Annotated in this window: 40 protein-coding genes and 1 tRNA gene; 16 read left to right on the top strand and 25 right to left on the bottom strand. The window is 64.3% G+C overall.

Features of this window, described 5'->3' with window-relative positions; translation table 11 throughout:
* Window positions 1-5 precede the first annotated feature (5 nt).
* A tRNA-Thr gene (locus Q7O19_RS05940) sits at window positions 6-81 on the bottom strand.
* Window positions 82-216: 135 nt separating this feature from the next.
* Here Q7O19_RS05940 and Q7O19_RS05935 point away from each other — a divergent pair.
* From Q7O19_RS05935 to Q7O19_RS05915, 5 genes are all read left to right on the top strand, one after another.
* The gene (locus Q7O19_RS05935) at window positions 217-885 is read left to right on the top strand and encodes a hypothetical protein (protein ID WP_303809258.1); all 669 of its coding nucleotides are present in this window, start codon (window positions 217-219) and stop codon (window positions 883-885) included.
* A gap of 74 nt (window positions 886-959) precedes the next feature.
* A complete protein-coding gene (locus tag Q7O19_RS05930; protein ID WP_303809257.1) occupies window positions 960-5,714 on the top strand; it encodes an NAD-glutamate dehydrogenase in 4,755 nt (1,584 codons plus the stop codon).
* Between the two features lie 62 nt (window positions 5,715-5,776).
* Window positions 5,777-6,064, top strand: a complete 288-nt coding sequence (gatC, locus tag Q7O19_RS05925) for an Asp-tRNA(Asn)/Glu-tRNA(Gln) amidotransferase subunit GatC (protein WP_303809256.1) — start codon at window positions 5,777-5,779, stop codon at window positions 6,062-6,064.
* Window positions 6,061-7,515 carry an Asp-tRNA(Asn)/Glu-tRNA(Gln) amidotransferase subunit GatA gene (gatA, locus tag Q7O19_RS05920; protein WP_303809255.1) on the top strand — a complete coding sequence of 485 codons (1,455 nt, stop codon included), beginning with the start codon at window positions 6,061-6,063 and terminating at the stop codon, window positions 7,513-7,515. Before gatC ends, gatA begins: the two co-directional genes overlap by 4 nt.
* Before the next feature lie 10 nt (window positions 7,516-7,525).
* Window positions 7,526-7,939: a GtrA family protein gene (locus tag Q7O19_RS05915; protein WP_303809254.1), complete on the top strand. Its 414-nt coding sequence runs from the start codon at window positions 7,526-7,528 to the stop codon at window positions 7,937-7,939.
* 36 nt (window positions 7,940-7,975) lie between these two features.
* On the opposite strand, the gene Q7O19_RS05910 is transcribed toward Q7O19_RS05915, so the two are convergent.
* Window positions 7,976-8,500: a hypothetical protein gene (locus tag Q7O19_RS05910; RefSeq protein WP_303809253.1), complete on the bottom strand. Its 525-nt coding sequence runs from the start codon at window positions 8,498-8,500 to the stop codon at window positions 7,976-7,978.
* Window positions 8,501-8,734: 234 nt separating this feature from the next.
* Between Q7O19_RS05910 and gatB the strand changes: the two genes are divergently transcribed.
* Together gatB and Q7O19_RS05900 are read left to right on the top strand one after the other, a co-directional pair.
* Window positions 8,735-10,231: an Asp-tRNA(Asn)/Glu-tRNA(Gln) amidotransferase subunit GatB gene (gene gatB / locus Q7O19_RS05905; protein WP_303809252.1), complete on the top strand. Its 1,497-nt coding sequence runs from the start codon at window positions 8,735-8,737 to the stop codon at window positions 10,229-10,231.
* 271 nt (window positions 10,232-10,502) lie between these two features.
* Window positions 10,503-11,015 carry a cell wall hydrolase gene (locus Q7O19_RS05900; RefSeq protein ID WP_303809251.1) on the top strand — a complete coding sequence of 171 codons (513 nt, stop codon included), beginning with the start codon at window positions 10,503-10,505 and terminating at the stop codon, window positions 11,013-11,015.
* Here the strand turns inward: Q7O19_RS05900 and Q7O19_RS05895 are convergent.
* Genes Q7O19_RS05895 through Q7O19_RS05875 form a run of 5 tightly spaced genes read right to left on the bottom strand, consistent with a single transcriptional unit; the run spans window position 11,006 to window position 16,323 of the window.
* Window positions 11,006-11,323 carry a hypothetical protein gene (locus Q7O19_RS05895; protein WP_303809250.1) on the bottom strand — a complete coding sequence of 106 codons (318 nt, stop codon included), beginning with the start codon at window positions 11,321-11,323 and terminating at the stop codon, window positions 11,006-11,008. The genes Q7O19_RS05900 and Q7O19_RS05895 overlap by 10 nt on opposite strands.
* Before the next feature lie 9 nt (window positions 11,324-11,332).
* Window positions 11,333-12,745 (bottom strand): MBOAT family protein, encoded by a 1,413-nt coding sequence (locus tag Q7O19_RS05890; protein WP_303809249.1) that lies wholly within the window; start codon window positions 12,743-12,745, stop codon window positions 11,333-11,335.
* Complete coding sequence (locus tag Q7O19_RS05885; protein ID WP_303809248.1) at window positions 12,745-14,067, bottom strand: GDSL-type esterase/lipase family protein; 1,323 nt, start codon at window positions 14,065-14,067, stop codon at window positions 12,745-12,747. The genes Q7O19_RS05890 and Q7O19_RS05885 overlap by 1 nt, the downstream gene beginning before the upstream one ends.
* Window positions 14,067-15,194 carry a GDSL-type esterase/lipase family protein gene (locus Q7O19_RS05880; protein WP_303809247.1) on the bottom strand — a complete coding sequence of 376 codons (1,128 nt, stop codon included), beginning with the start codon at window positions 15,192-15,194 and terminating at the stop codon, window positions 14,067-14,069. Before Q7O19_RS05880 ends, Q7O19_RS05885 begins: the two co-directional genes overlap by 1 nt.
* A 46-nt stretch (window positions 15,195-15,240) precedes the next feature.
* Entirely contained in the window at window positions 15,241-16,323 is a 1,083-nt protein-coding gene (locus Q7O19_RS05875; protein ID WP_303809246.1) for an AI-2E family transporter, read from the bottom strand.
* A 160-nt stretch (window positions 16,324-16,483) separates the two neighbouring features.
* Here Q7O19_RS05875 and Q7O19_RS05870 point away from each other — a divergent pair, with 160 nt between their 5' ends.
* Window positions 16,484-16,609 carry a hypothetical protein gene (locus tag Q7O19_RS05870; RefSeq protein ID WP_303809245.1) on the top strand — a complete coding sequence of 42 codons (126 nt, stop codon included), beginning with the start codon at window positions 16,484-16,486 and terminating at the stop codon, window positions 16,607-16,609.
* On the opposite strand, the gene ccmI is transcribed toward Q7O19_RS05870, so the two are convergent.
* Genes ccmI through Q7O19_RS05850 form a run of 4 tightly spaced genes read right to left on the bottom strand, consistent with a single transcriptional unit; the run spans window position 16,606 to window position 20,854 of the window.
* Window positions 16,606-17,853 carry a c-type cytochrome biogenesis protein CcmI gene (ccmI, locus tag Q7O19_RS05865; RefSeq protein WP_303809244.1) on the bottom strand — a complete coding sequence of 416 codons (1,248 nt, stop codon included), beginning with the start codon at window positions 17,851-17,853 and terminating at the stop codon, window positions 16,606-16,608. The two genes, Q7O19_RS05870 and ccmI, sit on opposite strands and share 4 nt — an antisense overlap.
* A 7-nt stretch (window positions 17,854-17,860) precedes the next feature.
* Complete coding sequence (locus Q7O19_RS05860; RefSeq protein WP_022680655.1) at window positions 17,861-18,319, bottom strand: cytochrome c-type biogenesis protein; 459 nt, start codon at window positions 18,317-18,319, stop codon at window positions 17,861-17,863.
* A complete protein-coding gene (locus Q7O19_RS05855; RefSeq protein ID WP_022680656.1) occupies window positions 18,316-18,858 on the bottom strand; it encodes a DsbE family thiol:disulfide interchange protein in 543 nt (180 codons plus the stop codon). The genes Q7O19_RS05860 and Q7O19_RS05855 overlap by 4 nt, the downstream gene beginning before the upstream one ends.
* Before the next feature lie 10 nt (window positions 18,859-18,868).
* A complete protein-coding gene (locus Q7O19_RS05850) occupies window positions 18,869-20,854 on the bottom strand; it encodes a heme lyase CcmF/NrfE family subunit (protein ID WP_303809243.1) in 1,986 nt (661 codons plus the stop codon).
* Between the two features lie 165 nt (window positions 20,855-21,019).
* Here Q7O19_RS05850 and Q7O19_RS05845 point away from each other — a divergent pair, with 165 nt between their 5' ends.
* From Q7O19_RS05845 to Q7O19_RS05830, 4 genes are all read left to right on the top strand, one after another.
* Entirely contained in the window at window positions 21,020-23,554 is a 2,535-nt protein-coding gene (locus Q7O19_RS05845; protein ID WP_303809259.1) for a cyclic nucleotide-binding domain-containing protein, read from the top strand.
* Window positions 23,554-24,459 (top strand): hypothetical protein, encoded by a 906-nt coding sequence (locus Q7O19_RS05840; RefSeq protein ID WP_303809242.1) that lies wholly within the window; start codon window positions 23,554-23,556, stop codon window positions 24,457-24,459. Before Q7O19_RS05845 ends, Q7O19_RS05840 begins: the two co-directional genes overlap by 1 nt.
* A gap of 13 nt (window positions 24,460-24,472) precedes the next feature.
* Window positions 24,473-26,404: a cytochrome c3 family protein gene (locus Q7O19_RS05835; protein WP_303809240.1), complete on the top strand. Its 1,932-nt coding sequence runs from the start codon at window positions 24,473-24,475 to the stop codon at window positions 26,402-26,404.
* A gap of 124 nt (window positions 26,405-26,528) precedes the next feature.
* Entirely contained in the window at window positions 26,529-27,383 is an 855-nt protein-coding gene (locus Q7O19_RS05830; protein ID WP_303809238.1) for a phosphodiesterase, read from the top strand.
* A gap of 135 nt (window positions 27,384-27,518) precedes the next feature.
* Here the strand turns inward: Q7O19_RS05830 and dnaN are convergent, their stop codons facing one another.
* Window positions 27,519-28,640 carry a DNA polymerase III subunit beta gene (gene dnaN, locus Q7O19_RS05825; protein ID WP_303809237.1) on the bottom strand — a complete coding sequence of 374 codons (1,122 nt, stop codon included), beginning with the start codon at window positions 28,638-28,640 and terminating at the stop codon, window positions 27,519-27,521.
* A 100-nt stretch (window positions 28,641-28,740) separates the two neighbouring features.
* Here dnaN and Q7O19_RS05820 point away from each other — a divergent pair, with 100 nt between their 5' ends.
* On the top strand, window positions 28,741-29,367 hold the full coding sequence (locus Q7O19_RS05820; protein ID WP_303809235.1) for a histidine phosphatase family protein: 627 nt from the start codon (window positions 28,741-28,743) through the stop codon (window positions 29,365-29,367).
* Between the two features lie 105 nt (window positions 29,368-29,472).
* Here Q7O19_RS05820 and Q7O19_RS05815 read toward each other — a convergent pair whose 3' ends face one another.
* Window positions 29,473-29,874, bottom strand: a complete 402-nt coding sequence (locus Q7O19_RS05815; RefSeq protein ID WP_303809233.1) for a hypothetical protein — start codon at window positions 29,872-29,874, stop codon at window positions 29,473-29,475.
* A 193-nt stretch (window positions 29,875-30,067) separates the two neighbouring features.
* On the opposite strand from Q7O19_RS05815, the gene Q7O19_RS05810 reads away from it, so the two are divergent.
* A complete protein-coding gene (locus Q7O19_RS05810; protein WP_303809232.1) occupies window positions 30,068-31,249 on the top strand; it encodes an acetyl-CoA C-acyltransferase in 1,182 nt (393 codons plus the stop codon).
* Window positions 31,250-32,174: 925 nt separating this feature from the next.
* Here the strand turns inward: Q7O19_RS05810 and Q7O19_RS05805 are convergent.
* The gene (locus Q7O19_RS05805; RefSeq protein ID WP_303809230.1) at window positions 32,175-33,410 is read right to left on the bottom strand and encodes a dipeptidase; all 1,236 of its coding nucleotides are present in this window, start codon (window positions 33,408-33,410) and stop codon (window positions 32,175-32,177) included.
* A gap of 105 nt (window positions 33,411-33,515) precedes the next feature.
* Between Q7O19_RS05805 and Q7O19_RS05800 the strand changes: the two genes are divergently transcribed.
* Both Q7O19_RS05800 and Q7O19_RS05795 read left to right on the top strand, forming a co-directional pair.
* On the top strand, window positions 33,516-34,658 hold the full coding sequence (locus Q7O19_RS05800; protein ID WP_273461509.1) for an acyl-CoA dehydrogenase family protein: 1,143 nt from the start codon (window positions 33,516-33,518) through the stop codon (window positions 34,656-34,658).
* 150 nt (window positions 34,659-34,808) lie between these two features.
* Window positions 34,809-35,906, top strand: coding sequence for a fatty acid desaturase (locus Q7O19_RS05795; protein WP_303809229.1), 1,098 nt, complete (start codon window positions 34,809-34,811; stop codon window positions 35,904-35,906).
* A gap of 173 nt (window positions 35,907-36,079) precedes the next feature.
* On the opposite strand, the gene Q7O19_RS05790 is transcribed toward Q7O19_RS05795, so the two are convergent.
* From Q7O19_RS05790 to Q7O19_RS05740, 11 genes are all read right to left on the bottom strand, one after another.
* A complete protein-coding gene (locus Q7O19_RS05790; RefSeq protein ID WP_303809228.1) occupies window positions 36,080-37,807 on the bottom strand; it encodes an NAD(P)/FAD-dependent oxidoreductase in 1,728 nt (575 codons plus the stop codon).
* A gap of 172 nt (window positions 37,808-37,979) precedes the next feature.
* On the bottom strand, window positions 37,980-39,122 hold the full coding sequence (pufC, locus tag Q7O19_RS05785; RefSeq protein WP_303809226.1) for a photosynthetic reaction center cytochrome PufC: 1,143 nt from the start codon (window positions 39,120-39,122) through the stop codon (window positions 37,980-37,982).
* Window positions 39,119-40,090 carry a photosynthetic reaction center subunit M gene (pufM, locus tag Q7O19_RS05780; RefSeq protein ID WP_022680670.1) on the bottom strand — a complete coding sequence of 324 codons (972 nt, stop codon included), beginning with the start codon at window positions 40,088-40,090 and terminating at the stop codon, window positions 39,119-39,121. The genes pufC and pufM overlap by 4 nt, the downstream gene beginning before the upstream one ends.
* A 15-nt stretch (window positions 40,091-40,105) precedes the next feature.
* The gene (gene pufL, locus Q7O19_RS05775; RefSeq protein ID WP_303794266.1) at window positions 40,106-40,930 is read right to left on the bottom strand and encodes a photosynthetic reaction center subunit L; all 825 of its coding nucleotides are present in this window, start codon (window positions 40,928-40,930) and stop codon (window positions 40,106-40,108) included.
* Between the two features lie 153 nt (window positions 40,931-41,083).
* Entirely contained in the window at window positions 41,084-41,263 is a 180-nt protein-coding gene (gene pufA / locus Q7O19_RS05770; RefSeq protein WP_303809224.1) for a light-harvesting antenna LH1, alpha subunit, read from the bottom strand.
* A gap of 12 nt (window positions 41,264-41,275) precedes the next feature.
* Entirely contained in the window at window positions 41,276-41,506 is a 231-nt protein-coding gene (pufB, locus tag Q7O19_RS05765; protein ID WP_017667959.1) for a light-harvesting antenna LH1, beta subunit, read from the bottom strand.
* Between the two features lie 187 nt (window positions 41,507-41,693).
* On the bottom strand, window positions 41,694-43,142 hold the full coding sequence (bchZ, locus tag Q7O19_RS05760; RefSeq protein ID WP_303782364.1) for a chlorophyllide a reductase subunit Z: 1,449 nt from the start codon (window positions 43,140-43,142) through the stop codon (window positions 41,694-41,696).
* Between the two features lie 4 nt (window positions 43,143-43,146).
* Entirely contained in the window at window positions 43,147-44,646 is a 1,500-nt protein-coding gene (gene bchY / locus Q7O19_RS05755; RefSeq protein WP_303809222.1) for a chlorophyllide a reductase subunit Y, read from the bottom strand.
* Window positions 44,639-45,634 (bottom strand): chlorophyllide a reductase iron protein subunit X, encoded by a 996-nt coding sequence (locus Q7O19_RS05750; RefSeq protein ID WP_022680675.1) that lies wholly within the window; start codon window positions 45,632-45,634, stop codon window positions 44,639-44,641. Before Q7O19_RS05750 ends, bchY begins: the two co-directional genes overlap by 8 nt.
* Entirely contained in the window at window positions 45,631-46,563 is a 933-nt protein-coding gene (gene bchC, locus Q7O19_RS05745) for a chlorophyll synthesis pathway protein BchC (protein WP_303809220.1), read from the bottom strand. The genes Q7O19_RS05750 and bchC overlap by 4 nt, the downstream gene beginning before the upstream one ends.
* Window positions 46,564-46,740: 177 nt before the next feature.
* The coding region (locus Q7O19_RS05740) for a methyltransferase (protein ID WP_303809219.1) at window positions 46,741-47,010 on the bottom strand (270 nt) is incomplete at its 5' end.

The raw sequence follows: 47,010 nt of genomic DNA, 5'->3' as shown, positions 1-47,010 counted from the left end.
AATAATGGTGCCGCTTAGGTGACTCGAACACCTGACCCCCGCATTACGAATGCGGTGCTCTACCGGCTGAGCTAAAGCGGCATCTCGGTAAGGCTGGCGATTTATCAGCGAGCGGGTGGACTGGCAAGGGGCAAGGCGGCGGCAGTGCGACCGCCCTGGGTGGGGCGGCGGGCCAGGCTGGCTCAATCCGGGGGCGAACCGGCCGTTATCCGGGGCATGAACCCTGCAAACCCCGGCTACGTCATCCCGCTCCGCGCCTTGGGCATGCATGATGCTGGCGTTGATCGATCGGCCCTCGATCGGCCGGGGCCGCTGCGGGAAGACCAGGTGCCGCGCAGCGTCGTGGTGGAACGACGTCTCACAAACCGGGCGCTGGCCGCCTGGCAAAGCGCGCACGACGACTGTATTGCGGCTGCGCTGGCACCGTTCTTCGATCACAGCATCGTGGTGAGCGATCCGGCGGGCCGCGCCATCATCGAAAGCGTGGGCGGCCCGGTTTCGGCGCGTTTTGGCCTCATCGCCGGGGTAGCGCTGCTGCGCGATCCCGGCCTGTCTGAAGAACTGGTGGCGGCCTGCGAACTGGTGGCGCTGCAACCGATGCTGATCCCGTTCGAAGCCAGCGTGAACGATCCGATGGGCGCACAGATGCTGGTGCGCGGCCTGGCGCTGCCGCTGCCCGAAGCCGGCGATCCGGCGGCGCTGGTGCAGATCGTGCTTAGTTGGCGCGAAGTGTTGTCGAAGAGCGCGGCGAAGCGCCTGCGCGCCGAACTGGCCAGCGCCTTTGCCCAGGTGCAGCGGCTGCCGCCGGCGGCCGATCCCTTCCCGCGGCGGCCCCGGTCCGGCGCGGCCCTTGATGTGTTCAATCGCACAAAGATTGCAGAGTGAGCTTCGAATCACACTTTTCTTTCGCGGCAGCGCGGCGCATAAGCTGCGCGAAAAATGTCGCGGGAGCGATCGAAGTGTCTGAAACGACCAAGCCCGGCACTGCTGCGGCCACTGCAAACACTCCATTGGCACAGGCGCTGGCGGGGTGCCTGTTTGCCTGCGCCTTGCCCGGCGAAATCGAAGGCCTGGACGAGGCGGCACGTGCTGCCGTGGCCGGCTTCATGGCCGGTGCTGCCGCCCGTCGTGGGCCCGATCAGCCGGTAATCCACATTGATCCGCTGGCCGATGATGGCGCCCGCCGCCTGCGCCTGGCCATCATCGGTGAGGATCGGCCCTTCCTGGTGGATTCCACCGCCGCCGCCGTCACTGCCGCCGGGGTGGACATCCACCGCCTGCTGCACCCGATCATCGATGTGCGCCGTGATGCGGACGGCACGCTGCTGGAGGTGATCGGACCGGGCAAGAATGGCGCCCCCCTGCCCGGCCACACCCGCGAGTCCATGATCTACATGGAGATCGAGCAGGTTGGCCACAAGACGCGCGCCGCGCTGGAGGCCAGCCTGGCACAGGTGCTGGCCGATGTGCGCGCCGCGGTGACCTATTGGCAGGCGATGCTGGCCCTGCTGCGCGAACGCATTCGCGCCCTTTCGGACAATCCGCCGCCGCTGGCCCCGCACCGCACCGCCGAAGCAATGGCCTTCCTCGAATGGCTGGCGGCCGACAATTTCACCCTACTGGGCGCCCGCCATTACCGGCTTGAAGGCGATCTGGACGATCCGGCGATGGAGGTGACCAGCGATGGGGGCCTTGGTCTGCTCGCTGATCCGGATTACCCGGTGTGGACGGGCATGCGTGGCCCCGCCGACACGCCGCGTGCCTTAAAGGCGCTGCTGGCCAGCCCGGAACCCCTGCTGATCACGCGCGCTGGCGCAGTTGTGAGCGTACACCGCCGGGTGAACGGCGATCTGGTTGCGGTGAAGGGCTTCGACCGCGAGGGCCGCGTGGTATCCGAAACGCGCTTCCTGGGGCTCTACACGTCAGCTGCACTCTCCACCTCGCCGCGCCAAGTGCCGCTGCTGCGCCGCAAGGTGGGCGAGATCATCGACGCGCTGGGCTTTGGCGAACGCGGCCACAGTGGCAAGGCGCTGGTGCATGTGCTGGAAAGCTTCCCGCGCATGGAATTGTTCGAGGCGAGCCCCGATCAACTGAAGGCGATGGCGCTGGGGCTGCTCTCGCTGCTCGACCGGCCGCGGCCTAAGCTGTTCGCCCGCGCCGATCCGTTCGGTCGCTTTGTCTCCGCGCTCGTTTACGTGCCGCGTGATCTCTACACCAGCCGCCTGCGCGAAGCCGCCGGCCAGATGCTGGCACAGGAATTGAAGGGCAGCATCGCGCGTTACGAGGTGGAACTGCGCGAAGAGGGCTTGGCGCGCGTACATTATGTGGTGGACGTGGCCGATGCCGCCAGCTTCTCGGCCGATCAGGAAATCGCGCTCGATCGCCGGCTGCGCCAGTTGGTGCGCGGCTGGGAGGAAGATCTGGAAGCGGCATTGGCCGAGCTAACCACGCCGACCCGCGCGGCACGGCTGGCGCGCAGCCACGGCCGGGCCTTTTCCGCCAGCTATCGCGCTCAGCACCAACCCGCCGAAGCCGCTGCCGACATCATGGCGCTGGCCACGCTGGAGGATGAGGATGATCGCACCGTGCGTATCATGGCCGCACCTGAACCCGGCCAATTGCGCCTGAAACTCTATCGCCTCGGCCCGATCATTCCGCTTTCCGAAGCGGTGCCGGTGCTGGAGAATTTCGGCCTGAAGGTGATCGAGGAATATCCGTTCGATCTGGACGACGGTCGGCTGGGCCGCATCAACGATTTCATCTGCGAAGTGCCCGATCCGGCCATCCTTGCCGATCTGCCGGCGCTGACGGCACGGCTGGAGCCGGCGCTAGTCGCCGTGCTGCTAGGCACGCGGGAAAATGACGGCTTCAACGCGCTGATCCCAGACTGCGGCCTTGAGGCCCGTGATGCCTCGCTGCTGCGGGCGTGGTTCCGTTATCTGCGGCAAACCGGGGTCACCTACGGCGTGATGACAGCGGTTGATGCACTGAAGCGCTATCCCGATATCACGCGCGATCTGGTGGCGCTGTTCACGGCGCGCTTTGCGCTGGATGTCGCCGATCGCGCCAAGGCGCAGGAAGAGGTGCTGGCCCGCATTGATGCCGGCCTGGCCGAAGTATCCGGCATTGATGATGATCGCATCATCCGCCTGTACCGATCGGCCATGCTAGCCACGCTGCGGACCAATTTCTTCGTGCCCGGCGGGCCGGAGGCGATGGCCTTCAAGATCGATTCCGCCGCCATGCCCGGATTGCCCCACCCAATCCCCTATCGCGAGATCTGGGTGTTCTCCCCGCGCGTGGAGGGCATCCACCTGCGCGGCGGGCCCATCGCCCGCGGCGGTCTGCGCTGGTCTGACCGGCGCGACGACTTCCGAACCGAAGTGCTGGGCCTGGTGAAGGCGCAGAAGGTAAAGAACACGGTGATCGTGCCGACCGGCGCCAAGGGCGGTTTCTATCCCAAGCTGCTGCCGCCGGCATCGAACCGTGATGCATGGCTGGCCGAAGGCACCGAGGCCTATCGCATCTATATCCGCGCGCTGCTGTCGATCACCGACAATCTGGATGTGGCGGGCACTGTGCTGCCGCCCGCTGGCGTGGTGTGCCACGATGCGCCCGACCCGTATCTGGTGGTCGCCGCCGACAAGGGCACCGCGACCTTTTCCGACACTGCCAATGGCATTGCCGAGAGCCAAGGCTTCTGGCTGGGCGATGCCTTCGCGTCGGGTGGCGGCAATGGCTATGACCACAAGGCGATGGCCATTACCGCCAAGGGTGCGTGGATCTCGGTTCAGCGGCATTTCCGCGAAATGGGCATCGACGTGCAGAGCGAGACGGTACGCGTGGCCGGCGTGGGCGACATGTCGGGTGATGTGTTCGGCAACGGCCTGCTGCTTTCGCCCGCCGTGGCGCTGGTGGCGGCCTTTGACCATCGCCACATCTTCCTTGATCCCACGCCCAATATCCCGGCCGGCTTTGCCGAGCGCCAGCGCATGTTCGCGCTGCCGCGATCGAGCTGGGATGATTATGACAAGGCGCTGATTTCGGAAGGCGGCGGCGTGTTTGCGCGAAGCCTGAAATCCATCCCGCTTTCGCCCCAGGTGCAGGCCATGCTGGGCGTGAGCGCCGACGCAATGGCGCCCGGCGAACTGCTCAGCGCCATCCTGAAGATGCAGGTCGATCTGATCTGGTTCGGCGGCATCGGCACTTATGTGAAGGCGTCGACCGAAAGCAATGCCGACGCCGGGGACCGCGCCAATGATGCGATCCGGGTGGACGCACACGCACTGAAGGCAAAGGCGATCGGCGAAGGTGCCAATTTGGGCCTCACCCAGGCCGCGCGCATCGAATTCGCGCGCACCGGCGGCCGCATCAACACCGATTTCATCGACAATTCGGCCGGGGTCGATTGCTCCGACCATGAAGTCAACATCAAGATCGCCCTGAACGGCGAGGTCGCCGCCGGCCGCCTGTCGCGGCCGGATCGCGATGCGCTGCTCAAGGTAATGACCGACGACGTTTCGGAACTGGTGCTGCGCGACAACCGCCTGCAGACGCAAGCCATCAGCCTGGCGGAAACCGGCGGCGCAGCCGCCGTGCCGGTATTCCAGCGGCTGATCCAGACGCTGGAATACCGCGTCGGTCTTGATCGCAAGGTTGAAGGCCTGCCCGGTGACGATGTGCTGGGCCAGCGTGCGCAGGCCGGCGAAGGCCTGACCAGGCCGGAACTCGCGGTAGTGATGGCCTATGCCAAGATGGCCGCCTATGACGTGCTGGTGACCAGCGCGGTGGTGGATGATCCGCTGCTGGAAGCTGATCTGATCGCCGCGTTCCCGGCTTCCATGCAGGGCACGCACCGCGATGCGATCCTGCATCACCGTCTGCGCCGCGAACTGGTGGCGACCAAGCTGACCAATGAACTGATCAACCGCGCCGGCCTTTCGGCGCCCTTCGAACTGGCCGAAGAACTGGGCGCAGGCATCGCCGATATCGCCCGCGCCTTTGTGGCGGCGCGGCAGCTGTTCGGCTTTGCCGGGCTGTGGCTGGCGATCGATACGGCGGCAGTGCCGGCCACGGCGGCCAATGCGCTGCACCGCGCTGCGGAGGGCGTCCTGCGTGCCCAGATGGCCGATCTGGTGCGGCTGGGCGGCGGCCGCAGCGCCTCTGCCCTGGTTGCCGCCATCGCGCCGGGCCTGAAGGCGCTGGGCGGCAGCATCGAACAGCTGGTCAAGGCCGAAGTGCGCGGCCAGCTCGACCGTTCGGCGGCTGAACTGGCCAGCGCCGGCGCCCCGGCCGATCTGGCGCGCAGCATCGTGCATGTCGAAGCGCTTGATGGCGCGGTGGGCGTTGCGCTGCTGGCGGCCGAACGCCGGCTTGATGTGGCGGCCACGGCCCGGGCCTATACAATGCTGGGCGAAACCGCCGGGCTGGATTGGGCGCGCGGCGCGGCGGGGGCGCTAAACCCGGCCGATCCGTGGGAACGGCTACTGACGGCGGCACTGGTGCGTGATTTCGAGCAGATCAGGCTCGATCTGCTGCGCCATATCGTGCCGGAGGGCAGCAACCCGGTGCAGGTGCTGGCGCTGTGGCTGGAAGCCCATGCGGCGCGGGTGGCGCGCATCGCGGCCTCCATCACCCGGGCGCGCGACAGCGGCATGGTAAGCGCGGCGATGCTGGCGCATATTGCGGGGCAGGCGCGCGGGGCCTTGACGTGACAAGCTGTCGGGGAAGCGTTCGCCCTCTTGTTGCAAACGGCCTCGCCTGCTAGCGGCAGGGCATGTCTGTGGATAGCCAAACCGTACGAAAGATCGCGCGCCTGGCGCGGATCGCCGTGACCGATGATGAGGTGCCCGGCCTTGTCGAGCAGCTGAACGACATCCTGGGCTGGGTGGAACAGTTGGGCGAGGTCGATACCAAGGGGGTCGAACCGATGGCCAGCGTCATGCCCGGCAATATGCGCTGGCGCGAAGATGTGGTGACCGACGGCGGCATTCAAGACAAGGTGCTGGCCAACGCACCCGATGCGGCCAGCGGCTTCTTTGCTGTGCCCAAGGTGATCGAATGAGCGCGCTGACCGATCTTTCGCTGGCCGAGATGAAGGCGGGGCTGGACGCCAGGCAGTTCAGCGCGGTTGAACTGGCGCAGGCGCATCTCGATGCGATGGCAGCCAATCGGCATCTGAACGCGTTCATTGTCGAAACGCCGGAACTGGCGCTGACGCAGGCCAAGGCCGTTGACGACGGCAAACTTAGCGGCCCACTGGCCGGCATTCCGCTTGGCATCAAGGATCTCTTTGCCGTTGAAGGCGTGCAGACCACGGCGGGCTCAAACATCCTCAAGGGTTTCGTGCCGCGCTATGAATCGAGCGTGACGGCCAATCTGCTGCGCGATGGCGCCTTGTTCCTCGGCAAGCTCAATATGGACGAATTCGCCATGGGCTCGTCGAACGAGACCAGCGCCTTTGGACGCGTCATCAGCCCGTGGAAGGCCAAGGGCTCAGACGCTGAACTGGTGCCAGGCGGTTCGTCCGGCGGTTCGGCGGCAGCAGTTTCGGCGCGGCTGTGTGCCGGCGCCACCGGCACCGATACCGGCGGCTCGATCCGCCAGCCCGCCGCATTCGTCGGCATCGCCGGCATCAAGCCAACCTATGGTCGGGCTTCGCGTTGGGGCACGATCGCCTTTGCCTCCTCGCTCGATCAGGCCGGGCCGATGGCACGCACCGTTACCGATTGTGCGCTCATGCTCACCTCCATGTGCGGGTTTGATGCCAAGGATTCGACCAGCCTCGACATCCCGGTCCCGGATTACGCTGCCGGCCTGACGGGCAGCATGAAGGGCAAGCGCGTCGGCATCCCGGCCGAATATCGGCTCGACGGCATGGATTCCGAAATCGCCGCGCTTTGGGATCAGGGTATTGCCTGGCTGAAGGCCGAGGGCGCCGAGATCGTCTCGGTCTCGCTGCCGCACACGAAATACGCTCTGCCCACTTATTATATCGTCGCCCCGGCCGAGGCCTCGTCCAACCTCGCCCGCTATGACGGCGTGCGTTACGGCAACCGCGTCACGCATGCGGGCGGCAACGTGCACGATATGTATGCCGCCACCCGCGCCGCCGGCTTCGGCAAGGAAGTGAAGCGCCGCATCATGATCGGCACCTATGTGCTGTCGGCCGGCTTTTACGACGCCTATTACACCCAGGCGCAGAAGGTGAGGGCCCTGATCGCGCGCGATTTCGAAGCGGCCTTTGAAAAGTGCGACGTGCTGATCACGCCAACGGCGCCCAGCCCAGCGTTCGCGTTTGGTGCCAAGGCCGATCCGCTGGCCATGTATCTGAACGATGTCTTCACCGTGCCGGCCAGCCTTGCAGGCCTGCCGGCGATGAGCGTGCCGTCCGGGCTGTCCGCCTCCGGGCTGCCGCTGGGTCTGCAGATCATCGGTCGCCCGCTCGACGAGATGGGCGTGCTCGATGCCGGACTTGCGATCGAACGGGCAGCGGGCTTCAGCGCCCGCCCGTGATCGCGGCCTGATGAAAGCACTCGCCCCCAAAGAAAAACTGGCAACGCGCGCAGGGCTGGCGCAGTTCCTGCGTTTCGGCCTGGTGGGCGTCGCCAACACCGCAACATCCTACCTCGTCATCCGCCTGCTGGCCGAACCGCTTGGTGTGCCGGCGGCCAGCGCCATCGGCTATGCTGCAGGCGTGGTGCAAAGCTTCGTGCTCAACCGTTTCTGGACCTTCAGTAACACGCGGCCCCGCAAAGATGGGCGCCTGGGCGGAGAGGCACTGCGTTTCATTGCCGTCAATCTGACCTGCGGCGGCTTGTTCACGCTGGTTAACAGTTTGGCTGAACCACATATCGGATTGTTAGCGGCAACACTGGCCGGGGTTGCAATGGTGACGCCATTAGGCTTTATCCTTAACCGATTCATCATGTTTCGTTGACATGAGGGGATTGGGCGTTGGTCGGATTATCGGTGGTCATCCCATGCTATAATGAGGAAGCCTGCCTGCCCGAACTGCACCGCCGGGTTGCCGCGAGCAACGCCAGGCCCGCCCCAGAAGAAAATTGGCAAAGCCCCAGTTGAAGATCCAGCTGTAGAGAAGGGGCAACGCCAGCAGTAGCGCCGGCCAGCGCACATGCCCGGTAATGGCGCGGTTGAGTGCAAGGATGCCGGCAAACAGCACGGCAAGGATCAACACCGTCAGCCGGTGCGGCAGCAGCGCCAGTGGTACGATCTGCAACGCCGCCACCGCAATCACATCCAACCCGACATTGGGCAGGATCGCCCAGGCCGCGGCATAATTGGCAGCAAACAACGGATTGTTCGCCAGCGTGGCCAGCACCTGGAAACGTGCGACATGGTTGTAAAAATCGATGAGCGGCAACACCGGGGTGACGATCAGCGGCAACAGCCCCAGCGCCAGTATGGCCGCCGGCCAACGTACAGCGTTGCCCCATCCGGCCGGCGTTGCCGCCAGGGTTGGCGCTGTCCCTGCGATCACTCCACTTTCTGTGCGCGACTGCACAAAATCCCCTGATCGACTGCCCTGCCCGCCCCCTCCGGTTGGCAACGCGGTGGTGTTCCGCCTGTATGACCACGTCCGACCACGTGGCACAGGCGCAACTGGGCTAAAGCCCGCAAGCGGCTTTGTCCATGCGGATATCGCGCGCCATCGCCACTGATACGCCAAGCTGCGGGCTTGCAAAGCCAGACGACGCTGGCCATAGCGACAGACATGTCTGAAGCCCCAAACTACATCGTCAAGGGCGCCACCGGCGATTGGGAAATCGTGGTTGGCCTCGAAGTTCATGCTCAGGTGACGGCCAAAGCCAAGCTGTTTTCTGGGGCCAGCACCGAATTTGGTGCCGAACCCAATGCGCAAGTGAGCCTGGTCGATGCCGCGATGCCGGGCATGCTGCCGGTAATCAACGGCGAATGCGTGCGCCAGGCGGTGCGGACGGGCCTCGCCATCGACGCGCAGATCAACAAATGGTCGCGCTTTGACCGCAAGAATTATTTCTACCCCGATCTGCCGCAGGGTTACCAGATCAGCCAGCTCTATCACCCGATCGTGGGCGAAGGCCATCTGGACATCGAACTGGACGACGGCACCAAGAAGCACATCGGTATCGAGCGCATTCATCTGGAGCAGGACGCCGGCAAATCGGTCCATGATCTGCATCCGTCGATGTCCTATGTTGATCTCAACCGCTGCGGGTGCGCGCTGATGGAGATCGTGTCGCGGCCCGATATTCGCTCGCCAGCCGAAGCCGGCGCCTATGTGGCAGGCTTGCGCCAGTTGCTGCGCTATGTCGGCAGTTGCGATGGCAATATGGACGAAGGCTCCATGCGGGCCGATGTGAACGTATCGGTGCGCAAGGCCGGCCAGCCCTTTGGCACCCGCACCGAAACCAAGAACGTGAACAGCGTGCGCTTCATCATGCAGGCGGTGGAACATGAAGCCCGTCGCCAGGTTGATCTGATCGAAAGCGGCGGCACGGTGATACAGGAAACCCGCCTGTTCGATCCCGGCAGCGGCACCACCCGAGCGATGCGCGGCAAGGAAGACGCGCATGATTATCGCTATTTCCCCGATCCCGATCTGTTGCCGCTGGTGTTCGATGATGCATTCGTCGCCGATTGCCGCGCGTCCTTGCCGGAACTGCCGGCCGCCAAGCGCGCCCGTTATGAATCCACGCTGGGCCTGTCGCCCTATCTGGCTGCCGTGCTGTCGGCCGAGAAGGAAACGGCGGACTGGTTCGAAACCGCGCTGGCCGCCACGGCTGCGAAAGTCGGCCAGCCCGTCACAAAAGTGGCGCTGCGTGTTGCCAATTTCGTTTCGACCGACCTGTTCGGCGCGCTAAAGAAGCTGGGCAAGGAAATCGGCGACAGTCCGGTGTCCCCGGATGCGCTGGCCGAACTGCTGGCGCTGGCCGCCGATGGCACCTTGTCGGGCCCGCTGGTGAAGCAGGTGTTCGAAGCGATGCTGGAAACCCGCGAAGGCGCTGCCAGCATCGTTGAGCAGCGCGGGCTGAAGCAGATTTCCGACACCGGCGCCATCGATGCCGCCATCCAGACCGTGATGGACGCCAACCCAGACAAGGTTGCCGAATATCGCAGCGGCAAGGACAAATTGTTCGGCTTCTTCGTCGGCCAGGTCATGCGCGCCATGGCCGGCAAGGCGGCACCGGGCGTGGTCAACGATCGGTTGAAGGCGCTGTTGGACGGCTGATTCGAGGGCGGCGACGCACGGTGCAGCACCGGAGGCCCAATCAGGCCCAACGGTTCAACTGGTCGCCGCAAGGCCGCGGTTCGTCGCTGATTGCTTGACGAAAGATGAACGGCCGCCGTATCCGCCGGCCTCAAGAAGGCAGGATTGCGCTGGCGTTTGCGGCACATCCTGCAGGTCGTGTCTGTCGCGTTGGTGGCTTGTGTTTTTCGCTGCCAACTGCCGCAGGGGCGCATATTCGGCAATGAATGTGAAATTCACTCCGCGTCTTCAGATGCAGGCTGCTGCCGCAGCCGTGTTGCTGGCTTCGGGCCTGGCCTTGGGCCATGTCGCCGCCCAGACTCCGGAATCACAGGCTGCTGCTCAGCCTGTTGCCCCTGCCCAGACGGCGATGGTGGCCGCTGAACCGGAACAGCCCAAATTGAATGAGCGCCACGTCAATTGCGTGGCCAAGGTTGTCCACCACGAGGCTGGCAACCAGCCGCGCGAAGGCAAGCTCGCCGTCGCCCATGTGCTGTTGAACCGGGTGAAGAAGGGCTTTGGCGACAATGTCTGCGCCGTGGCCAAGCAGCCCGGCCAATTCTTCCGCATTGATCGCTATCACCCTGATCGCAAGAGTGACGGCTGGGCCGAAGCGGTGGACGTGGCCCGCGACGTGCTGGCCGGCGAAGCCCGCGACATATCGAAGGGCGCGCTCTATTTCCACGCTAATTGGGCCAGGCCCAACGGCTTTTTCCGCAGCCGCACCAAGGTGGCGCGGATCGACGATCACGATTTCTATCGCTGATCCTGATTGCCGCTGGCCTGATCGGGCCAGCGCGCCGCTTTCACCCGATCCCACTGCTGTTTCAGTGCCGCACGCGGTCCATCAAGGCCGTGCGTGGCCGCCTGATCTGCGAGGTCATGGGCGACAGCACTGATGCGCGCCGTGCGGGCGCCCGGTTCCAGCCCATCGGCCCAGGCACCAAGCGCGTGGGCGTTGAGCATGGCCAGCGTGAAGACAGCGATGCCCACGGCCACCGCCATCTGCGCGAGGCCGGACAAGCCCTGCTCATCCGCTTCGACATCCACCGGTGAATCGAACTGGTCGGCCATGCTCACCTTTCAGAACTGATAATAGATAAAGGCAGCGACGCCTTCGAAGCGCATCGCGTCGGTGAGCAAGATCGCCAGTCCGACGGCCAGCCCCAGCACCGGCGCCGGCCATGCCGCCACGCGCCGGCCCAGTGCAGGCAGCAGGGTGGGCGGCGTGAAATGGATGGCCAGCCCCAGCGTGATCAAGCCGCAGAGCAGCGGGCTGGCCAGGGTGAGGCCAGGGCGGAAGGCCGAGAGCTGGCTGAAATAGGCCAGCGCGCCTTCCAGCGTGTCGGCACGGAAGAAGATCCAGCCGGCCACCACGATGTGGAAGATGATTAGGATGGCGATGGGCTTGGGCAGCGCGGGAAAGCCTTCCGGCCGCCATTCGCGCCACAGCCGCTCGATCGCCAGCACGCCGCCGTGCAGCGCGCCCCAGATGAGGAAGGTCCATTTGGCACCGTGCCAGAAACCGCCCAGCAGCATGGTGATCATCAGGTTGCGGCAGATGAACCAAACGCCGCCATGGTTACCACCCAGGCTGATGTAGAGATAGTCGCGCAGCCAGCTCGACAGCGAGATGTGCCAGCGCCGCCAGAAATCCTGCAGCGAGGTGGCCCGGTATGGCTGATCGAAATTGCGCGGGAAGCGATAGCCGAGCAGCGCCGCCAGCCCCACGGCCATATCGGAATAGGCCGAAAAATCGCAGTAGATCTGAACGGCATAGCCATAGGCACCCAGCGCGAGATCAAGGCCGGTTTGCGCCGAAGGGTCAAAGAAGGTCTTGTCCACCAGACCGGTCGCGAGTTCGCTGGCCACCACCGTCTTCTTGAACAGTCCCCAGCAGATCAGGATCAGCGCAGTCGCCACCATGCCGCGTGTCAGCCTTGGCACCGCCTTGAATTGCGGCACCAGGTGGCTGGCGCGCACGATCGGCCCGGCGACGAGGTGGGGGAAAAAGCTCATCAGCAGCGTGATGTCGAGGAAGCTGGCCGGCGCCGTCTGGCGGCGGGCAATATCGATCAGGTAGCTCATGCCCTGGAACGTGAAGAAGCTGATGCCAACCGGCAGGATGATTTCCAGCACCGGCAGATCGCGGCCCCAGCCGGCGCGCGCAAGGATGGGCGCCAACTGTTCAAGGAAGAAGCCGAAATATTTGAAGAACCCCAATATGGCGAGATTGGCCGCCACGCCAATGCCCAGCCAGGGCTGAGCGCTGCGGCCATCATCCAGCCGGCGCTGAATGGCCTGCGCACAGCCCCAGTTGATCGCCGCCGACGCGATCAGCAGCGCCACGAAGCGCCAATCCCAGAAGCCATAGAAAACCCAACTGGCCAGCAGCAGGATGATCTTGCGCCACTCGTTCGACGCCAACCCCACCGTCCAGACGAGCAGCAGCACGGGCAGGAAGAACAAGCCAAAATCCAACGTGGGGAACAGCATCAGTGCAGCCCGCCCACCCGTGCCGCATCCAGATCGGCCAACAACAGCCGGGCCACTTCCACGCCGCCCGCCGCGGAATAATGGATGAAATCCGGGCCCATCAGCCCGGCCTGCATCCAGCGCACTGCCGAACAGGCGCCGCCCTGCCGTGCCCGCCAATCCCAGAAGGCGATGCCCAGATCGGCCGCCACCCGGCGCTGCACGGCGCTGGACGCGGCCAGGGCCGGCGGGTTGAACAGCGGCAGCCCGCGCCGCACGGCACGCGGCATCGGGCCGGACAGCGTCACCGGATCGGGCGCCAGTGTGCCGCCTTCATCATTCCACAGCGGGATGTCGATACCGTCCACCGGCAGGCGATCGGGGGTAGCCTGAATGGCACTGTTGCAATCAGTGGCACCGCCGGGCGCGCCGCCCACCACATTGTCCCTCAGTTCACGGTTGCGGCTGGCGGCATCGGGCGGACCAAGCAGCAGGATCGGCACCGGCCCAGCCAGCCGGCGGATGCGCGCCACCTGTTCGCGGATCTGGCTTTCCAAGCGCGTGGAGTCGAAAAAGGGCGCAAAGCCTTCGTTGGTGCCAAAGGCCAGAATCACCAGATCGGCCGGCAGCGCCTGAAACTGCGCGGCGATCGTCGCCTCATCGGCGCGCTCAAGGAATTGCAGCTGCGATCCCGGCACTCCCAGATTGGAGACGACGACACCGCTTGGCCGTTCCAGCCACCAGCCGGTGATGATCGCCTCACCGCCGACTAGTTCCAGCCGCGCGCTGTCGGTAGCGGCGCCCGGCACGATGCGGCGGCACTGCGGGCCTTCGCCAGCAAAGGCCAGTTCCTGTGTGTCGGTGCCAAGGGTGAGATTGAGGCGCGGGCCATCGGGGCTGGCCGCCACACACAGGCCAAAGGCGGTAAAACTGGCGTCGGCGGTGAGCGCCAGCGCCGACCCCGGCGCGCTGCTGCTGACCGTATAACCCGTGATACCGCGCGGCGGCCAGGGTTCTGCAGCCCCGCTGCCGAACAGGCCGCGTACGCTCCACGGCCCGGACGTGAAGACGCTCACCCCGCGCAGGCGCACCCCGGCATGCGGGCGCCCGGCCGGCATCAGGCCGCGCCCGCCATTGCCCAGCCGCGCCTGCAATGCGTCGCGCAAGGCGCCGGTGATGGCATCGCCCGCCGTATGCGAATCGCCGATCTGCACGATATGCACGGGGCGATCCGTGGGCATCTGTGCCGCGCTGAGCGGCACGCCCGCCACATGCTCGGCCCCGCACAGCGCCGCCAGGCACGGCGCAGCGGCAAGCGCCAGCGATGCAAGCAACGCCGGCATCAGGGCCGGGGCGGTTCGGCTGGCGGCGGCGGCGTCTGCTCTGGCGGCGCCGCGGGTAGCGGCGGCAGCAGTTGCATCGGCGCTGAATCGGTGTCGGGAACCGGCGCGGCGGTGTCCGGCGCCGGACTGGGCGCTGGCGGCGTGCTGGCGGCGGCTGACGGTTCGCTGGCGGCGGCTGGCGACGCGGGTTCAGGTGGCAACGTGGCCGGCGGCGGCACCAGATCCGCCGTTACCGGCTTGCCAGCGCGGGCGGTCTGCCCCCAGGCGCGCAGGCGCGTGGCCAGTGAATCGGTGAGCAGGCGATAGCCCTTCATGCTCATGTGGATGCCATCGCCGGCACGCACCAGCCACGGCACGCCATCCTTGCCCGGCAGGTGCGAGGCATAGCGGCCCTGTTCGTCGGCAGCTGCGGAACGCGTATCGATGAACGGCACATCCAGTTCAGCCATCAGCCCTGCGTAAAACGCGTTCAGCCCCTGTACCTGGGCATCATATTTCGGATCGCGCATCACCGGCAGGCCCACCCATACCACGCTGGCGCCCTGGGCCTGCAGCGCCTTCACATAACGGGTGATGCGTGCCGCGATTTCGGCCTTCCAGCGCGCCGACAGCAAGGGCGCCACCTTGCCATTCACATAAATGCCCTGGGTGTCGTTGGCGCCGAAACTGATCACCGCCACATCCACTGGGCCTTCGGCGAGGATGCCGGCCAGCCGATCTTCCAGATTGTTCTGGGCGTAACGGGTGAAGCCGGTGGCCTGTTCGGAATGGCGCAGCACCTGGAAGGCTTCGCGGCGCGGCAACTGGTTATAGAGCGCCGCCCACAGGCCATCGCCGAAACTGTCACCAAACACGCCGATGCGGAACGCGCGCTTTTCGGCAACGGCGCGGGCCAGGCCAGCCGGCACGTCGGCCGCAGCCGCCACGGCTTGCGGCAGACCATCGGCGCCCACCGCCTGCGCCGGAGCAGCGGCCGCCACCGTTACCGGCGGCCCTTCGGCCATCCAGGCGCTCAGTTGCGGCGCAAAGGCCAGGCCAATGGCAACGCCGGCCGCCACGCCGCAAAACAGCACGGCGGTGCGATCGATCAGCAGGAGGGCCGGATTGGGAGCGGTAGGATCGGACATGATGTGCGCCGGTCTTCACCACGGCCGGCGCGGAGTGGCAAGAGTGTCAGCCGCCGGTGAGCGGCGAAGAGCGACCAAGACGCGCCAACCGCACCTTCAACAGCGCCATGCCCACCACCGTGAGCGGGACCGCCAGCACCACGCCCAACGGGCCCATAAGCGTGCCGGCCGCAATCAGGCTGAAAATCGTGAGCACCGGCGGCAGATCGCCAAACGTGCTCTGCGCGATCGGCATCACCAAATTGCCCTGCAACTGCTGCACCACCACCAGCGCGATGATGGTGAAGATGCCGGTATCCGCCCCCTGGCCAAAACCCAGGATCACAGTGGGCACCGCCACCAGAATGACCCCCAGATAGGGCACGAATTCGCACAACCCGGCCACCAGCCCGATCGCCAGCGGCGACGGCAGGCCCACCAGCCACAGGCCCAGCGAGGTGCCCCCCGCCACAAACGCCATGCCAATGGCCTGCCCCTTCAGCCAGGCCGTGAGCGAAGCCCGCACCGCCGCCACGGTTTCGCTGGCACGCACCCGCGATTCCGATGGCAGCATGGCGATCAAGCCATCGATATACAGCCGCGGTTGCGCCGCCAGATACAGCGCCGCGACCAGCACGACCGCAAAGCCGGTGATCGCCGATCCGATATTGGCCAGCGTCGCCTGCACGATGCCCACCACCTGTTCCATCTTGGGCGCATAATTGGTCAGCTGCGAAATCAGATCATCACCAATGGCATAGCTGCGCACCCAGCTTTCCACCTGCGCCAGCGCCGCCGGGAAGCGTTCCGAAAGATGGATGAACTGTTCCACCATCATGGTGCCGAACAACCCGAAAACGGTGGCCAACGCGGCGAGCGGGATCAGGATCGCCGCTGCAATCGCCACCGCAAACGGCAGCCGCAGCCGGCGCTGCAACAGCGCGGCAAAATCACTGAGCATCAGTCCAACCAGCGCACTGGCAAACAACACCAGCAACAATTGCTGCAAATGCCAGGCCGCCAGCGCCAGCCCGATGCCGGCCATCACGGCCAACGTGCGCCGGAACCAGCGACCGCTGTCATCCGGCTTGTGATCATGCGGCGGCACATGATGCAGCGGCGGGGGTTCGGTGGCGAGGGGCGTCGTCATGCGCTGCCATCATGGCCGCGCCGGCGGCAGAAGGAAAGAGTGACTCCGGCGGGCAGGGACCCGTCCCTGCCCGCCGGAGGCGGCGCTGCCGTGGGCAACGCCACCGCCTATCACGCCTTCGCGATCAGACCGCCGCCCATGCTCCATCCCGCTGATAGCGGTGGGCGACGCGGCCGGCACGCTGGTGGAGGTGTTCACCATCCCCGGCCTGACCGAGGAGTTTCACGCCATCACCCAGCGCCGGCGTTTCCCCAATCCGCTGCTGGGAGAATTGCTTGAAGGTTAGAGGCCCATTTCCGCCGCAGCCGCCTTGATGCGTCCCTGCGCACCGGCATCCCCGGCAAAGGCGGCCAGTGCCTGATCGCGCGCCGTCTTTGCCGCCGGCACATCACCCAACACCTGCCGGGCGCGCATCAGGCGCAGCCAGCCGGCTTCATCCTTCGGGTTGGCCTTCAGCTTTTCGGCAAGACCATCAACCATTGAGCGGATCATCGCCTGGCGATCCGACGGCTTCATCGCTTGCGCGGCCTGCACCTGTTCGCGGCTGGGGCTGGGCATGACGCCCGCCGGAGCTGCAGCATTGGCGGCGGCGGCCACGGGCGGAGGCAGGCCGGGCACGGCGGCGTTGCCCACCGGCTTGGTGGCAGCCAACCGCGCGGCAATGTCGATGCCGGCGGCCTGCGCCGTCTGCTGAACCACGGAACGCAACTGCGGCAGCCACGGCGCATCCGCGGGCGAATCGGCGACCAGGCGCAGCATGTCTTCGATGGCGCCCTTCCGGTCACCTTGTTCGGCCTTGCGCACGGCGAGGAAATAGCGGGCGCGCGCATCAGCACCATCCTGCGCCGCGGCCTTTTCAAAGGCAGCGGCAGCGGCGGGCGTGATCTGGCCGCCAGCTTCCTGCACCAACGCCTCGCCATAGGCTGATTGATAGCCCTCGCCATCGGGCTTCAACGCGATCGCGCGGGCATAGGCCTTGGCAGCATCGCTGTAACGGGCGGTCTGGAAATAGCTCCAGCCCAGCATGCGCCAGCCTTCCGGATCGTTGGGGTTGGCCTGCATCTTCTGTTCAAGGCCGGTGACCAACTGGTTCACCTCGCCCTGCGCGGCGGCATCGGGAACCGGGCCAGCGGCCGGAGCGGCTGCGGGCGCGCCAACCGGAGCAGCAGCACCCGCCAGCTCGGGCTGGCCCATGCTGACATAAAGCGCGGCGCCGGCCACGGCGACCATGGCCGCAAGGCCCAGCGCCAGGCCGGAAAGCGCCTTCTGGCCCATGGTGCGATCAAGTTCGGCCGGGATATGGCCGGCGGCAAGCAGGCGACGGCGAATCTCGTTGCGCAGCCCTTCGGCTTCGCCGGGCTGGATGCTGCCAGTGGCCAACTGCACATCAACATCGGCCAACTGATCCTTCAGCACGGCGATGGTGGCGGCGCGGGCGTCAACCCTTGCTTCGTGGCGGCGCACCAGCGGAATGGTAAGCCAGGCCGCGGCCAGTGCCGTGAGCGCAGTGAGGATAATCCAGAGTGTCATGTTGGTCTCAGTCTTGGGGGCCCGCCAGCCGGTCAAGCTCGGCGCGTTCAGCCTCGGTGAGCGGGGTGGCATCAGGCGTTGCAACGGGCTTGCGCCGTTGCCAGAAAATCAGGCCGGCGCCGCCGAGCAACAGGATCGCGAACGGCCCCAGCCATAGCAGCAGCGTGTCGCCTTCCATCGGCGGTTTCAGCAGCACGAAATTGCCGTACCGCGCCACAACATAATCGCGCACTTCAGCATCGCTGCTGCCCCTGGCGATCTGTTCGCGCACCAGCACCCGCAGATCGCGGGCAAGCGGCGCATCGCTGTCGTCGATGGACTGGTTCTGGCAGACAACGCAGCGCAGATCCTTGGAAATGGCGCGAGCGCGGGCTTCCTGCGCCGCATCAGGCAGCATTTCATCGGGCAGCACAGCAGCCGCAGGGGTGGCCAGCATCAGCGCCAGGGCAAGCAACGCGCGCTTCATGCTTCGGCTCGCAATTTCTGCATCAGCGGCCTGATCTGGCCTTCCCACACTTCCGGGCTGATCGGGCCGATCTGCTTGAAGCGGACCCGGCCCTTCTTGTCGACCACGAACGTCTCCGGCGCACCGGTTACGCCCAGATCAATGGCGGTGCGACCGGGAAAATCACTGCCCATGCCGGAATAGGGATCGCCGTAGCGCGCGAGGAAAGCGCGGCTGTCTTCCGGCTTGTCCTTCCAGGCGATGCCATAAACGGGGAAGCCTTCGGCGGCGATGCGTTCCAGCACGGGGTGTTCCTGCGGGCAGGCGGCGCACCAGCTCGCCCACACGTTGAGCAGCCGCGGTTCGCCCTTGAAGCTGGCGCTGGCCAAGCCCGGGCCACCGCCCGGTGCATCGGTGATGCCGGGCAGTACGAATTCGGGCAGCGGCCGGTCGATCAACTGGCTCGGCAGCTCCTTGGGGTCCTGCGTCAGGCCAAAGCCCAGGAAGGCGGCAAGCCCGGCAAAGGCGATGACCGGCAGGATGAACAACACACGCTTCATGATGGGCCGCTTATTCCGCCGGAACCAGATTGGGCGCAAGGGGTGAGCGCACCTGCGGCGCGCCGATGCGGAAGCGGCGATCGGCCAGGCTGGCCGCGCCGCCCATCGCCATGAGGAGCCCGCCAAACCAGATCCAGCCCACGAGGGGATGCCAGTAGATGCGCACCACCAGCCCCTGCCCGCGTGCATCCTGCTGCACATCGCCGATGGCGACATATTGATTGCCCAGCGGCGACACGCCGATGCCGGCTTCCGTCGTCTGGCTGCCCGAAACGGTGTAAATCCGGCGTTCGGATACCAGCGCGTGTTCGTGGCCGTTCTGGCTGACCATGAAGCGGGCGCGCAGGGCACGATAATTGGCGCCGTCCACTTCCTCGGCGCCCAGCATGGTAACGCTCACCGGTCCGGCTGCGGCCGTTTCACCAGGGCGCATCACCAGGATTTTTTCAGCGGCAAAACTCGTCATCGTCGCGATACCGGCGGTGGTGAAACCCAGACCGGCGTGGGCCAATACAAGCCCAACGGTCGCCGCCGGCGTGGTACGCACCAGCCGCCACGAAAAACCGCCCGCGCCCCACCAACGCCGCACCAGCACGAGCACAGCGCCCAGCACCAGCCAGCCGCCGAGCGCGAGACCCAGCGCCGCCACGACCTGCGCCGCGCCCAGCCACAGTGTCAGCCCGGCAAGCAGCGCCGCGATCGCGGCCACAGGCAACAGCAGTTTCTTGCCCAGCACCGCCAGATCATCGCGCTTCCATGACAGCATCGGCCCGATGGTGACGAGGATGAGCAGCGGCGCCACCAGCGGCACGAAGACGAGGTTGTAATAAGGCGGGCCAACCGAAATCTTGTTGGTGGGCGACACGGCTTCCATGATCACCGGATAGAAGGTGCCGAGGAACACAACCGCGGTGAGCGCCATCAGCAGCAGATTGTTGAAGGTGAGCCCCGATTCACGGCTGACGCTGCCAAACAGGGCGCCGGAACGCAGCATCGGCGCGCGGGCGGCAAACAGCGCCAGTGCCGTGCCGGTGGCGCCGATAATCATGGCAAGGATGAACACGCCGCGTTCCGGATCGACCGCAAAGGCATGCACCGAAGTGAGAATGCCGGAGCGGACAAGGAAGGTGCCGATCAGCGACAGCGAGAAGGCGAGAATGGCGAGCAGGATTGTCCAACCGGCGAGGCTGCCGCGCTTTTCGGTGACGATGGCCGAATGCAGCAGCGCCGTGCCAATCAGCCATGGCATGAAGCTCGCATTTTCCACCGGATCCCAGAACCACCAACCGCCCCAGCCCAGTTCGTAATAGGCCCAGAAACTGCCCAGCGTGATGCCGCAGGTAAGCGGCACCCAGGCCGCCAGCACCCACGGCCGCATCCAGCGCGCCCACGCCGGATCGGCGCGGCCTTCCAGCAAGGCAGCGACGGCAAAGCTGAAGGTGACGGAAAAGCCGACATAGCCCAGGTACAGCAGCGGCGGGTGGAAGACGAGACCGGGATCCTGGAGCAACGGGTTCAATTCCGCGCCGTCGAGCGGCACCGGGAACAGGCGCTCAAACGGGTTGGACGTGAACAACGCAAAGGCAAGGAAGGCAACGCTGATCATCGCCTGCACCGAAAGGATGCGCGCCTGCAGCGTGACGCGCAGATTGTCGCCAAAGCGCGCGATGCCAGCACCATAGATCGACAGCACCAGCACCCACAGCAGCATGGAGCCTTCGTGATTGCCCCACGTCGCCGCCAGCCGGTAGGGCAGCGGTTGCGACAGGGCGCTGTGATTGGCGACCAGCTTGACCGAGAAATCGGCTTGGCCGAACAGCGTCATCAGGCAGCCAAAGCTGATGGCGATCAGCAAAGCCTGCAAGGCCGCCGCGCTGCGCCCGAACGCCATCAGCGCCGCATCCCCGCGGATCGCGCCCAGCATCGGCAGCACCGCTTGCGCAACCGCCACCAGCAAGGTGAGGATAAGGGCGAAATGGCCGATTTCGGCAAGCATCTGCGGGTGGTCTCCATCGGTTGGCGGCGGCAGAATGGCGAAATTTTGCTTCTGCTTGCATTCTTGCTCTAGCCGATACGTATGAAGATGCTAGGGATTTATCTGGAATCAAAGCGCTGCTACAGGCTTTGAATCGACGGGTGTGAGCCCGGGGGGGGCAAGATCATTGTGACGACCTACCGCATCGCGATTGTGGGATCGGGGCCTGCCGGGCTTTCGGCAGCGGCTCATGCTGCCAAGTTGGGGCTGAGCCATATCCTGCTCGAAAAGACCGACCATCTGTCGGATACGATCTACAAATACCAGAAGGGCAAGCATGTGATGGCAACGCCATCGCAACTGGTTCTGCGCTCGCCGCTGGATTTCGAAGCCGGCAAGCGCGAGGTTGTGCTGGGCACCTGGAACGAACAGACGGCGGCCGCCAGCGTGAACGTCAAGCACGGCGCTGAAGTGAAGAACATCGTTGGCACCGGCGCGCCCATCCCCGGATCGGTGATGCCGATCGTCAGCCGCAACCGCGATGGCACGACCAGCACGACCGAACTGCAGCGCAACGCCCCGCCTTATCGCCTGATGCTGGTGAACGGCGAAGAGATCATGGCCGAAACCGTGATCATAGCGCTCGGTACCCAGGGCAACCCCAATCTGATGGGCTGCCCGGGTGGCAACCTGCCCCATGTCCAGTACCAGCTCGACGATCCCACCGAATATACCGACGAACATATCTTTGTGATCGGCGGCGGCGATGCCGGGATCGAAAATGCGCTCGGCCTGTGCGCCGATCCGGCGCAGAACAACACGGTCACGCTTATCAACCGCACAGCCGATTTCCCCACCGCCAAGGATGCCAACGTCAAGGCGCTGATAGCGGCGCGCGATTCGGGGCGCATCAGCATTATGGCTGAAGCCAACACTACAGCGGTGGAAACCGGCTTCATTACGGTTGAAACCCGAGATGGCGAAGTGCGGGCGCGCTGCGACCGGATTATCGCCCGTATCGGTTCGGCGCCGCCGCGCAGCTTTGTCGAAGGCTGCGGCATCGAATTTGCCAGCGCCGACCGGCTCGCCTTCCCCAAGCTTTCCGCCACATTCGAATCGACCGCGCCGGGCATCTATGTCACCGGCGCGCTGGCCGGCTATCCTTTGATCAAGCACTGCATGAACCAGGGCCACGACGTGGTGGAGTTCATCAACGGCAATCTCGATCTCAAGCCTGCAGACGAACCGATTCTGGAAGCCAAGTTTGCCGGCCTGCCCGGCAGGCGCAGCGTTGCCGAATGGCTGGAATATCTGCGCACAAGCGTTTCGATCCTGAATGGCATGAGCAGCCTGCAGATACGCGAATTCATGCTGGATTCGAGCGTGAAGCGCTACGCGCAGGGTGAGGTGATCTTCGAACGAAACGCCCCCGGTTCATCGCTGTTCGGCATCGCCGATGGCGAGGTGGCGGTGGAAGTGAATCCAAATGATCCGTCCATCACCGTGTCAATCGGCACCGGGCAGATCTTTGGCGAAGTCGGCCTGATTTCCGGCCGCCGGCGCGGTGCGACCATCAAGGCCGCGCGCGATACCATCGTGGTGGAAATCAGCCGCAATGCCGCGCTGAAACTGATGAGCCAGGTGCCATCGGCATCGCGCGAGATCACCCGCATCAACACCGAACGCACCTTGCTGCAGATTTTTAAATCGGGCCTCGCGCCCGCCGATCTGGTCGACGTGATCGCCGGCGCCAAGGTGGAAACCATCCGTTCCGGCCAGGTCATAATCAAGGAAGGCGAAACCGGCGACGACATCTTCATCATCCGCTCCGGCTCGATGGTGGTGGAAAAGTCGATCGGCGGCAAATCGGTGTTCCTCAGTTATGTTCCCGCCGGCAGCTATGTTGGCGAGATGAGCGTGATCGACGGCAGTGCGCGTTCCGCCACGGTGCGCGCGGCGGTGAAGAGCGACGTGATCCGCCTTTCGGGCGAAACGTTCCGCGCGCTGCTGGCCACCAAGCCGCAATTGCTCAACAAGTTGCGCGGCGAAATGGCCAGCCGCACCCAGCTCAACAATTTTGTCGAATCCAAAAAGGACAGCTTTTCCGGCGTGGTCGACATGTACACCGGGGTGGCCAACTTCCTGGTGGAACAGGGCCTTGGTGAAGCCACCGACGTGCTGCTCATCGACGAGAAATTGTGCGTTGGTTGCGACAATTGCGAGAAGGCCTGCGCCGATACCCATGACGGCCTGTCGCGGCTGGATCGTGAAGCCGGGCGCACCTATGCCCATCTGCACGTGCCGACCAGCTGCCGTCACTGCGAACATCCGCACTGTATGGCCGATTGCCCGCCCAACGCCATCCACCGCGGGCCCACCGGCGAAGTCTATATCGATGAAACCTGCATCGGCTGCGGCAATTGCCAGCGCAACTGCCCCTATGGCGTGATCCGGCTCGACAAGACGCCGCCGAAAAAGCCGTGGTTGCTCAGTTGGTTCATGTTCGGCAGCGGCCCCGGCCCCGGGGAAGCCAGCCACAACTGGGCCAAGAAACATGATCCCTCCTATGCCGAAAAGGCCAAGAAGGCGATCAAGTGCGACATGTGTTCGGGCCAGGAAGGCGGCCCGGCCTGCGTGCGCTCTTGCCCCACTGGCGCTGCCATTCGCGTCTCGCCGGAACAATTCCTCGGTGTCGCCCTGATGAAACGGGAGGGCCGCTGATGGCCAGCAAGGCAAAGGCCGGCCGGGCGATGACCGGCAAGGCCCTCACCCGCGCGCCACGTGACACTGCGCACGAGGGCTTCCTCAATCACAGGCGCGGGCGCTGGGCCAAGGTGGCGACCACCCTAAGCGTGGTTGCCCTCGGCGCTTATCTGCTTACCGATCCAGTGCCCCGCCACAATGGCGGCACCTGGCTGGGCTATCTGCTCGGCAGCATCGGCGCCGGCATGATCGTCTGGCTGTCGCTTCTGGGCATTCGCAAGCGCGTGATCGGATCAAAGCCGTTCAGCCTGAAGGGCTGGACCAGCGCGCATGTCTATCTGGGTCTGTCGCTGATCGTCGTCGGGACGCTGCACACCGGTTTCCAACTGGGATGGAACGTCCACACGCTGGCGTGGGCGCTGATGATGATCGTGATCCTGTCTGGCCTGTGGGGCATCAGCCTTTATGCGACACTGCCCGAACGCTTGTCGGCCAACCGCGGCGAGGTCACGCAGTTGCAGATGCTGGAAGCGATTCGCACCCTGGATCGCCAGCTCGATACAGCCGCACAGCCGCTGGATGCAGACGACGCGGCGCTGGTGCGGATGAGCCTGGAAGAATACCGCATCGCCGGTTCGCTGGGCCAGCGCCTGTCAGGCAATTACACAAATGATGGCAACGCTAGGGCGCTGGCGGCCATCATCGAAAAGGTGATGACGGGCCGGCGCACCGGCCGGGTCGATGATCGCCTGGAGCAGATCGAATTCCTGCTGGAAAGGAAGGAGGCGGCGTTGGCGCAGGCCCGCCGCCATATACGTATGAAAACCCAACTGGAATTGTGGCTTTACATGCATGTGCCGGTAACGATCGCGCTGCTGGCAGCATTGCTGGCGCACATCATTTCCGTGTTCCTGTACTGGTAAGGGGGAAGCGGGCATGAGCTTTATCGTTCGCCAGGTCGCCAAGCGCGCCGATGGTGGGGACATCATTCGCACCCGCACTTTAGTGCAGGCCGAATTGACCGTTGGCAGAGGTACAGATTGCGATATCCAGCTGGCAGATCTGGCCGTGATGCTGCGCCACGCCCGGCTGGTGCAGATCACCGCTGGCAAGGTGAGTGTGGAAACCACCGGCGGCGTACCGGTGGAAGTGGGCGGCAAGTTCGTCACCCGCGCCGATCTGGCCGTAGCCGAAAATCCCGTCATTGATATCGGGCCGTTTAGGCTGTCGTTGTCACCCGGTGAGGATGGCGCCGTTGCCATCACCGCCGAACGCGTCGTGCCGCCAATCGAAGCCGCCGACGCAGCGCAGGAAACCAGCATCTTCTCGCTTTCCGGAGCGATGCCGACCAAGCGCCGCATGGCGTGGATTGGCGGGCTGGCCGTGCTGGTGCTGCTGTTGCTGGTGCCGCTGTTCCACTTCATCGGCGAAGGCGAGCCCGCGCTGCCCAAGATTATGATAGCTGAAGCCTCCCAGCCGGTCACCCCCGGCCAGGGCTTTGGCAATGGCAAATTGTCTGTCCCCACGGCCCGGCCCGCGGCTGCCGGCGGCTTTGCCCCGGATGAAAGCTGGTCAAGCGGCACGCTCTCTAATGCCCACGCCAGCCTGTCCAACAATTGCGGCGCGTGCCACCAGAAGGCGTTCGTTTCGGTAACTGATAGCAGCTGCCAGGCCTGCCACACGGCGTCGGCGCTGCCCGATCACGCTGCACCGGCGCGCATGTCCAAGGGCCGGCTGCCCGAAATCGGCGTGATGGGTGCCGCGCACAGCGCTTTCAATCTGCCGCAGGGCCGCTGCACCAGTTGCCACAAGGAACATGAAGGCGAAGCTACCGTTATGACAGTCGCTGAATCATTCTGCACCGATTGCCACAGCGGGCTGAAGGGGCGCCTGCCCGATACGGCGGTGGCCAACGTGCCAGGCTGGGAGAAACACCCTGATTTCCGCGCTACGCTGGTCTCCTCGCCATCGGCGGACAAGCCGGTCTTCACCCGCACCGCACTCACCGGCGCGCGGGAGAAATCGGGGCTGATCTACCCGCACGATATCCACCAATCCACCACCAACGCGGTTGCCAATATGGCGCAGAAGCAGCAGCTGCCGCTGGAGGCCGATGGCGCCCTGCCCTGCAGCTATTGCCACAAGGCCGATAGCGACCAGGTCCGCTTCAAACCGATCGACATGGAAGCCAATTGCGGTGCCTGCCACGATCTGGCCTTTGCCCGCGATGGCGGCACCGTTCGCACCCTGCCGCACGGCAAGCCCGCCCAGGTGGCCGGCATCATCCGCGATTTCACCCTATCCGAAAGCTTTGCGCCGCGCGCTGGCGTGCAACGCCTGAGCTTTGATCGCCACCTGCCCGGCAAGACGCCGCCGCCGCTGCCCGGCGGCAATCCGGCGGCACGCGCCCAGGCGGCCGTGGTGAGCGTGTTTACCGGCAAGGGCCTGTGCACGGAATGCCATGTCGTCACCGACACAGGTGCAGCCGATCTCACCCGGCGTTTCGCCATCGCCCCGGTCAGCATTAACGATCATTATCTGCCGCAGGGCCAGTTCCCGCACGGCAAGCACAAGAGCTATAATGGCAAGACCGGCCAGGCCGCCTGTGTCGCCTGCCACACCAGCGTGGCGAAATCCAAGGTCTCCACCGACGTGAACATTCCCGGCGTTGCCAATTGCCGCGAATGCCACGGCGCTCCGGCCAAGACCCTGCTAAGCACCACGGCCAAGGCCGGCGCCAGTTGCGATACCTGCCATGGCTATCACGATGGGGTTGCGCCCGCAGGTGCGCTCCCCGCCGGCCATGTCCAACCCGCCAGGGTTGCCGGCAGACAGGCTGCTGGCCGCAGCCGGCAGGCTCCGGCCTGATGCGCGGCACCCCTTGCCATCGCCGCATCGTTGCGTCCGTTACGCCCTTCGTGGCGTGTCTGTTGAGGCCACGGCCGTTAGGGGGGCACCCCGCGCATTATGGGTGGCCGCAGGAAGGTGGAAGATGCTGATTGCCCAGGTGACAGATATCCACCTTGGTTTCCAGCCGGGTGATCCGGCAGAACTGAACCGCAAGCGTTTCGACGAGGTGGTGGAATCGTTGCTGGCGCTCACCCCGCAGCCCGATCTGTTGCTGGCCACCGGCGATCTCAGCGAAAGCGGCAGCATCAACTCCTACCAGACCCTGAAAAGCATCACCGAGCGTCTGCCGTTTCCGGTGCATTTCGTGCTGGGCAATCATGATCTCAGGGCTAATTTCCGCAGCGTCTTTCCCGATGTGCCGGTGAGCGGCGCCGGCCTTGTGCAATATGCGTTCGTGCACGGCCCGCTTCGCTTCGTGGTGCTCGACACGCTGGAGGAAGGCCACCACGGCGGCGCGCTTTGCGCCGAACAGGCCGCGTGGCTGGATGAAACGCTGATGGAAGACAACCGCCCCACCATGCTTGTCCTCCATCACCCGCCGATCGAAACCGGAAACGGCTGGATGACCGAGGATCTTGATGCACCCTGGGTACAGCGCCTGGCCGAAGTGGTGCGCCGCCACCCGCAGATCATTCGCATGATCACCGGGCACCTTCATCGCGCCATCGTCACTGGCTGGCATGGCACCACGCTGGCGGTGTGCCCCTCATCGGCGCCGCAAGTCGCCATCGATTTTCGCACGATCGACGGTGAAAATCCCGATGGCCGCGACATGATCGTGGCGGAACTGCCCGGCTTTGCCCTGCATTACTGGACCGGTCGGGACCTGATCACCCATTTCTGCGCCGGCGGCGAACACCCAGTGCTGGCCCGCTATAACGCGGGCATGCAGCCGACGGTTCAGCATATTCTGGCGGAGCGCCTCGGGGCGAATTGAGCCGGGCGGCCAGTGGCAAAGCCGGGCCATCAAACGAAACGAAAAAGGGAGCCCTGTCGGGGCCGCCTTTTTTCGCTTACTGACCGCTTGCTCAGCGAGCCTGCAAACAGCACGGCTGATTGCAGGCTCCTCGCTTCACACTCGCATGGGCATGAGGACGTAAAGCGCCTTGGACCTGTCATTCTCACGGATCAGGGTCGGTGCCGAGGCATCGGCCAAGTGCACATCCACCAGATCGCTGCCAACCTGGCTTAGAATGTCGAGCAAATAGCGATAGTTGAAGCCAACCTCGATATCGGCGGCAGCATAATCAGCCGGCAGTTCTTCCGAAGCCGTGCCATTCTCCGGGCTAGTGACCGACAGCGTGACCTTGTCCCGGCCCAGCGCCAGCTTCACCGCGCGGGTCTTTTCGGTGGTGGCGATGGCGGCAACGCGGTCCACGCCTTCGGCCAGCACCTTGGCATCGATCTTCAGCAGCTTGTCGTTCGCGGTCGGGATCACACGGGTATAATCCGGGAAGGTGCCGTCGATCAGCTTGCTGGTGAGCGTTGAATCGGCCGAGAAACGGAACCGCACCTTCGCCGGCGACAGGCCGATTTCCACCGGCGCATCGGCAGCCATCTCGTCGAGCAGCTTGCGCACTTCGTTCACGCATTTGCGCGGCACGATCACGCCCAGCATGTCGGCCGCGCCGGCCGGCAGATCCAGCTCGATCCGGGCAAGGCGGTGGCCATCGGTGGCCACACCGCGCAGCTTCGGGGACGGGCCGGTGGTGGCATGCAGATAGATGCCGTTCAGATAATAACGGGTTTCCTCGGTGGAAATCGCGAACTTCACCGCGTCGATCAGTTCCTTCAGCTCACCAGCCGAAAGCGTGAAGTGCACCGGCAGATCGGTTTCGGCGATTACCGGGAAATCATCGCGATTCAAGGTGGCCAGGCTGAACCGGCTGCGGCCGGCATTCACGCTCATGCGATCACCCGACACGGAGAGTTCAACCTGCGAGCCTTCCGGCAGCTTGCGCACGATATCGAACAGCGTGTGGGCCGAAACCGTGGTGGCGCCGTTCAGATCGATCGCGGCGGGGATGTTTTCCACCACCTGCAGATCAAGATCGGTCGCCATCAGCCGCAGCCCATCTGCACGAGCTTCGATCAGCACGTTGGAAAGGATCGGGATGGTGTTGCGACGCTCCACCACCGACTGGATATGGCCCAGGCACTTCAGCAGCGTTGCGCGCTCAACGGTGGCCTTCATTCTGATTCCAGTAACGAAATGGTGAAGATGGCGGTACTATAGCCACAAACGCGCACGGTGGTAGTGGCGATGTGCGGGGAAATGGGCCTATGAATGGCAGATGGATCTGATTCTCGCCCGCCACGCCGAAACCGTGTTCAACGCCGCGGCCCGCATGCAGGGCAACAGCGCGCACACCCCGCTCACCCGCACCGGCATCGCCCAGGCCGAAGCCATGGGTGCCGCCCTGCGCGACGTGCTGGGCGATGCGCCCGACCGCGATTTCTGGGTCTCCCCCTCCGGCCGTACCCAGCAAACCGCCGCCATCGTGAGCGAGCATCTGGGCGTGCCCTTCTTTGATTGGCAGCAAGACACGCGCCTGCTCGAAATCGATGTCGGCCAATGGGAAGGCCGCTATTACGCCGATATCGTGGCAGACCTTGGCGAACACATCGTCTGCCCCGATCGCCGCCTGTTCCGCGTGCCGCCCCCCGGCGGCGAATGGTTCCCCGAAATCGCCGCCCGCCTGACCGACTGGCTGGCCGGGCTGGACATGACGCGGCCGCTATTGGTGATCAGCCACGGCATCACCGCCCGCGTGCTGCGCGGCATCCTGGTGGGCGGGCAGGATTGGCAAGGCGTCCCCGTCGCCGCCGACGCGCCGCAAGGCACGGTGTTCCATATTCGCGATGGCGCCGAAACCATGCTGCACGTGGGCAGCGGCGTGCAGGGCGTGCGGGCGGCCTGAAGGGATTTCAGTGAGGGGGAGAGCCCCCGGCGGGCAGGGACGCGGTCCCTGCACCCGTTCGATTTCGGGCGGTGCCTGACGTGGCACTTGGAGTGGAAATTCGATTTATTCGGAAACGACAATTGTATCGGGCAGGAAGCGTATCTCTGCCTGCGTGTAGCAGTCACTCCATTCAGTTGCGACCATTTGCCAGCAGGTGCAGGCGCGATTGGGGCCATCCATTCCGCTCGATCCGCAACAGCCTTGATCAACGCCGGCGGACGTCCAATTCTCCCTGATAACCATTTCCGGATGCGCTGAAACAGCATTTTCCGGAGAATAAACTTGTGTCCTGGATTGATTGTCGGGCTGCAGAACTGAGACGCTGTCTTCCGGTAGACGGACAAATACACCGGCGGCGACCGGCGAGCACCGCTCTGCCACCAGATTATCCCATTCCGATATGTCACCCCATCGACCATCACGCGTGAGGATTTGCCCACATGCAGCGCACGAAATCTTGATCATCCGTCGAAACTAGCATGTGTCAGGTCTGGCTGACAGGCCTGCTTCGTTTCGAAAGCAGACACCCTCACAGCCAGCGCGCCTGAAAATAAACGGGTGCAGGGTCTGCGACCCTGCCCGCCGGAGGCCCGCTTTCACCCTTCCTCCCGTAGCCTCACCCTCGTAAAAGGCGCTCACAGCAACCGGAGCCACCCTCATGTCCGATCCCGTCGTCATTGCCAGTTACGCCCGCACGCCGATGGGTGGGTTCCAGGGCGCGCTTTCGGGTTTGAAGGCCACCGAGTTGGGCGCGGCGGCCGTGAAGGCGGCGGTGGCGCGGGCGGGGGTGTCTCCACAAGCGGTGGATCAGATCGTGATGGGGTGCGTGTTGCCGGGTGGGTTGGGCCAGGCGCCGGCGCGGCAGGCGGCGTTGGGGGCCGGGTTGCCGTTGCACGTGGAGGCGGTGACCATCAACAAGATGTGTGGCAGCGGCATGCAGGCGATGATCATGGCGCATGATGCGTTGGCGGCGGGCAGTGCCAATGTGGTCATCGCGGGCGGCATGGAGAGCATGACCAATGCGCCTTATCTGCTGTTGAAGCATCGCGGCGGCGCGCGGATTGGCCATGATGCCATCAAGGACAGCATGTATCTGGATGGGCTGGAGGATGCCTATGACCCCGGCCGGTTGATGGGCAGTTTCGCCGAGGAGAGCGCGCGCGATTACCAGTTCACGCGGGAGGCGCAGGACGCCTTTGCCATCGCCAGCCTGGGCCGCGCGCAGGCGGCGATTGCCAGTGGGGCCTTTGCCGGCGAAATCGTGCCGGTGGCGGTGCCCGGCAAGGGTGGCGAGGTGCTGATCGATACGGACGAGCAGCCCGGCAAGGCCCGGCCAGACAAGATCCCGACTCTGAAGCCGGCTTTCGCGAAGGATGGCACCATCACGGCGGCCAATGCCTCCTCGATCAGCGATGGCGCCGCCGCGCTGGTGTTGACGCGGGCGAGTGTGGCCGAGGCGCAGGGATTGAGCGTGAAGGCACGCATCGTTGCCCATGCCGCCCACGCGCATGAGCCGGCCAAGTTCACCACCGCACCAGTGCCGGCGATCCAGAAGGTGCTGGCCAAGGCGGGCTGGACCGTGGCGGATGTCGATCTGTTTGAAGTGAACGAGGCGTTTGCGGCGGTGGCGATGATCGCCATGCATGATCTGGCCATCCCGCATGAGAAGCTCAACATCCACGGCGGCGCCTGCGCGCTGGGCCATCCGATTGGCGCATCGGGCGCGCGCATTGTGGCGACTCTGCTGGCGGCGCTGGTGCGGACGGGCGGCAAGCGCGGCGTCGCCGCGCTGTGCATCGGCGGCGGTGAAGCCACGGCGATTGCGGTGGAATTGGTCTGAGCCGAATTCCATCCCCGTTATCCCCGTTATCCACAGGCTGAATGGCGAAATTTTTGCTTTGACGACTCACCCGGAAGGTGAGAGCATTCAACTGTAACCGGGAATTTACGGCGGCAGAAATGCCAACGGAATGAAGCGGTTATCGCCATTGAAGATGGTTATTCTTGCCTTCCGGTAGGAATTGAAATCGGCAAATGGTGGGGCTGGAGGGCCTGTGAAGGTGAACCGGGCGGACTGGTGAAAATCAGGCTGAAACGACGCCGGAAACGACCGCCAGCCTGGGCTGAAACGCCAGCCAAAGCGCCACGGGCACGGGGGCAACCCCAGGCCCGGCAGATCGGGGAAAGGAGGTTCCGCAAAGCATCTCCGCCACCGAAGCCACCGGGCCGAGCCTTAACAGCTATGCTCTGGGCGCAATGGCAAGGGCAGCAGCCGAGCGGATGGAAGGCCAGTCCGCAGCCATGAGCGGTTCCGCGCAAGCAGGGCCGCAAGGGCGAGGGACAAGGATACCAGCCGTGGGCCAATGCGCCCACCAGAACGACCAGGCGGCAGGCGAAAGCCGACACGCAAGGCCGAACGGGTGGAGCGAAAAGGTCCGGCACTGCAGACAAGCAGGCCCGGAAGGGCCGAGATGGATGCAGATGCAAAAGTGCCGTGGAAGTGCGCGAGGCCAGCCGCCGCAGCTCCAGCCGACGAGGTTGTGAGCGCAGGCGCCGACCGGACCGCCCATGTCCTCCGAAAGGAGGGGCACGACACAGTGGGGACTGGTGGCAACACCAGTCCCCATTTGTGTTTCTGGGCGACTTTTCAGCCCTTCCCGCACGCTCGAAGAGAGCCCCTTTTGGGCCCTGTTGCGCAAAAATCGAAACGTCGCCCCGGACTTGATCCGGGGCGACGACCGCCTCAATCAGAAAGCAACCGAGGGTTACGGCTTCACATCCGGCGGCACTTCACCCGCCATGCTCGCCGCCACCTTTTCCGCTGATTCCATCGCCCGCAGCAGATTGCCGCCGGCGATCTTCTCGCAATCGGCTTCGGAATAACCGCGGCGCAGCAGTTCGGCGATCAGCGCCGGATAGGTTTCCACGCCTTCCAGCCCGGTGGGCGTTGAATCGATGCCATCCAGATCGCCGCCGATGCCGACATGATCGACGCCGGCCAGCTTTACCATCCGGTCGATATGATCGGCCACATCGCCGATGCCCACCGGCGGGCGCGGATTCTTCGCATCCCACTCCGCCATCGCGGCGCCCTGGCGCTCCAACTGGCCGATATACAGCGCGGTCAGACGTTGGCGCTCGCCGGCGCGGGCGGCTTCCCAGGCCTGGCGGGCGGCGTTGATGAAGCCGGGCACATAGGTCGCCATCACCACGCCGCCATTGGCCTTCACCAGTGGCAGCACATCATCGGGCACGTTGCGCACATGATCGGCGATGCCGCGGGCGGAAGAGTGGCTGTAGATCACCGGCGCCTTGGTCACCGCCAGCACCGCCTTCATTGTGCCAGGCGACACGTGGGACAGATCAACCAGCATGCCGATGCGGTTCATTTCCTTGATCACGGCCTTGCCATAGTCGCTCAACGGCTGCGGGCGCGGCGATTCATTGGCACTGTCGGCCCAATCATTGTGCTTGGTGTGGGTCAGCGTCATGTAAGACACGCCCAGTGCGTGATACATGCGCAGCACGGGCAGCGAATTGTCGATCTGGCTGCCGCCTTCCACGCCCATCAGGCTGGCGACCTTGCCGGTTTTCTGGATGCGGCGGATATCGGCGGCGGTGCCGGCCAATTCGAGATCCTGCGGATATTTCGCCACGAATCCGCGCACGATGTCGATCTGCTCGATGGTCTGCTTCACCGCTGCCGGGCCGGTAACGATGGCGGGCACATACACGCTCCAGAACTGCCCGCCGACGCGGCCCTGATGCAGGCGGGTGATATCGGTCATCAGCGGCCGTTTGAAGCTGCGCGAATCGGCCTTCAGATCCTGGCTCCACCAGCCCTCGCCGAAACTGCCGCGCAGCGCGCCCGGATAGTCATTATGGCCATCGATGATCGGCTGGCGCTTGAGCACGGCCTCCGCGCGTTTCAGCATCGGATCATCCAGCGCGGCGGCGGGAGTGGCGGCCAGCAGGCCGATGAGCAGGATCACGTGTTTCATGGCGCCCAGTGTGGCACCGCGCCGCCCTCTCTTGCAAGACAGGTGACGCGCGCATGGCACTGGCTTCATAAACAGGGCAGCAACGACGAACTGCCGGAGAAAACCATGCTCGACGCCAACGATCGCCGCGTTTACGGCCCCGATGAAACCGCCTTCCGTGATACGGTGCGCAAGGTGTTCGAAAAGGAGTTGCTGCCCAACCTCGACCGGTTCGAGGAAGAGGGGCTGGTGAGCCGCGATTTCTGGCGCGCCTGCGGCGATGCCGGGATGCTGTGCCCCGGCGTGCCGGAAGAATATGGCGGGCTGGGCCTGGATTTCCGTTACAACGCCATCATCGATGAAGAACTGGCCTATGCCGGTTCTTCGGCCGGCATCACCCTGCAATCCGATATCGTGGCCGATTATCTGGTCGCCTATGGTTCGCCGGAGCAGAAGGCCAAGTATCTGCCCAAGATGATTTCGGGTGAGGTGATCACCGCCATCGCCATGACCGAGCCCGGCGCTGGCAGCGACCTGCAGGGCATCAAGACCACCGCCCGCAAGGATGGCAATCATTATGTCATCAACGGCAGCAAGACCTACATCACCAACGGCCAGAACGCCGATCTGATCATCGTTGTCGCCAAGACCGATCCGGAAAAGGGCGCCAAGGGCACCTCGCTGATCCTGGTCGAAGCCGACCGGGAAGGCTTTGCCCGCGGCCGCAACCTGGACAAGATCGGCCAGAACAGCGCTGACACGTCGGAACTTTTCTTCAACGATGTGCGCGTGCCGATGACCAACTGCCTGGGCGAGGAAAACAAGGGCTTCATCTACCTGATGAGCCAGTTGCCGCAGGAGCGCCTGTCCATCGCCATTTCCGCTCAGGCCGGCGCCCAGCGCGCGTTCGACGAAGCGGTGAAGTTCGTGAAAGAACGCAAGGCCTTCGGCAAGACGGTGTGGGAATTCCAGAACACCCAGTTCGTGCTCGCCGGCCTGAAGACCGAGCTGCAGGTGGGCTGGGCCCATATCGATTGGGGTCTGCAGAAACTGATCGAAGGCAAGCTGACCGACGCCGAAGCCAGCGCCGCCAAGCTGTGGCACACCGAGCTGCAGGGCCGTGTGTGCGATGAAGCGCTGCAACTGCACGGCGGCGCAGGTTACATGAATGAATATCCTATCGCCCGCCTGTGGCGCGACGCGCGCGTGCAGCGGATTTACGGCGGCACCAGCGAGATCATGAAGCTGGTGGTGAGCCGCACGATTTGAGGCCGTTCCCCTCTCCTCTCGCGGGAGAGGGCGACCCGCCAACGGCAAGCAGGTGCGGGGGCGCCCCCGCACCAACTGCGGCAATTCCCGGACTGGCCCTGCCCGGTTTCTGCCCTTATCGGGTCGCAATCGTCTGCGATAAGCGATGCCATGATGACTACAACTGCCGCCCGTTTTGCCGAAACCGCCCCCAGCCCGCGTGAAAATGCCGGGTCGATGGCTGGTGAAGACGTGGCGATGATCAAGCTGGCCGCCGCGCTCGGCCGCGAGCTTGGCGCCTACAAGCCCACCATTTATTGGGCCGATACGCTGGCTTCAGCCACGCTGGGCTGGGGCGCGCTGGCGGCGTTGATTCTGGCACCCGGCCTGCCCGTGGCGGCAACGGCTGCGCTGGTGGTGGTCGCCGTGCTGGCGCTGTATCGTCTCGGCAGCTTCATCCACGAAATCACCCACATGAAGGATGATTCGGTGCCGGGTTATCGTCTGGGCTGGAACCTGGTGGCTGGCATCCCGCTGATGATCCCCAGCTTCATGTATGAAGGCGTGCACAATCTGCACCATGCCCGCAACCGGTACGGTACGGCGCGCGATCCTGAATATATGGCCCTCGCGCTGAAGCCCAAGATCAGTGTGCCGCTGTTCGTGATAGTAGCCGCGCTTGGCCCGATTGGCCTGATCATTCGCTGGGGCCTGCTGGCGCCGCTGTCGCTGCTGAAGCCGGTGCGCGATTTCGTGCGGGCGCGCTTCTCGGCGCTGTCGATCAACCCGGACTTCCGCCGCGATTCGCCGGCTGGCCCGGCCGCCAAGCGCTGGAACGTCATGGAAGTGGCGACGTCACTGTTCGTCATCGCCGTGCTGGCCGCCGTCGCCACCGGCTTCATCCCGCTGCGCGCCTTCGGCATCTGGCTGGCCGTGCTGTCGGCCAGCATGGTGATCAACCAGATCCGCACGCTGGCTGCGCATCTGTGGGAGAATGACGGCAAGGTGATGAGCATCACCGATCAGTATCTCGACAGCGTGAATGTGCCGCCGCCGGCCCTGCTGCCCGAACTGTGGGCGCCGGTGGGCCTGCGCTATCACGCGCTGCACCACCTGCTGCCAAGCGTGCCCTATCACGCCCTGCCCGCCGCTCACCGCCGGCTGGTGGCGGAACTGCCGGCCGACAGCAGCTATCAAGGCGGCAATCACCCCACGCTGGCCGGTGTCATCGCCCGGCTGTGGGCGAGCGCGGGAACGGCGCGGGCTTGAACTTCAGGCCAAGGGAAATGGCCTCCGGCGGGCAGGCTTGAGGCCTGCACCCATTCGATTTTCTGACTCACGTGCATCGCCGGGCTCACGCCAACGAAAGTGGGTCCAGGGCCTCAGGCCCTGGCCACGTCACCCCGGACCTGATCCGGGGCGGAGGCTCCCCTTTCTTGCGCTCAAACCCGGCCGTGTTCCTGGATCCAGTTCATCACCCGGCCCATCGCCATTTCCATCAAGTGCGGCGCCATGTTTTCGGGCGGCGGCGGCAGGCTGTCGAACACCCGGCTCTCGCTGAGCACCTGATCGCCGCGGGCGATCACGAAGCCCTGCCAACCCTTGTCCCGCACCGTATTGCAGATATCGGTATAGGTGTGCAGCCCGCCGGCATAGGCCATGAAACGGCGCGGCTTGCCCGGCACGTTGGCGCCCATGTACCAGCTGTTGGCCTGCGGCAGCAGCGTCATCGCGGCAGTCTGGTCGCAATGATCGGTCCACGCCTGTTCGGCCTCCCGGCTGGCCTCGATGCGAGCGGCTTGGGCAACGTTCAATGATCCGATGATGCTGGCCACATATTCCACATGCTGTTCGATGCTGTGGATCATGTTGGTCAGCACCGATGGGCTGCCCGGTCCGGTGATCAGGAACAGATTGGGGAAGCCGGCGACCATCAGGCCAAGATAGGTTTCCGGCCCGGCGGCCCAATGCTCCTTGATGGTCTCGCCGCCCACGCCCCGGATATCGATGCGCTCGATGGCGCCGGTCATCGCGTCAAATCCAGTGGCCAGCACCACGGCATCGAAATCGAAGCTGTTGTGCTTCGTCTTGATGCCGGTGGCGGTGAAATGTTGAAGCGGATCAGCGCGCAGATCGATCAGCGAGACGTTGTCGCGATTGTACGTCGCGTAATAGCCGGTATCGACGCACGGCCGCTTGGTGCCGAACGGGTGATCCTTGGGCGTGAGCAGTTCGGCGACCTTGGGATCCTTCACCTGTTCGCGGATCTTGGCGGCGACGAAATCGGCAATGATCTTGTTGGCTTCGGCATCAATGCCCTGATCGGCAAAGCCGCTGAGCAGCCGGAACCCGCCCCAGGCCCAGCGCCGTTCCAGTTCGGCCTCGATTTCTTCCGGCGGCGTGTGGATGGCGATCACGTCTTCGCGGGCCTCGTTCCAGAACCCGCCCACTGTCGCGCGGCTGCGGGCGCGATAAGCGCGAGGGTCCTTCAGCCATTCCTGGAAATCATCGTCTGGAATTGGGCCATTGTGCGCCGGCATCGAATAATTGGGCGTGCGCTGGAACACGGTGAGTTGAGCAGCGGTTTCGGCGATGATCGGGATCGACTGGATGGCCGACGATCCAGTGCCGATGATGCCGACGCGCTGTCCGCTGAAATCCACGCCCTCATGTGGCCAGCGCGAGGTGCGATAGATGGTGCCCTGATAATCCTCGATTCCGGGGAAGGTGACATCGGTGGGTACGGACAGGCAGCCAGTGGCCATCACCACAAAGCGGGCCGGGATCACCTCGCCGCTGTCGAGCGTGACGTGCCAGCCATCGGCCTTGGCATCCCAGTGGGCGGCGGTCACGCGGGTGTTGAAGCTGATGTCAGGTTTCAGGTCAAAACGTTCGGCGACATGGTTTGCATAGGCCAGCAGTTCGGGCTGCGGCGCATAGCGCTCCGACCAGCGCCATTCCTGTTCAAGTTTCTCATCAAAGCCGAAGCTGTATTCCAGGCTCTGGATATCGACGCGGGCGCCGGGATAGCGATTCCAGTACCAGGTGCCGCCAACGCCGCTGCCGGCCTCGATCACGCGGGTCTTCAGGCCCTGTTCGCGGCATTTCAGCAGCATGTACATGCCGGAAAAACCGGCCCCCACAATCAGCACATCCAGACGGTCTGCCATGATCTTCTCCCCAATCTTGCGGCCCCTCCCCAGGGGCATGACCCGTACACGCTACCACGGCTCGAACTGGGGCAAAGCTGGGAATATTAGGTGCGACAGGCCTTCCCCGGAAATGAAACAGGCCCCGGCGTCTGTGAACGCCGGGGCCTGCCCATACCTGCTGCGCTGTAACTCAAGCGGCGGGCTTCACAGCCTCCGCCGCCGCAGCGGTCTCTGCCGGTGCCGGAGTGGCAGCCACAACGGGTGCCGGAGCGGCAACCGGAGCAGCGCCTTTCAGCGCCGGATAGTCTTTCAGCATCTTGTATCCGCCCAGCGGCTTGTTCACGCCCTGGTGGCAGGTGGCGCAGTTCACCTTCAGCGGATCGCCGTGCGGGCCACGGCGGTTGCCATAGGCGCCCTTGCCGTTGGCTGGCCACACATCGCCCAGAGCGCTGATGTAGTTGTTGTTGGTGTCACGCACCATGCGGATGCCATACCAGGCATTCACACGCTGCGGCCGGCTGTCTTCCCACTTCGCGAAGTTATTCGAGTTGTGGCAGAAGGTGCAGTTCACGCCCAGGCCCTGGCTCATGTGCATCATGAGGCCATAGGTTTTTTCGGTGGACTGGATGGCAGCCTTGCTGGCGGCGGTCGGGAATTCCTTGCCGCCCACCCGGATGGTTTCCTTGTCGGCCAGATAATCCGTGAACGGATCAGAGTTCAGCGAGGCGTAGGCCACCGTTTGGGCCGGGGTGTTGCCGCCCCGCTTGTTGCCGGTGATGGTGCTCGGATCCGGAACAGCGGAAGACCAGTTGTTCACCGGCACCGGATTGCCGCGGTGGCAGGTCCAGCAGGTGACACCGGCGTTTTCCTGCTCAGCACCCTGGCCTGCAAAGTGCGGCTTCCAGTTGGCGTTGATGTTCTGGGTCATCAGCAACATCTTGCGGGCCACGACCTTGGTGTATTTCTCGTCCGAGGCCATGTTTTCCGGATTGTGGCAGTAGGTGCAGCCAGCATCCTTGACGTTGGAACCGTCGGGCGCGATCCATGTGGTCATCGCCTGCATCAGATAGTTGAACTCGTCCACCGAGACGTTGCCCAGTACGGGCACATTCTCATAGGCCGTGCTCGCCCGGTCGCCAGCGATCATCTCAGCGGTCAGCTCATAGGGTGGGGCCGGAATGTCCCCAACCTTGGCCTTGCTGTCCGGATCGCTGATCTGGACCATGGCGGTGCCGCGGAAGCCAACTTGCTCCTGCTCTTTCGAGCCGAGTTCGCAACCGGCCAGCAGCAGGGCCGGCAGGGCGATGGCGACAAGCTTGTTCAGCGTCTTCATTGCGGTGCTCCCGGAAGGGTGGCGGGATCAACGACACCGGTGGCCGGATATTCGCGGGCAAAGCCGTGATCGACCGCCCACAGGAACCAGTTGTCGACAACCGTGCCTGTGAGCAGGATGCCGATGCCGCCCGTGAGCGTCGTCAGCACTGCAAACCACCAGGCCCAACGGTGGATGGATTCCATCGTGGCGTTCCAGCCCATGGTCCAGCGCCAGAACAGCGCTGCACGTTCAGAGGCAGTGCCGCGATCGGTGATCTGTTCGATTTCGCGTTCGCCGCCATAACGGCCCACCGCCAGGATGGTCGCGCCGTGCATGGCGAACAGCAGGGTCGATCCATAAAGGAAGGCGATGCTGAGCGCGTGGAACGGGTTGTAGAACAGATTGCCGTAGCGGATCGAGAAGGCCGCGGTCCAATCCAGGTGCGGGAAGATGCCGAATGGGACCGCTTCGGCCCAGCTGCCCATCATCATCGGGCGGATGAAGCCGAGCACGAGGTAAAGCCAGATCGCTGAGCCGAAGGCCCAAGCCACGTGCGTGCCCATGCCCAGTTCCTTGGCGCGCACATAGGTGCGTGCCCACCACAGCAAGATGGACGCCGTGAGGAAGAAGCCGGCGGCAATCCACCAGCCGCCTTCGTTCAACGGCACGCCAACGGTGAAGCCATATTTGGCGGCCGGCGGTTCAAGCGCGAGCCAGAAGAACTGGCGCACGAACTGGATCGGATCCCAGTTCACCGATGCCGCCATGTTGAGACCCATGATCTCGATGGCGATGAAGCCACTCAGCAGCGAGGCGATGCCGAGCTTGCCGAGGTAGACGGGACCAAGCTGGGCACCGCCCAGCTTGCCCATCAGCCACGACGTGCCGAACGGACCAAAGCGCTCATCGTTGTGAGGACCAAGCGGAACGCCGGCTTCCAGCTCACCACGGAGCTGAACCTGCGTGAAGATGTTTTGATATGCCATGGCGCGTCCCTGTCCTCAGCTCCAGATCGGCAGATTGAGCCACCACGTCCACCACTCCGGCCAGCCGCGTGACCAGAAGGGACCCGAGATGATGATGCACACCGCGCTCCAGAAACCGGCATTCATTGCCAGCAGCAGGCCCACGCGGTGGATGCCCAGCGTACCGACGGAATAACCGATCAGATCGCGGAAAAATGTATCTTCATACTCTGGCGACTTGACCGTTTCGCCCTTGGCCGGGTTGACCGCCGACAGCACCAGCGCGCCATGCAGACCAAGCGCCAGGGTGGTGGTGAAGAAGAAGCTCACCGCCAGCATGTGCGCAGGGTTGTAATGGAAATGCAGATATTGATAGCCGGTGTTCGACACCCAATCGAGGTGCGGGAAGATGCCGTAAGGGAAACCATAGCCCCAGGCACCCATGAGCAGCGGGCGGAACACCACCAGCGTGACATAGGCGAAGATCGCCATGCCGAATGCGGCCGGCACATGATAGCCGATGCCAAGCTTGCGGCAGATTTCCACCTCGCGCAGCGCCCAGCTGCAGAACGCGCCAACCGCGCAGATCGTGACGATCTGCCAGAGGCCGCCTTCCCTCAGCGGCGCCAGCTTCAGCCCATAGCTGATGTCTGGCGGTGCGATGTTGATCAGCCAGGGGTTCCAGGTGTCGCCGATGGCAGCACCATAAATGATCAGTGCCGTACCCAGGGCAGCGAAGAAGGCCGTCGTGACTCCGAAGAAGCCAACGTAAAAGGGACCAACCCAGAAGTCGAAGAGGTCGCCGCCAATCAGCGTGCCTCCGCGTACTCGATATTTTCGTTCAAAACTCAACACTGCCATGGCGCACCTCCCCCATGTTACCGCGGAAGCCTGGCTGACCAACGGCCAGCGGCCAGCGGAACGGGCCCGTTGCAAGGGTGTGGATGGGCGGGCGGCGGAACCGGCCCGCCCATCGCACGCTTGACCGGAACAGCCCGGGCAGCCTGACGGACGTCAGGCTGCCTGATTGGTTTCCGTGATGGCTGCAGCCTTCGCCGGTTCGGCGCCGTCCAACCAATTGTACCGCTCGGTGCTGAGCAGGATGAAATGGATCAGCACGGCCAGCGTGAACAGGAAGACCGCCAGGGCGGTCAGGATGCGCTGCGGATTGAAAGTTTGCCAGATCTTCCACATTGTCGTCGCTCCTTAAGCGTGGGGCGCAGCGACGCTGGAAGCGTCCGCCTGCTGGATCTGGTGGATTTCCACGGCCGCGTACGGACGCTTCGAACCGAACCAGGGGCGCCAAACCCAAACGAGCCAGTGGGCGATCACAGCCACGATCACGAAGAACGCCATCGACACGACGAAGCCCTTGTGGAACTCCCGCGCTTCGGCGTCGGTCAGGTAGGTACCCGGACCAATCTTGTTGTCACTCATGCCTTTTCCTCCGATGGTTCCGCCGCACGCTGCCAATATGGCATCGCCCGACCGGCGGCTTTGCGGCGTAGGATGATTCCACCGCAAAGATATTGAGACTGTGTCAGATTGTCTCTGTGACAGTCTATGCCTGACCTTGCCAGCAAGGCAAGTGAATTACAGCTTGAATCGAGGGCGACAGCGCCGATCATGCGGCCTGGGCCTCATAAAGGCGCACAGCGGAGCGCAAACGGTCCACGGTTACCAATTTTTCACCCGCATCACGCGCCGCACGCTCTGCCGCATCACGCAAACGCTTGGCCGCAGAGATTCGCACCAAAACCGGCTCCTTGTCGACAATCCGGTCGAGCTCGGAACGGGCCTCGTCTTCCCAGCCCACCGCTTCCAGCAGGCGCGATGGCGTCGCATCGGCCTTGTCCATCATGGTGGACAGCGGCAGGATGAAGAAAAGCGCATCGAACAGGGCGTTGCACACTTCCTGCATGATCCAGGTGCAGCCGGAATAGCCCATGAACGGCGTGCCGGTATGGCGGCGGATGGCGGCACCAGGGAAACTGGCGTTGATGTAGATCGACCGGCTGTTCGATTCGGCCATGTACATGCGTTCGTTGTAGCTGCCGAACACAATCAGCGGGCTCGACGTGGCGATGGCCTGCTTCACGGCTTCGTTGTCGGGCTTCACACCGGCGTTGCGCTGGAAGTCAAACACGCAGGGCATGCCCATGTCGTCTTCCAGGAACACCTTCATGCCGCGGGCATAGGTTTCCGTCGCCACGATGCCAAAGCTCGCGGTGGCAAAGAAATCCTGGGTGACCGAACGCCACAGATCCCACAGCGGCTTGATGGTGGTGTGCTTTTCCTTCTCGATGAAGGGCTCCGGGTCCACACCGGTCAGCTCACCCAGCTTGCGCAGGAAGGCGGTAGTGCTGGCCAGACCGATGGGGGCTTGGAGATAGGGCCGCTCCAGCGTCTCGCACAGGTTGCGGCCCCATTCGCGGTACATGCACACGTTCACCGACGCATCGGCAAGGCGGCGGATATCGGCAAGGTGCGTGCCCAGCGGGAACACCATGTTCACTTCGCAGCCCATGCCTTCGATCAGACGGCGGATTTCCGCCAGGTCCGACGGCATGTTGAAGGTGCCATATTGCGGCCCGATGATGTTGACGAGCGGCTTCTCGCCGTCCTTGCGCACCTTGGGCGCCGGCATCTTCTTCGGGCCGAATTCCTTCCACAGCCAGGTCAGCGCGCGGTCGGCGGCCTGCCATTGATCCTCATCGATGGTGCGCGGCAGGAAGCGAACGATGCTGGTGCCTTCCGGCGTCACGCCGCCGCCGATCATTTCGGCGATGGAGCCGGTGACGACGACCGCAGGCAGCGCCGGATCGAGCGTGCGCCAGGCGCGCTTCATGGCGCCCTCGGTGCCGGTCTTGGCCAGTTCATCCTCGCCCAGGCCGGTAACAACGATGGGCAGTTCGTGCGGCGGCAGGCCGTCAGTGTAGTGCAGAACCGAAGTGACCGGCAGGTTTTCGCAGCCCACCGGGCCATCGATGACAACCTGCAGGCCCTTCACCGAGGTGAAGCTGTACACGGCGCCCCAATAGCCGCCGGCCCTATCATGATCGAGCACGAGCATTGCGTCAGTCCCCGATCGCTTCGCTCGCCTTGGCGGCGGCGATCATCTTGCCAGCGTACTTCTTCTTGAACTCGGGCCGGTCACGAGGGACCTCTTCCCAGATGCCGGCGGCATGGCCTTCGCCAACGCCCTGGAAAAAGTCCTTCATCATGTCGAAACGGCCCTTGTTGCCAAGCGCACCGTTGATCACCTGGGCCAGGCTGCCGGCGCCGGCCGGCCCCATCAGCGGCCGTGCCGAGATGAGGTTGGTGAAATACAGGCCAGGGATGGCGCGCGTCTTGGCGTGCTGCACCACCGGCGTGGTGCCGATGGACAGGTCAGGATGGAACTCTTCCACCGCCGCGATGTCCTGTTCCAGGCTGGCGCGATACTGGATGCGCACGCCCTTGGCTTCCAGCCACTCGCGATCGGGATCAGACCATTTGGTGCGTGGGCAGGCGGTGCCCACGTACGGCACCTCGGCGCCCGATTCGATCAGCAGACGCGCCACCAGCAGTTCCGAGCCCTCGTAACCCGAAACCGTGATGCGGCCCTTGATCGGCTTGGCCGAAAGCGCGCCGGTGATCGCCGGCAGCCACTTGTTCTGCGCGGCGGCCACCTTGTCAGCGGACAACCCGAACGCGTCACCGATGGCAGCCAGCCAGGCAGCGGTGCCATCGCGGCCGACCGGAGCCGAACCCACGACGGTGCGGCCGGCAGCTTCGAATTCACGCACGGCCGCCGTGTAGAACGGGTGGATGGCGGCCACCACCGGCGAGGCCAGCGCGGCATACAGCTCGCGCCACTCGCGGGTCGGCACCACTGGCCCAGCCGTCAGGCCCATCGGCTCTAGCAGCATCGAAATGCCCACCGGATCGGCCGGGAACATTTCGCCGAGCAGGGTCACGGTCGGCTTGTCGGGCATCACGGCCGGCGCCGCGACCGGGCCAGCCATGATTTCATTGCGCGCGTAGTTCAGCATCGCGCCGGCCAGCACGTCCTTGGCTTCGGCATGTGTCGGCACGCCGAAGCCTGGCACGTCGATGCCGATGATGCGCACACCGTTGATCGCATCGGGCAGCAGCTGCAGCGGCACACCCGAAGCGGTCGGCACGCACAAATTGGTCACCACGATCGTGTCGTATTTTTCCGGATCGGCCATGTCGTGCACGGCGTCGCGGATATCCTCGAACAACTTGCCGGTAACCAGTGTTTCCGAATTGAACGGCACATAGCCCACCGTGCGCCGCGCCCCGTAGAAGTGCGACGTGAAGGTGAGGCCATAAACGCAGCAGGCCGAGCCCGACAGGATAGTGGCGGTGCGGCGCATGCGCAGGCCAACGCGCAGCGAGCCGAAGGCCGGGCACATGGATTGCGGCTGGTCGTGCGGGCCCTTGGGATAATCGGCCGCATAACGCTCCAGCACTTCGGACTTACCGGCCTTGGCCGCTGCATCGCGCATCGTGTCGGCGCCGGCGTGGCAACCAGCCCCTTCAGCGGGCGGAACCGCCAGGTCTTCAGACATTGTCGTACACCACTTCCAGGCTCGGCTTCGTCTCGTAGACGCCGCCGCGCATGTCGGCCTGAGAAGCCGGTTTCAGGGTGAAGTTGCCACCGGTATCTTCCGGCTTGAACAGGCCGAGCAGGCCATCCTGATCGAGTGGGGTTGGCCGCACCGGCGGCGCGGTTGCAACGGCTTCCGCCAGTTCGGCGAACAACGGGCCCCACTGGCTGTCTGACGTGCCGATGATCTGATAATTGGCGGATTTCTTGCGGATATCTTCATGCGCCGGGATGCTGACCAGCACCGGGATGCCGACCGCCTTGGCAAAGGCCTGGGCCTCGCCCGAACCATCGTCCTTGTTGATCAGGATGCCGGCGACGCCAACATTACCGCCCATCTTGCGGAAATATTCCACCGCCTTGCAGACATTGTTGGCGACATACAGCGATTGCAGATCGTTCGAGCCGACCACGATCACCTTCTGGCACATGTCGCGGGCGATCGGCAGGCCAAAGCCGCCGCACACCACGTCGCCCAGGAAATCGAGCAGGACGTAATCGAAGCCCCAATCGTGGAAGCCCAATTTTTCCAGGGTTTCAAAGCCGTGGATGATGCCGCGACCGCCGCAGCCACGGCCAACCTCGGGCCCGCCCAGTTCCATGGCGAACACGCCGTCGCGCTGGAAGCAGACGTCTTCGATCGACAGTTCTTCGCCCGAAAGCTTCTTCTTGGACGAGGTTTCGATGATCGTCGGCGTCGCCTTGCCGCCAAACAGCAGGCTGGTGGTGTCGCTTTTGGGATCGCAGCCGATCAGCAACACGCGCTTGCCCTGCTGCGCCATCATGTAGGAGAGGTTGGCGAGCGCGAAGCTCTTGCCGGAACCGCCCTTGCCGTAAATGGCAATGATCTGGGTTTCCTTGGTGATTTCACCGGTGTGAACAGGATCAGGTTCCAGTTCAGCCTCCTCGCGAAGCGCGGCAACCTGATCGAGAAGATTATTGATGCTCATGCGATATCTCTCCAGTCGAAGACCATCTTGAGACAATTGGGGTCCGAAAAGGCCTGACCATAAGCGGTCGGGGCTTCTGATGCCGGTACCTTGTGCGTCACAAGGCCCTCGAGTGACAGCCTACCGCTGCCCACCAGCGCGAGCGAAGTCGCGAGGTCGTCAGGCTGGAACTCTGTGGCAATGCGGATGCGAAGTTCGCGCCGGAACGCTGGCGCGAAGTTGAACGACAGCGGATCGCTGTAGAAGCCGGCCAGCACGATCTCGCCCCCACGCGCCATGTGCATGACGGTCTGGTCGATCACGCGGTGGTCACCGCTGGCGTCGTAGACCGAGCGGTAATCCCGCCGCTCGTCGGTCTCGGGCCTGACCACCCGATATCCCTCTGCGCCCGCCATGCGGGCGTCATTGATTTCCCAAACGGTCGGCTCCACACCCACCGCCAGCGCGATGCGCGCCAGCAGGCGGCCGAGCACACCGTGGCCGATGATAAGATCCGGCATCTCGCCGCCCGCCACCGCATGCTGGGCGGTGGCAGCCAGGCTCATCAGCACGGCTTTTTCATGCAATTCGGCCGGCAGCGGAATCACCCGCGCCGCGCCAGTGATCAGCGTCTTGGCCTGGCCGCCAAACAGCCCGCGTGCGCCTTCGAATTTCGATGATCCCGGCACGAACACGGTCTTGCCGATCATGGCGGTCACATTCGCACCGGCGTCCACCACCGTGCCGACTGCTTCATATCCGGGAACCAACGGATATCCCATGCCGGGGAACATCGGCATGGATCCATTGTACATCAGCTTTTCCGTGCCCATGGAAATGCCTGAAAAGTCGATCGACACCACCACGTCATCGGCTTGGCAGGGCGTGAGCGTCAGCGAGCGCAAGGTAACGCGCTCAGGCTCTTCCACCACAACGGCCAGTGTTTCCATTCAAACAACCCCATAAGGAAACCGTTCAGCCTTGCCCCGCTGAGCCTTCCCAATGCAATGGCTAATATCCAAAGCGCCCTGCGGCTGTAAAGCGCACATGACAGATCGGAAAGCAAAAAATTGGACGAGCTTGGTCTTCTTTAGGCTTGACGAAACACGCAAACGCCGTTCCGCGGCTCAGCGCTGTGCAACGATCAGTCTGGTGACCATTGGCAGCGCCGTGGCCACCTCGCGCGCGCTGCCGAATCCGGCTTCGGCCAGAAGCGCCAGATAAGCCGCCACCGTGCGGGGCCGGCCTGATCCCATCGCCCACAGATAGAGGCCGAAATAGGCATCGCCCATCACTTCGGCGCCCATCGTACCGGCCATCGGTTCGGCCAGCAGCAGGCGGCCGCCGGGCGGCAGCGCGGCATGCGCCTTGCGCAGCAGCGCGCGCACCACATCATC

The organism is Sandarakinorhabdus limnophila DSM 17366 (assembly GCF_945882885.1).
GTDB lineage: Bacteria > Pseudomonadota > Alphaproteobacteria > Sphingomonadales > Sphingomonadaceae > Sandarakinorhabdus > Sandarakinorhabdus limnophila_A.
The sequence above is the reverse complement of the archived record's forward strand: the minus strand, read 5'-3'. Positions and strand labels throughout refer to the sequence as shown.

Bases quoted from the DNA above. Each gene is read 5' to 3' on its own strand.
- Q7O19_RS05935 (WP_303809258.1), top strand. From the start codon at position 217: ATGAACCCTGCAAACCCCGGCTACGTCATCCCGCTCCGCGCCTTGGGC.
- gatC (WP_303809256.1), top strand. From the start codon at position 5,777: ATGTCTGTGGATAGCCAAACCGTACGAAAGATCGCGCGCCTGGCGCGG.
- gatA (WP_303809255.1), top strand. From the start codon at position 6,061: ATGAGCGCGCTGACCGATCTTTCGCTGGCCGAGATGAAGGCGGGGCTG.
- Q7O19_RS05915 (WP_303809254.1), top strand. From the start codon at position 7,526: ATGAAAGCACTCGCCCCCAAAGAAAAACTGGCAACGCGCGCAGGGCTG.
- gatB (WP_303809252.1), top strand. From the start codon at position 8,735: ATGTCTGAAGCCCCAAACTACATCGTCAAGGGCGCCACCGGCGATTGG.
- Q7O19_RS05900 (WP_303809251.1), top strand. From the start codon at position 10,503: ATGCAGGCTGCTGCCGCAGCCGTGTTGCTGGCTTCGGGCCTGGCCTTG.
- Q7O19_RS05895 (WP_303809250.1), bottom strand. From the start codon at position 11,323: ATGGCCGACCAGTTCGATTCACCGGTGGATGTCGAAGCGGATGAGCAG.
- Q7O19_RS05890 (WP_303809249.1), bottom strand. From the start codon at position 12,745: ATGCTGTTCCCCACGTTGGATTTTGGCTTGTTCTTCCTGCCCGTGCTG.
- Q7O19_RS05885 (WP_303809248.1), bottom strand. From the start codon at position 14,067: ATGCCGGCGTTGCTTGCATCGCTGGCGCTTGCCGCTGCGCCGTGCCTG.
- Q7O19_RS05880 (WP_303809247.1), bottom strand. From the start codon at position 15,194: ATGTCCGATCCTACCGCTCCCAATCCGGCCCTCCTGCTGATCGATCGC.
- Q7O19_RS05875 (WP_303809246.1), bottom strand. From the start codon at position 16,323: ATGACGACGCCCCTCGCCACCGAACCCCCGCCGCTGCATCATGTGCCG.
- ccmI (WP_303809244.1), bottom strand. From the start codon at position 17,853: ATGACACTCTGGATTATCCTCACTGCGCTCACGGCACTGGCCGCGGCC.
- Q7O19_RS05860 (WP_022680655.1), bottom strand. From the start codon at position 18,319: ATGAAGCGCGCGTTGCTTGCCCTGGCGCTGATGCTGGCCACCCCTGCG.
- Q7O19_RS05855 (WP_022680656.1), bottom strand. From the start codon at position 18,858: ATGAAGCGTGTGTTGTTCATCCTGCCGGTCATCGCCTTTGCCGGGCTT.
- Q7O19_RS05850 (WP_303809243.1), bottom strand. From the start codon at position 20,854: ATGCTTGCCGAAATCGGCCATTTCGCCCTTATCCTCACCTTGCTGGTG.
- Q7O19_RS05840 (WP_303809242.1), top strand. From the start codon at position 23,554: ATGGCCAGCAAGGCAAAGGCCGGCCGGGCGATGACCGGCAAGGCCCTC.
- Q7O19_RS05835 (WP_303809240.1), top strand. From the start codon at position 24,473: ATGAGCTTTATCGTTCGCCAGGTCGCCAAGCGCGCCGATGGTGGGGAC.
- Q7O19_RS05830 (WP_303809238.1), top strand. From the start codon at position 26,529: ATGCTGATTGCCCAGGTGACAGATATCCACCTTGGTTTCCAGCCGGGT.
- dnaN (WP_303809237.1), bottom strand. From the start codon at position 28,640: ATGAAGGCCACCGTTGAGCGCGCAACGCTGCTGAAGTGCCTGGGCCAT.
- Q7O19_RS05820 (WP_303809235.1), top strand. From the start codon at position 28,741: ATGGATCTGATTCTCGCCCGCCACGCCGAAACCGTGTTCAACGCCGCG.
- Q7O19_RS05815 (WP_303809233.1), bottom strand. From the start codon at position 29,874: ATGATCAAGATTTCGTGCGCTGCATGTGGGCAAATCCTCACGCGTGAT.
- Q7O19_RS05810 (WP_303809232.1), top strand. From the start codon at position 30,068: ATGTCCGATCCCGTCGTCATTGCCAGTTACGCCCGCACGCCGATGGGT.
- Q7O19_RS05805 (WP_303809230.1), bottom strand. From the start codon at position 33,410: ATGAAACACGTGATCCTGCTCATCGGCCTGCTGGCCGCCACTCCCGCC.
- Q7O19_RS05800 (WP_273461509.1), top strand. From the start codon at position 33,516: ATGCTCGACGCCAACGATCGCCGCGTTTACGGCCCCGATGAAACCGCC.
- Q7O19_RS05795 (WP_303809229.1), top strand. From the start codon at position 34,809: ATGATGACTACAACTGCCGCCCGTTTTGCCGAAACCGCCCCCAGCCCG.
- Q7O19_RS05790 (WP_303809228.1), bottom strand. From the start codon at position 37,807: ATGGCAGACCGTCTGGATGTGCTGATTGTGGGGGCCGGTTTTTCCGGC.
- pufC (WP_303809226.1), bottom strand. From the start codon at position 39,122: ATGAAGACGCTGAACAAGCTTGTCGCCATCGCCCTGCCGGCCCTGCTG.
- pufM (WP_022680670.1), bottom strand. From the start codon at position 40,090: ATGGCATATCAAAACATCTTCACGCAGGTTCAGCTCCGTGGTGAGCTG.
- pufL (WP_303794266.1), bottom strand. From the start codon at position 40,930: ATGGCAGTGTTGAGTTTTGAACGAAAATATCGAGTACGCGGAGGCACG.
- pufA (WP_303809224.1), bottom strand. From the start codon at position 41,263: ATGTGGAAGATCTGGCAAACTTTCAATCCGCAGCGCATCCTGACCGCC.
- pufB (WP_017667959.1), bottom strand. From the start codon at position 41,506: ATGAGTGACAACAAGATTGGTCCGGGTACCTACCTGACCGACGCCGAA.
- bchZ (WP_303782364.1), bottom strand. From the start codon at position 43,142: ATGCTCGTGCTCGATCATGATAGGGCCGGCGGCTATTGGGGCGCCGTG.
- bchY (WP_303809222.1), bottom strand. From the start codon at position 44,646: ATGTCTGAAGACCTGGCGGTTCCGCCCGCTGAAGGGGCTGGTTGCCAC.
- Q7O19_RS05750 (WP_022680675.1), bottom strand. From the start codon at position 45,634: ATGAGCATCAATAATCTTCTCGATCAGGTTGCCGCGCTTCGCGAGGAG.
- bchC (WP_303809220.1), bottom strand. From the start codon at position 46,563: ATGGAAACACTGGCCGTTGTGGTGGAAGAGCCTGAGCGCGTTACCTTG.